Annotated in this window: 52 protein-coding genes, 1 tRNA gene, 1 pseudogene and 1 riboswitch (1 of these 55 cut by a window edge); of the genes and pseudogenes, 21 read left to right on the forward strand and 33 right to left on the reverse strand. The window is 70.9% G+C overall.

What is annotated here, in order from left to right; all coding sequences use genetic code 11:
• Positions 1-263 precede the first annotated feature (263 nt).
• Positions 264-467, reverse strand: a complete 204-nt coding sequence (rpsU, locus tag AAFX79_12145) for a 30S ribosomal protein S21 (protein ID MEO1009306.1) — start codon at positions 465-467, stop codon at positions 264-266.
• Between the two features lie 109 nt (positions 468-576).
• On the opposite strand from rpsU, the gene AAFX79_12150 reads away from it, so the two are divergent.
• A complete protein-coding gene (locus AAFX79_12150; protein MEO1009307.1) occupies positions 577-1227 on the forward strand; it encodes a cyclase family protein in 651 nt (216 codons plus the stop codon).
• A 79-nt stretch (positions 1228-1306) separates the two neighbouring features.
• Entirely contained in the window at positions 1307-4216 is a 2910-nt protein-coding gene (locus AAFX79_12155; protein ID MEO1009308.1) for a hypothetical protein, read from the forward strand.
• Positions 4217-4238: 22 nt separating this feature from the next.
• Here AAFX79_12155 and AAFX79_12160 read toward each other — a convergent pair whose 3' ends face one another.
• The 3 genes from AAFX79_12160 to thiC form a co-directional block, all read right to left on the reverse strand.
• A complete protein-coding gene (locus AAFX79_12160) occupies positions 4239-4529 on the reverse strand; it encodes a hypothetical protein (protein ID MEO1009309.1) in 291 nt (96 codons plus the stop codon).
• A gap of 22 nt (positions 4530-4551) precedes the next feature.
• Entirely contained in the window at positions 4552-4998 is a 447-nt protein-coding gene (locus AAFX79_12165; GenBank protein ID MEO1009310.1) for a hypothetical protein, read from the reverse strand.
• Between the two features lie 16 nt (positions 4999-5014).
• Positions 5015-6943: a phosphomethylpyrimidine synthase ThiC gene (gene thiC / locus AAFX79_12170; GenBank protein MEO1009311.1), complete on the reverse strand. Its 1929-nt coding sequence runs from the start codon at positions 6941-6943 to the stop codon at positions 5015-5017.
• Positions 6934-7051, reverse strand: a riboswitch (TPP riboswitch). It overlaps the preceding gene by 10 nt.
• A gap of 45 nt (positions 7052-7096) precedes the next feature.
• Here thiC and AAFX79_12175 point away from each other — a divergent pair.
• On the forward strand, positions 7097-7600 hold the full coding sequence (locus AAFX79_12175; protein MEO1009312.1) for a ClbS/DfsB family four-helix bundle protein: 504 nt from the start codon (positions 7097-7099) through the stop codon (positions 7598-7600).
• Positions 7601-7613: 13 nt separating this feature from the next.
• Here the strand turns inward: AAFX79_12175 and AAFX79_12180 are convergent, their stop codons facing one another.
• The 4 genes from AAFX79_12180 to AAFX79_12195 all read right to left on the reverse strand — a co-directional run bounded on the left by AAFX79_12180 (position 7614) and on the right by AAFX79_12195 (position 10792).
• Positions 7614-8336, reverse strand: coding sequence for a hypothetical protein (locus AAFX79_12180; protein ID MEO1009313.1), 723 nt, complete (start codon positions 8334-8336; stop codon positions 7614-7616).
• 177 nt (positions 8337-8513) lie between these two features.
• On the reverse strand, positions 8514-9080 hold the full coding sequence (locus tag AAFX79_12185) for a carboxymuconolactone decarboxylase family protein (protein ID MEO1009314.1): 567 nt from the start codon (positions 9078-9080) through the stop codon (positions 8514-8516).
• 99 nt (positions 9081-9179) lie between these two features.
• On the reverse strand, positions 9180-9731 hold the full coding sequence (locus tag AAFX79_12190; GenBank protein ID MEO1009315.1) for a DinB family protein: 552 nt from the start codon (positions 9729-9731) through the stop codon (positions 9180-9182).
• A gap of 29 nt (positions 9732-9760) precedes the next feature.
• A complete protein-coding gene (locus AAFX79_12195; protein ID MEO1009316.1) occupies positions 9761-10792 on the reverse strand; it encodes a polyprenyl synthetase family protein in 1032 nt (343 codons plus the stop codon).
• Between the two features lie 61 nt (positions 10793-10853).
• Here AAFX79_12195 and AAFX79_12200 point away from each other — a divergent pair, with 61 nt between their 5' ends.
• Positions 10854-12356, forward strand: coding sequence for a sulfotransferase (locus AAFX79_12200; protein ID MEO1009317.1), 1503 nt, complete (start codon positions 10854-10856; stop codon positions 12354-12356).
• Here AAFX79_12200 and AAFX79_12205 read toward each other — a convergent pair.
• Positions 12340-13794 (reverse strand): radical SAM protein, encoded by a 1455-nt coding sequence (locus AAFX79_12205; protein MEO1009318.1) that lies wholly within the window; start codon positions 13792-13794, stop codon positions 12340-12342. The two genes, AAFX79_12200 and AAFX79_12205, sit on opposite strands and share 17 nt — an antisense overlap.
• A gap of 236 nt (positions 13795-14030) precedes the next feature.
• On the opposite strand from AAFX79_12205, the gene AAFX79_12210 reads away from it, so the two are divergent.
• Complete coding sequence (locus AAFX79_12210) at positions 14031-14972, forward strand: hypothetical protein (GenBank protein ID MEO1009319.1); 942 nt, start codon at positions 14031-14033, stop codon at positions 14970-14972.
• 22 nt (positions 14973-14994) lie between these two features.
• Here AAFX79_12210 and AAFX79_12215 read toward each other — a convergent pair whose 3' ends face one another.
• From AAFX79_12215 to AAFX79_12285, 15 genes and pseudogenes are all read right to left on the reverse strand, one after another.
• Positions 14995-15954, reverse strand: a complete 960-nt coding sequence (locus AAFX79_12215) for a tyrosine recombinase (protein ID MEO1009320.1) — start codon at positions 15952-15954, stop codon at positions 14995-14997.
• Between the two features lie 115 nt (positions 15955-16069).
• Positions 16070-17608 (reverse strand): flagellin, encoded by a 1539-nt coding sequence (locus AAFX79_12220; protein MEO1009321.1) that lies wholly within the window; start codon positions 17606-17608, stop codon positions 16070-16072.
• 299 nt (positions 17609-17907) lie between these two features.
• Positions 17908-19467 (reverse strand): flagellin, encoded by a 1560-nt coding sequence (locus tag AAFX79_12225; GenBank protein MEO1009322.1) that lies wholly within the window; start codon positions 19465-19467, stop codon positions 17908-17910.
• A gap of 273 nt (positions 19468-19740) precedes the next feature.
• A pseudogene (csrA, locus tag AAFX79_12230) lies at positions 19741-19920 on the reverse strand (carbon storage regulator CsrA).
• A gap of 66 nt (positions 19921-19986) precedes the next feature.
• A complete protein-coding gene (locus AAFX79_12235) occupies positions 19987-20439 on the reverse strand; it encodes a flagellar assembly protein FliW (protein MEO1009323.1) in 453 nt (150 codons plus the stop codon).
• A 61-nt stretch (positions 20440-20500) separates the two neighbouring features.
• Positions 20501-22549, reverse strand: a complete 2049-nt coding sequence (locus tag AAFX79_12240; protein ID MEO1009324.1) for a flagellin — start codon at positions 22547-22549, stop codon at positions 20501-20503.
• Positions 22550-22597: 48 nt separating this feature from the next.
• On the reverse strand, positions 22598-24337 hold the full coding sequence (flgK, locus tag AAFX79_12245; protein ID MEO1009325.1) for a flagellar hook-associated protein FlgK: 1740 nt from the start codon (positions 24335-24337) through the stop codon (positions 22598-22600).
• 27 nt (positions 24338-24364) lie between these two features.
• Complete coding sequence (gene flgN, locus AAFX79_12250) at positions 24365-24877, reverse strand: flagellar export chaperone FlgN (GenBank protein MEO1009326.1); 513 nt, start codon at positions 24875-24877, stop codon at positions 24365-24367.
• Entirely contained in the window at positions 24874-25317 is a 444-nt protein-coding gene (locus tag AAFX79_12255; GenBank protein ID MEO1009327.1) for a hypothetical protein, read from the reverse strand. The genes flgN and AAFX79_12255 overlap by 4 nt, the downstream gene beginning before the upstream one ends.
• Before the next feature lie 2 nt (positions 25318-25319).
• Positions 25320-26480, reverse strand: a complete 1161-nt coding sequence (locus AAFX79_12260; GenBank protein ID MEO1009328.1) for a flagellar basal body P-ring protein FlgI — start codon at positions 26478-26480, stop codon at positions 25320-25322.
• Positions 26481-26535: 55 nt separating this feature from the next.
• Entirely contained in the window at positions 26536-27189 is a 654-nt protein-coding gene (locus tag AAFX79_12265) for a flagellar basal body L-ring protein FlgH (GenBank protein ID MEO1009329.1), read from the reverse strand.
• 14 nt (positions 27190-27203) lie between these two features.
• Complete coding sequence (gene flgA / locus AAFX79_12270) at positions 27204-28229, reverse strand: flagellar basal body P-ring formation chaperone FlgA (protein MEO1009330.1); 1026 nt, start codon at positions 28227-28229, stop codon at positions 27204-27206.
• Between the two features lie 76 nt (positions 28230-28305).
• The gene (gene flgG / locus AAFX79_12275) at positions 28306-29118 is read right to left on the reverse strand and encodes a flagellar basal-body rod protein FlgG (protein MEO1009331.1); all 813 of its coding nucleotides are present in this window, start codon (positions 29116-29118) and stop codon (positions 28306-28308) included.
• Positions 29119-29158: 40 nt separating this feature from the next.
• Complete coding sequence (locus tag AAFX79_12280) at positions 29159-29938, reverse strand: flagellar hook basal-body protein (protein ID MEO1009332.1); 780 nt, start codon at positions 29936-29938, stop codon at positions 29159-29161.
• A complete protein-coding gene (locus AAFX79_12285; GenBank protein ID MEO1009333.1) occupies positions 29938-30165 on the reverse strand; it encodes a hypothetical protein in 228 nt (75 codons plus the stop codon). The genes AAFX79_12280 and AAFX79_12285 overlap by 1 nt, the downstream gene beginning before the upstream one ends.
• Positions 30166-30312: 147 nt before the next feature.
• On the opposite strand from AAFX79_12285, the gene AAFX79_12290 reads away from it, so the two are divergent.
• The 6 genes from AAFX79_12290 to AAFX79_12315 all read left to right on the forward strand — a co-directional run bounded on the left by AAFX79_12290 (position 30313) and on the right by AAFX79_12315 (position 35171).
• Positions 30313-30385, forward strand: a tRNA-Thr gene (locus AAFX79_12290).
• 195 nt (positions 30386-30580) lie between these two features.
• Complete coding sequence (locus AAFX79_12295; protein ID MEO1009334.1) at positions 30581-31477, forward strand: hypothetical protein; 897 nt, start codon at positions 30581-30583, stop codon at positions 31475-31477.
• 129 nt (positions 31478-31606) lie between these two features.
• The gene (locus tag AAFX79_12300) at positions 31607-32461 is read left to right on the forward strand and encodes an ion transporter (GenBank protein MEO1009335.1); all 855 of its coding nucleotides are present in this window, start codon (positions 31607-31609) and stop codon (positions 32459-32461) included.
• Positions 32458-32898: a thiol-disulfide oxidoreductase DCC family protein gene (locus AAFX79_12305; protein ID MEO1009336.1), complete on the forward strand. Its 441-nt coding sequence runs from the start codon at positions 32458-32460 to the stop codon at positions 32896-32898. Before AAFX79_12300 ends, AAFX79_12305 begins: the two co-directional genes overlap by 4 nt.
• Before the next feature lie 115 nt (positions 32899-33013).
• On the forward strand, positions 33014-34330 hold the full coding sequence (locus tag AAFX79_12310) for a homogentisate 1,2-dioxygenase domain-containing protein (protein ID MEO1009337.1): 1317 nt from the start codon (positions 33014-33016) through the stop codon (positions 34328-34330).
• A 10-nt stretch (positions 34331-34340) separates the two neighbouring features.
• Positions 34341-35171 (forward strand): hypothetical protein, encoded by an 831-nt coding sequence (locus AAFX79_12315; GenBank protein ID MEO1009338.1) that lies wholly within the window; start codon positions 34341-34343, stop codon positions 35169-35171.
• A gap of 92 nt (positions 35172-35263) precedes the next feature.
• Here AAFX79_12315 and AAFX79_12320 read toward each other — a convergent pair whose 3' ends face one another.
• The gene (locus AAFX79_12320) at positions 35264-36007 is read right to left on the reverse strand and encodes a 3D domain-containing protein (GenBank protein ID MEO1009339.1); all 744 of its coding nucleotides are present in this window, start codon (positions 36005-36007) and stop codon (positions 35264-35266) included.
• 281 nt (positions 36008-36288) lie between these two features.
• Here AAFX79_12320 and AAFX79_12325 point away from each other — a divergent pair, with 281 nt between their 5' ends.
• Both AAFX79_12325 and AAFX79_12330 read left to right on the forward strand, forming a co-directional pair.
• Positions 36289-37152, forward strand: coding sequence for a sulfite exporter TauE/SafE family protein (locus AAFX79_12325; GenBank protein MEO1009340.1), 864 nt, complete (start codon positions 36289-36291; stop codon positions 37150-37152).
• A gap of 85 nt (positions 37153-37237) precedes the next feature.
• Entirely contained in the window at positions 37238-38071 is an 834-nt protein-coding gene (locus AAFX79_12330) for a M48 family metalloprotease (GenBank protein ID MEO1009341.1), read from the forward strand.
• Positions 38072-38090: 19 nt separating this feature from the next.
• Here AAFX79_12330 and AAFX79_12335 read toward each other — a convergent pair whose 3' ends face one another.
• Genes AAFX79_12335 through AAFX79_12345 form a run of 3 tightly spaced genes read right to left on the reverse strand, consistent with a single transcriptional unit; the run spans position 38091 to position 40791 of the window.
• Complete coding sequence (locus AAFX79_12335; GenBank protein ID MEO1009342.1) at positions 38091-38855, reverse strand: lysophospholipid acyltransferase family protein; 765 nt, start codon at positions 38853-38855, stop codon at positions 38091-38093.
• Entirely contained in the window at positions 38852-39637 is a 786-nt protein-coding gene (cmk, locus tag AAFX79_12340) for a (d)CMP kinase (protein ID MEO1009343.1), read from the reverse strand. Before cmk ends, AAFX79_12335 begins: the two co-directional genes overlap by 4 nt.
• Positions 39638-39642: 5 nt before the next feature.
• Positions 39643-40791 carry a hypothetical protein gene (locus AAFX79_12345; GenBank protein MEO1009344.1) on the reverse strand — a complete coding sequence of 383 codons (1149 nt, stop codon included), beginning with the start codon at positions 40789-40791 and terminating at the stop codon, positions 39643-39645.
• Between the two features lie 295 nt (positions 40792-41086).
• Between AAFX79_12345 and gcvH the strand changes: the two genes are divergently transcribed.
• The 3 genes from gcvH to AAFX79_12360 are packed head-to-tail and all read left to right on the forward strand — an operon-like array spanning position 41087 to position 44952.
• Positions 41087-41464: a glycine cleavage system protein GcvH gene (gene gcvH / locus AAFX79_12350; protein ID MEO1009345.1), complete on the forward strand. Its 378-nt coding sequence runs from the start codon at positions 41087-41089 to the stop codon at positions 41462-41464.
• Positions 41454-42236, forward strand: coding sequence for an ABC transporter ATP-binding protein (locus tag AAFX79_12355; GenBank protein ID MEO1009346.1), 783 nt, complete (start codon positions 41454-41456; stop codon positions 42234-42236). Before gcvH ends, AAFX79_12355 begins: the two co-directional genes overlap by 11 nt.
• A complete protein-coding gene (locus AAFX79_12360; protein ID MEO1009347.1) occupies positions 42184-44952 on the forward strand; it encodes an FtsX-like permease family protein in 2769 nt (922 codons plus the stop codon). The genes AAFX79_12355 and AAFX79_12360 overlap by 53 nt, the downstream gene beginning before the upstream one ends.
• On the opposite strand, the gene AAFX79_12365 is transcribed toward AAFX79_12360, so the two are convergent.
• Complete coding sequence (locus AAFX79_12365) at positions 44949-46505, reverse strand: FtsX-like permease family protein (GenBank protein ID MEO1009348.1); 1557 nt, start codon at positions 46503-46505, stop codon at positions 44949-44951. The genes AAFX79_12360 and AAFX79_12365 overlap by 4 nt on opposite strands.
• A gap of 58 nt (positions 46506-46563) precedes the next feature.
• On the opposite strand from AAFX79_12365, the gene AAFX79_12370 reads away from it, so the two are divergent.
• Positions 46564-48603 (forward strand): M14 family zinc carboxypeptidase, encoded by a 2040-nt coding sequence (locus tag AAFX79_12370; GenBank protein ID MEO1009349.1) that lies wholly within the window; start codon positions 46564-46566, stop codon positions 48601-48603.
• Positions 48600-50393 (forward strand): M14 family metallopeptidase, encoded by a 1794-nt coding sequence (locus AAFX79_12375; GenBank protein MEO1009350.1) that lies wholly within the window; start codon positions 48600-48602, stop codon positions 50391-50393. Before AAFX79_12370 ends, AAFX79_12375 begins: the two co-directional genes overlap by 4 nt.
• A gap of 45 nt (positions 50394-50438) precedes the next feature.
• Here AAFX79_12375 and AAFX79_12380 read toward each other — a convergent pair whose 3' ends face one another.
• Genes AAFX79_12380 through AAFX79_12390 form a run of 3 tightly spaced genes read right to left on the reverse strand, consistent with a single transcriptional unit; the run spans position 50439 to position 53748 of the window.
• Positions 50439-51746 carry an NAD(P)/FAD-dependent oxidoreductase gene (locus AAFX79_12380; protein MEO1009351.1) on the reverse strand — a complete coding sequence of 436 codons (1308 nt, stop codon included), beginning with the start codon at positions 51744-51746 and terminating at the stop codon, positions 50439-50441.
• A gap of 8 nt (positions 51747-51754) precedes the next feature.
• A complete protein-coding gene (gene queG / locus AAFX79_12385) occupies positions 51755-52864 on the reverse strand; it encodes a tRNA epoxyqueuosine(34) reductase QueG (GenBank protein ID MEO1009352.1) in 1110 nt (369 codons plus the stop codon).
• Complete coding sequence (locus tag AAFX79_12390) at positions 52861-53748, reverse strand: TIM barrel protein (GenBank protein ID MEO1009353.1); 888 nt, start codon at positions 53746-53748, stop codon at positions 52861-52863. The genes queG and AAFX79_12390 overlap by 4 nt, the downstream gene beginning before the upstream one ends.
• Before the next feature lie 253 nt (positions 53749-54001).
• On the opposite strand from AAFX79_12390, the gene AAFX79_12395 reads away from it, so the two are divergent.
• Positions 54002-54238 carry a hypothetical protein gene (locus AAFX79_12395; protein MEO1009354.1) on the forward strand — a complete coding sequence of 79 codons (237 nt, stop codon included), beginning with the start codon at positions 54002-54004 and terminating at the stop codon, positions 54236-54238.
• Between the two features lie 55 nt (positions 54239-54293).
• On the opposite strand, the gene AAFX79_12400 is transcribed toward AAFX79_12395, so the two are convergent.
• Complete coding sequence (locus tag AAFX79_12400; protein ID MEO1009355.1) at positions 54294-54668, reverse strand: rhodanese-like domain-containing protein; 375 nt, start codon at positions 54666-54668, stop codon at positions 54294-54296.
• A 170-nt stretch (positions 54669-54838) separates the two neighbouring features.
• Here AAFX79_12400 and argC point away from each other — a divergent pair, with 170 nt between their 5' ends.
• On the forward strand, positions 54839-55891 hold the full coding sequence (gene argC, locus AAFX79_12405) for an N-acetyl-gamma-glutamyl-phosphate reductase (protein ID MEO1009356.1): 1053 nt from the start codon (positions 54839-54841) through the stop codon (positions 55889-55891).
• Positions 55888-56518, forward strand: partial view of an acetylglutamate kinase gene (gene argB / locus AAFX79_12410; GenBank protein MEO1009357.1) — the 5' portion only. The gene runs 188 nt beyond the window's last position; 631 of the gene's 819 nt are visible here — the first part of the coding sequence; the start codon lies at positions 55888-55890; its stop codon lies beyond the right edge, outside the window. The genes argC and argB overlap by 4 nt, the downstream gene beginning before the upstream one ends.

Raw genomic sequence — 56518 nt, forward strand, 5'->3', positions numbered from 1 at the left:
CAATGGGCAATGGGCAATGGGCAATGGGCAATGGGCAATGGGCAATGGGCAATGGGCAATGGGCAATGGGCAATGGGCAATGGGAGGGATCGAATTCGTCCGAGCCGCGGGCGTGAGCCCGCGGCCATCCAAGCGCACGCCTTGATCTCGCGCACAAAAAAACCCGGCCGGGGCCGAGTCGTGTCGGTCTACATGCAGCCGGTGCATCGCCGGGCTCGCGTCGCCGGGTCGGCGTGCTGACGCCCCCGGCTCGGACGGCGCGTCTAGCGGCGGTTGGCCATGGCCTGGTCGCGGAGCCGCTTGTTGAGGGCCTTGCGGGCGGCACGACGGCGACGCTCGCTGGGCTTCTCGAAGAACTCCTTGCGCTTGATGTCCTTGGTGAGCCCTTCCTTCTCGCAGAGCTTCTTGAAGCGCTTCATCATCTGCTCGATGGACTCGCCGCCACGGGCCTTGATCCGGATCGCCATACGCGAGACGCCCTCCAATCCCCAGGCGGGCCATCGGCCGGGGGAACCGTTAGGGTTGGGTGGGTGCGGGCCGGAGTCAAGCCGCACGCCCTGCGCCGTAGCCTGTGCGATGCTGATCGATATCTCGCCGCCGCTGACGCCCGACATCGCGGTCTTCCCGGGCGACACGCCCCTCTCCCGCCGCGTGCTGATGGACACCGCCCGGGGCGACCACCTGACCCTCAGCACCCTCCAGACCACGGTCCACGCCGGAGCCCACGCCGACGGCGAGAACCACTACATGCCGGGCGGCGTCGGCATCGACGAGCACGACCTTGCGCTCTACCTGGGCCCGTGCGTCGTGGCCCGCATCGAGGCCACCCGCGGCGAGCGCTTCGGCGTGGACGCCCTCCCGGTCGCATCGCTGGCCGACCTGGACGCCCTGGTGCGCTCGGGCGAACCCGGACGGCTGCTGCTTGCGACCGGCACGGCTCCGGACCCCAACACCTTCCCGACGGATCTGGCCGCACCAGATCCGGAGGCCGTCCGCGAGTTGGCCGGCCGCGGCCTGCGGCTCATCGGCGTGGATACCCCCAGCGTCGACCTGGCCGACTCGAAGGACCTGCCGGCGCACGCCGCGTGCGCCGGCACGGGCGTCCGCATCCTGGAGGGGCTGCTGCTCGCGGACGTTGACCCGGGGGTGTACGAACTGATCGCGCTGCCGCTACGGCTGGTGGGATTCGACGCGAGCCCGGTCCGGGCGGTGCTTCGGCGGAAATAACCCGGCCGAAACGCCGATCTTCTGGGCAGGCAGCCGCATAGACCGGTGCCGCATCGCGCACGCACGGAGGAGAACGACCATGGCCCGTCCCCGCTGCAGCCCCGTCGCCGTCGAGCGGCTCGAGCCCCGCGTGCTGCTGAGCGTCGAGATCGACGTCAATTACGACTTCGATACCAACGGCTTCTTCGATGATCCCGACCGCCGCGCGGTAATCGAGTATGCCGCGGACTACCTGGGAGGGCTGCTGGATGATTCGCTCGCGGCGATCATCCCCGGCGGCGGGCGCAACTGGGAGGCGGTGTTCTTCAACCCGAGCACCGGTACCGAGCAGGCCGTCGACAATCCCACGATCGCCGAGGACACCATCCGCGTGTACGTCGGCGGGCGGGACCTGGGCGGCTCGACGCTCGGGCGGGCCGGCTTCGGCGGCGCCCGCAACGTCTTCGGCGACGGCGGCGGCTTCTTCGACACCATCGTCGGCCGCGGCCAGCCCGGGGCCATCGGCGATCCCGCGAGCCGCACCGACTTCGGCCTGTGGGGCGGGAGCATCACCTTCGACACGGAAAACGACTGGTTCACCGGCATCACGAACGAGGGCCTCCTGCCCGGGCAGAGCGACCTCCTGTCCGTCGCGCTGCACGAAATGACGCACGTGCTCGGCTTCATCGAGGGCGCGCCCTCCTTCGACAACCTGATCGAGAGCAACCAGTTCGTCGGCGCCATCGCGATCGCCGAGCACGACCTGCGCACGCCCAGATCCGTGCTGACGTTCGACGGCTCGACCGCCGGCGGGCCCATCTGGACGCGACCGGCGGCGTCGGGCACCATCCCATCCATGGTGGGCGTGGGCGTGACCTACGAGGCCACCCCGTTCACGGTGCCCGAGTCGGGCAGCTACGACGTCCTCGTCGACCAGGAGATCCTCGGCGACGACTTCGACGGCTTCCTCGCGCTCTACGACGGCACCTTCGACCCGAGCGACCCGCTGGCCAACCTCATCGGCGTGAACGACGACTACTTCGGAGATCGGCTGCCGGGCATGGGGCCGGGCTACTCCGGCATCGAGGATCTGGATCTCGTCGCCGGACGGGACCTCGTCATCGTGGTAACCGGCTACGACCCCACCGAGGCGGGCACCTACCGCGTGTTCGTCTCGCGCGAGGACGGGCGGGCCGTGGACCTGGCGCCCGGCGACCTCTCGCACTGGCGCGACGACCTGGTGGACAACGGCCAGCGGGTGCTCATGGCCCCCACCATCTCGAACGGCGAGCGGAGGCTGCCGACGCCGCTGGACCTGGCCGCCCTGAACGACATCGGCTGGGAGATCACCCCGGGGGCGTGGCCCGGCCGGGGCGAGTTGATCGCGATCTCACCCGCCGCACCCATGGGGGCGGGCGGCGGCTTCGCGAGCGCCGCGGACGCGGGGCTGCACTGGTTCGACCTCGAAGAATCGGGTCGCTTCGAGCTGCGGGTCTCCGGCGGCGGGAGCGAGCAATTCGCGATCCGGCTCTGGGATTCGGCCGGGCGCATCGTGGAGCAGACGCCGTTCTCCGCGTCGGCCTCGCTGGTGATCGCGGCGGACGCCCAGATCTACTCGGCCCAGGTGCTCGGCGCCGCCCCGAGCGATCGCAGCTACACGCTCTCCGCCGAGGCCTTCGGCGAGGACGTGCTGCTGTACTACCCCGAGGGCTTCGCCTCGCCCGATATCGATCAGACGGTGTGGGTGACCAACCCGACGGCGGAGTCACAGGTCTTTTCCCTGACGCTGCGGTACGAGAACCTCGCGCTGGAGCGCTCGGCCGACGTGATCGTCGAGAACCGGCTGCTGCTGCCGGGCGAGCGGCTGGGCATCGACATCGCACGCGATGGCGTCTACGCCACGGACGCCGACACGGGCCGCGGCATCCTCCGCGGCGAGCCCTACTCGATGGTGCTGGCCGCGAGCGAACTGCTCTCGGCGGGCGTGCAGCACGCCGACGTCTTCGACGGCCAGCGGCTGGTGACGGCCGACGACTTCACCACGCAGACCAGCGAGGCGTGGTACTTCGCGCGGGCCGAGGTCGGCAGCGCCTCGGGCTTCCTGGTGTTCCACAACCCCAACGACCACGCCGCCGTCGTCGAGGCCGAGTTCGCCACGGCGACGGGCCGCATCACGATCAGCCAGGTCGTGGGCGCCAACCGCCGCGGCGGCTGGAACCTCAACGACACCGATGCGCTGCCCGGCGGCGTGTACGGCGTGACGCTCACCAGCCGATCGGCCTCGGCCGCGCTCGCGTTTGTGCATGAAGGCGTGGTTGCGGCGCTCTCGCACTACGACGCTGCGCCCCGCGTGGGCTGGACCACGCTGGGCAGCACCGCACCGCTGGCCGACGGCGTGCTGGTGCTGGGCACGCCGCCGCCGGGCGTCGAAACCGACGCCTACCTGTTCAATCCCGCGTTGCTGCCCCGCTCGGTCTCGCTGTTCGCCACCGACGGCGGCGTGCGGACGTTCGTCCGGGCCGTGACGCTCCAGCCCGGCGAGACGCGGCTGCTCATCGACTCCGGCCGTGCCGACGCGCTGGAGTGGGAGGCCGACGCGGGCGTCGTCGCCCAGGCCGTTCTGCGGCCCCCAGCGGGCGACGCCGCGAGCGCCCGCCCCCCCGAATGGGCCGCTCGCTCCTACTACTTCGGCGTGGCCGAGCTTAGCGAGGACGAGACGAGCGCGACGCCCTTCGGCACGCTGGGCATCGCCAGCGAGAGCAATACGAACATCACGGTCACCGTCCGCTTCACGTTCGGCTCCGGCGTGGACGTCTTCGAGAGCGTGCTCATCGCGGCCGAGGGCTTCGCCACGCTGGAGCTCTCGTCGATCGCGCCCGTCCGCAGCCGCGCGGGCGACGGGCCGATGGCGGTGACGCTTACCAGTGACGCCGACTTCTTCGCGATGCTGACTAGCTACGACGCGGCGAGGGGCGAGGCCTGGACGACCGGCGGCGTGCCGCTGGCGTAGGCCAGAGTGATGTCGCGGAGCGCTACAGCACCTCGGCGAGCGCCTCGCTGCGCTCCGCCTCGGTCATGTCCTCGACCCAGATGACGCGGCACTGATCGCAGCAGAAGCCGACCTTCTGGCCGTCGTGGATGGCGTACCCGCCCTCCTCCGTAACGGCGTGCCCGCCGATGGGGCAGGTCTCGTTGGCGACGGCCAGCACGCCGGCGGGCTCGGTCTCGGTCGCGAGCGGGGCATCGCCGTGGCACCCGGCGAGGGAACCCGCGACGAGGGCGGCGAACGCCGCTGCAAGGGCACGAGCGGGCGATGAATGCATCGGTGTTCTCCTTCGAGTTGGGCTAGGTCGTCTCCGGCCCGTAAGCCATCCGCTCGAGAGCGTCTAGGCCGCGACCGGTCAGCAGCCGCGGATCGGAGAAGAACCAGAATACGAGCCCATGCAGCAGGCTGACCGCGCCGAGACCAATCAAGAAGCCCCACCATGGCAGCGGCGGCCGAAGCACGAGCAGCACGACGACGAACCCGATGACCGCGAATTGCAGGCCCCGGATGAGCTTCGACGCGAACGAAGCGTGCTCGATGAGGAACCCGAGCACCAGCCGGGGCCCCAGCAGGCCGAGCAGCAGCGGCACCCCCGCAACGCCCAGGATGATGCCCGTCGCGAACGGACCTCCGGCGTCGAGGGCACTCCGCACGACCGCGTACACCAGATAGCCGAGCACGAGCGAATTGACGATCGCGCCGATCGGCCCAAGGTTCCGCACGTACTGGCGGAAGCGGGTGATCATCGGGAGCGCTCCTGCATCACACCACCCGATCGTCCTTTCCGATCCCCAGCGCGGGCCGCACGTCGACCTGCACGAGCGGCTCGCCCTGGATCTGGCGTGCCTGGTCGGCGTCCACGTAGTCGCTGTGGCAGGCGGCCTTGCCGTCGTCGGCGCCGTCCTTGCCCCCGGGCCTGCCCTTCACCTTGCCCTTCACCTTGCTGGCGAGCTTGTGGATCTCCGCGGGGTCGAGGTAGCCCCGCTGCTCCAGGATGGCCCGCTGCTCGGGCGTCAGCGCGTCGCTGCGGACCGGCTTCCCGCGATCGAAGCCCTCGGCCTTGCCGCTGGCGAACTCCTGGATCTCCTTGGAGATGCGGACGCTGCACCAGTCATGGCCGCACATGGCGCAGAAGTCGGTGTCGACGTCGAGGTCCTCGTCGTGGTAGGCGCGGGCGAGGTCGGGGTCGAAGCTCAGCTCGAAGTGCTTCTCCCAGTTGAGCGCGGCACGGGCCTTGGTCAGCTCGTCGTCCCACGAGCGGCTGCCGGGGATGCCCAGCGCCACGTCGGCGGCGTGCGCGGCGATCTTGTAGGCGACGCAGCCCTCCTTGACGTCGCCCTTCTTGGGCAGCCCGAGGTGCTCCTTGGGCGTGACGTAGCAGAGCATGCTGGCGCCGTGGTAGGCGGCGTTGGTCGCGCCGATGCAGCTGGTGATGTGGTCGTAACCCGGGAAGACGTCCGTCACCAGCGGGCCGAGCACGTAGAACGGCGCGCCGTGGCACAGCCGCCGCTGGAGCTTCATGTTGTACTCGATCTGGTCCAGCGGGACGTGCCCCGGTCCCTCGACCATCACCTGCACGCCGTGCCGCCAGGCCCGCTCGGTCAGCTCGCCGATGGTCTCGAGCTCGGCCAGCTGCGCATCGTCGGTCGCATCGGCCAGGCCGCCGGGACGGAGCCCGTCGCCGATGGAGAACGTGACATCGTGGCGGCGCATGAGCCGGCAGATGTCGTCCCACATGTCGTACATCAGGTTGTCGCGGTTCTTGTCGAGCATCCACTTGGCCAGCAGGCTGCCGCCGCGGCTCACGATGCCGATCGTGCGGTTCTTGACGTACTTGAGGTGCTTCCGCCGGACACCGGCGTGGATGGTGAAATAGTCCACGCCCTGGCTGGCCTGGTGCTCGAGCGTATCCAGCACGACCCGCTCGTCGAGGTCCTCCAGCTTGCGGCCGATGATCATCGAGTAGATCGGCACCGTGCCGATCGGCACCGTGCTGCTGCGGAGGATCGCGTCCCGGCACTCGTCGAGATCGCCGCCGGTCGACAGGTCCATGACCGTGTCGGCCCCCCACTTCTCGGCCCAGCGGAGCTTCTCGACTTCTTCATCGGTGCCCGAGGACACCGGCGAAGCCCCCATATTGGCGTTGATCTTCGTGAGGCTCGCACGGCCGATGGCCATGGGGTCGAGCTTGTACCGCAGGTGCGTCACGTTCGCCGGGATGACCATGCGGCCAGCGGCGACCTCGTCGCGGACCCGCTCGGGCGTCAGGTGCGCCTCCCGCTCGGCGACCCGCCGCATCTGCGGCGTGACGACGCCCAGCCGCGCATGCTCCAGCTGCGTGATCGGCTCGAAGCTCGTGGGAGCAACGCAGCGGACGTGCGCACCGATCTCCGGGTGGTTGTGCCCCGCGCATCCGGAAGCGTGGTCGGCTGCCGCCTCGAGCGTCCAGCCCTCGGGCAGGAAGTCCCATGCGGTGTAGGGGCTCGGCTCGGGCATGCCTGGCGCATCGGGCGAGCTGAACGCCCGCGGCCCGCCGACATCGTGCGCATTCGCAAAGCTGCCGGGCGTCGTCGCGTCGGCATCACCGGGATTGCCCGCGCCGCGGGTCGGCGCCGCGAAGCGTCGGGTGGGCGTGTCGGCCGTCGCATCGGCCGCGAGCGAGAAGACCTTCGGATCGTCGAGAGCGGACATGGTCGCATTCCCTCCGCCGGTATGAGCCGGATCAGGTTCAACGGGTGCGTCTCAGCCCCGGCGTCGCCTTCACATTCAGGCCACGATGGGACGCCCCGTGCGAGAGCCGCACTATACGAACACCGAGCCAGCCGGGGGGGGTACCGTTCGCGAATGAAGTACGCGTCCAAGGCCGATTTCGTGGATCGCATGCACCGGGAGCACACCCGGTTCCTTGGCACTGCGGCGAAGATTCCGGAACATCGCTACGACAAGCCCGGTGTCTGGGGCAAGGATTGGACGGTCAAGGACCTCTTCGCGCACCTTACTGCGTGGGAGGGCCTGTTCTTCGGCTGGCACGAGGCCGGACTACGGGGCCAGACCCCCGCGATGCCCGCCGACGGCTACAAGTGGAACCAGACCCCGCAGCTCAACGAGGCGATCTGGCGGGCGCACGAGGCGGATCCATGGCACGAGGTCCGCAACGCCTTTGACCGCTCCTTCGAGCGCGTGTGCGTGTTCGTCGACGATCTCGACGAGCGTGACCTCCTTGAGCCCGGGCGGTTCGAGTGGACGGGGAAGCACCCGATGGTGAGCTACTTCGGCGCCAACACCGCCAGCCACTATGCGTCGGCCACCAAGATCCTGCAGCGCTGGATCCGGGCCCAGTCCGACTGATCAAGCGTCCGTCCTAGGCCCCTTCGAGCCAGACGATCCAGTCGGCGAGGAACGCGTCGGCGTCGACGCCCAGCTCTTCCCGCATCGCCCGGCCGAACGTCGGCTGCGCACCGAGCAGCACCGCCCGCACGCGGTCGGCCCCGAAGCGCTCGTGCATGAAGTGCAGCAGCACCGCGCCGGTGATGTACGGATCGCGGACCTCGAATCCGAAGTCATTACGCACGCGATCTGGGTCATTCTTCACGATCTCGACGTACCGCGGCAGAGACCGCGTACGCCCCGTCTCGCCCGAGTGCGTCAGGCCCAGGTACTCCTGGTAGCCCTGCACGAACCAGGCCGGCGCGGTGCGCAGGCGCCAGCCCTCGGGCTTGCGTCGGCTGGCGAGCCCGAGGAACACCGTGCTGTACTCGTGCACGACCAGACGCTCGATGTAGCCCCCGTCCTTGGGTTCGCCCGACGACGTCGTGAGGCCCGGCCCGTGCGCCGACGGCGCGTAGAAGTGCAGCCGCGCGAAGAACGTATCCATCGTGCCGTCGATCGTGCCCGAGCGGATGGTTGCCAGGTTGGGCCCCGCCCGGTCGTTGGGCGTGGCGTGCACCTCGACGGTGACATCGGCATCGCGGGCGGCACGCGCAAGTCCATCATCATCGAAGTAGGCGACGAGCTGCTCGATGCCCGCGTCCAGCGCGTGTCGGATGAATGCAACATCCTCGTCGGGAGCCGACGAGGGCTGCATGACGTAGAACGGATTCCCCGCTGGCAATTCGACGGCGGATTGGGCATCCACACGATGTGCCAACAACCAGGACGCCGCAGCAGCGACCGCGAACAACAGACCAATGCGATGCATGCCGCACCCCCACTTCGATCGGCAAGCTACGGATCGATCGGGGGACGGGTTCGTGGGTCGGTTCTACGCCGGCTGCGGCTCCAGCCCCAGCTTCCCGACTGCCGGCACGAACGGGGCGTCCAGCGGCGTGCCGGCCAGGGCGTTGGTGTAGTTGCTCAGCACCTTCGTCGCCAGGCCCACCACGACCTCGAGTGCCTGCTTGGTGCCGTATCCCGCGGCGAAGAAGGCCTCGGTCGCGTCCTTCGACGGGCGGCCCTTGGTGCGGAGCACGTCGAGCGTGAACGCCCGCAGAGCCTCGAGCTTCGCATCGCCTAGGGGCTCGCCGTGCGCCAGGGCCCGTGCGGTGGCTTCGTCGGTCATGCCCAGGACCATCGTGCCGTGGGCGGGCACGCAGTAGTGGCACTCGTTCTCAACGTTGGCGGTCTGCATCACGACCTGCTGCTCGAGCGGCGAGAAGCTGGTCTTCTGCATCAGCCCCCACAGGGTCTGGTAGGCATCGAGCAATTCGGGGCTCTCGCCCATCACCGCGTGCAGGTTGGGCAGCATGCCGAACTCGGACTTCGATCTCTCGAACAACGGCCTGGTGGCCTCGGGTGCGGATTCGGGCGTGTGAACCGTGAAGTCGGCGATCGGCATCGAGCATCTCCTTGCGTCATGTGGAAGGAGGACGAGCCCGGCTGCGAGAGGCTTTATTCATGCCGGCACGGAAATCTCGCGGGCCGAACCGCCTTACGAACGCGGCGCGATCACCGGCGGGATGCCCAGCGCCCGCCGCAGATCCACGATCTGGCCCGTGTGCGTGCCGATGTGGAAGGCCATCCGGTGCATCAGGTCGCCGACCGTCGTCCGTCCGCTGCCCCAGGGCGTCGGCCGCGCGAGGGCCGCGTCGTCGGCCTCGCGGAGCGCCCCTGCCAGCCGCCCATGCACCGCGCGAAAGATCGCGGCCGATCGAGCTAGCGAGGGATAGATCGCCGGATCGTCCACGGGATTGGAGCCGAAGCACACGACCTCGGTGCCGAACCGCTCTGCGTCGCCGCGGTCCGCCACAACGAACTCGTGATCCAGCAGCGGCTGCGGCGCGTCTTGGCCCTGCAGCCGCTCGATGGCCCGGGCGCTCGTCATCGCCACGTGGCCCAGCGTCCAGGCCATGTGGTTGGGCAGGTGCTCGGCCTGCGCCGTGCGGTTGGCGTCGTCGAAGCCCGGCAGGAACCGCTCGAACAACTCGACGCCTTGCTCGATGCCGCGGGCGTAGAGCTCGCCCTGGATCGTTCGTGCTGCCACGCATGACCTCCCAACTCGATGAGCCTCCGCTAGAAGCTCCGCTCGACCACCGCCCGAGCCATGGCGTCGAGCATCCGCCGCGCGGGCGTGTCGGCGAGCACGGCCAGCTCCCCGCGCGCCTCCTCGACGATACGCTCGGCAACCGCCTGGGTGTGCTCGATCGAGCCGGTGCCGTCCATGCGGGCGCGGACCTGGGCGGCGGCGTGGTCGTCGCCGGCCTCCGCCCGCTCGATGAGCGCCAGCGTCTCGGCCCGCGTCGCCGCGCCCGCCTCGGCGAGGTGGTGCATGATCGGCAGCGTGACCTTGCCCTTGCGGACGTCCCGGCCGACCGACTTGCCCACGATCTCTTCGCGGCCCGTCAGGTCCAGCAGGTCGTCGCGGATCTGGAAGGCCACGCCGATGCGGCGCCCAAAGCTCGCGAGTGCGTCGCGCTGGGGCCCGCCACTGCCGGCATGCTGCGCTCCGAGCTCGCAGGCGGCGGCGATCAGTTCGGCGGTCTTCCGCTCGATGATCTCGAAGTAGGTCGCCTCGTCGATCGCGTAGTCCTCCCGGCGATCGAGCTGCAGGAGCTCCCCAGAGCAGACAATCATGCTGGCGCGGCCCACGCGGAGCGCCGTCGCCTGCCGATCGAGCGTGGAGCACAGGTGGTACGCACCCGCGATCAGATAATCGCCCAGGATGACCGCGGTTTCGTTGCCGGACATCGCGTTGACGGTCTGGCCGCGGCGGCGGGTCTCGGCCTCGTCGAGCACGTCGTCGTGCACGAGCGTGGCCATGTGCACCATCTCGCAGACCGCGGCGACCACCGCGAGGTCCACGCCGGCCTCGCCCGCGAGCAGGTCGTCCATCGCCATCCCGGAAGCGGCGCTGCCACATAGCGCCACGAGCGCCGGCCGCAGCATCTTGCCGCGGTAACGCTCGACGTGCCGCGTCAATCGCTCCACGGCGAGCAGGTCGGAGGTCAGCGCGGCGTCGAAGCGATCGCTCACGCGAACGAGGAAGCCCGCCAGCTCCGCCTGCAGCGGCGCGAGGTCTTCGTCGAGATCCAGCAGGTTCCGCATGCCGGGCTCCTTGGCCGAGAGCCGCGGGCCATCGCGGCCCGCGGGCGGTTTATCATCCCCGATGCCCGACGCCACGCCCACCGACTCGCACACGCGCATCGAGCAGTCGCTCGCGCAGGCCCGGGAGGCCATGGCGCGGGGCGACCTGGCCCAGACCTACGCGCTGGGCGAAGCCGCGCTCAACGTGGCGCCGAACCACGCGGGGGCCATGAAGCTCATGGCCGAGGCGTGCCTCGCGATCGGCCTCTTCGACGACGCGATCCACTACCGCCGCCGCTGGCTGGAGCGATCCCCGCCCACGCCGCTGGGCCAGGTGCAGCTGGCCGAGGCCTACGTCCACGCCGGCCGGCTGGGGGACGCCCTGGCCCACTACGGCGAGGCGATCTCCCTCGATCCGAGCTTCTTCCCCGCCATTTCGGGCCGCGCCGAGGTCTACGAGATGCAGGGCAACGCCAGGCGGGCGTGGAAGACCCTCGAGCCCGCGCTCCACCGGAGCCCCACGCATCCCTCGCTGGCGGCCGTCGGCATCCGCGTCCTGATGGACTCGGGCCGCCTCGACGACGCAATCGCGCTCGGAGAGCGCGTCATGGCCGCCGACCTGCCCGAGGAACCCCAGATCCGAAGCGCGCACCTCACCATGGCGCGGGCGTACGAGCGCAAGAAGCGATTCGCCGATGCGCTCGCCGCCGCCGATCGCGGCAACGCCATGCTCCGCGTGCCGTTCCGCATCGAGGACTACGTCGCCGAGAACGACGCGATCCTCGACGCCTTCGACGCGGCCTGGATGGCCGACGCGCCCCGGGCGACCACCGACGGCTCGTGGGCGGTCTTCATCGTCGGCATGCCCCGCAGCGGATCGACGCTCACCGAGCGGATCATCCACGCGCACCCCGGAGCCTTCGGTGCCGACGAGGAATTCAGCCTCCACCTGCTGGCCAACCGCCTGCAGCACGACTTCGCCACCGGATCGCCCTGGCCGCGCGCGGTCCGGGATATGGGCACCGAGAGCCTCGATTCTGCCGCGGCGTATTACGCCGAGCGGCTGCGGGCGCGAGCGCCGGGAGCGGCCGCCATCTCCAACAAGGATCTCGCGAACATCCGCCGGCTGGGCCTGGCCGACCTCATCCTGCCCGGGGCGAAGTTCATCCACACCGTGCGGGACCCGGCGGACAACTGCCTGTCGTGCTACTTCGAGCGGCTCAAGCCCGTGTCCGTCCCCTACGCGGCGAGCTTCGATGACCTCGCCGCCGTGTACGCCCAGAACCTCCGGCTGGCCGACCACTGGCGGCACGCCTGCCGCAACGACCTGCTCACCATCCGCTACGAGGACCTCGTCGAGGACCTCCCCGGCACCGCCCGCAGGATCATCGACTTCGTGGGCCTCCCCTGGGACGACCGCTGCCTCAGGCCGCACGAGGCTAATCGCCCCGACCGAACGCTGAGCGTGACGCAGGTCCGCAAGCCGATCTACAAGTCCGCGAAGGGCCGCGCCGAGCGGTACGGCGATCTGTTGAAGCCGCTGCACGAGGCATTGGATCGGCACGGGCTCACTTCCCAGCACTAACGGTCAGTTCCGCGGTTCCCAGCGTCTCGGCTTCGCTCTGCACGTGCAGCCGCCTGGCGCGGTGCTCGGACCAATCGGTCACCTGCAGGTCCGGGCTAGCCTCGCCGTCGTGCGTGCGGAGGATGTCGTAGGTGTTGTCGCGCTGGGCGGGGATGTACCCGGCATCGCGGATCAGCTTGCACAGCACCGACTCGTTCAGGCAATAGGTCGTGCCGGCGGACGACACCACGTTCTCCTCCATCATCACGCTGCCCATGTCGTTGGCGCCGAACTTGAGGCCCACCTGGCCGATGTGCGGGCCCATGGTCACCCAGCTGCTGCCGATGGAGTAGATGTTGTCGAGCATCAGGCGGCTGAGCGCCTGCGTGCGGAGGTACTGCGTCGAGCCGGCCATGCGGAGCCGCCGGCCGAACTCGGGATGCATGTCCTTGGTGCCGCGGCCATCCAGTTGCGCGACCACGTCGCCCGGGAACTCGCCCGGCTCGCCGTCGACGCGATCGCCCTCGGCCTGCCCCCACTCCTTCAGGCGGCCCAGCGGCGTGTTCTCACGCTGGAAGGGCCAGCTAATGAACGCCTTGTAGTGCCCGAAGGCCGGTGTGGCGATCGGCTCGCCCGGAGCGGCGTCCATCGGGTCCCTGGTGCCCGCGAGCAACGCCCGGTCCTGCCACTCGCGGACCAGCGCCAGGTGGTGCACGCGGTCGGCCAGCCCCTCGATATGCCCGAACATCATCGTTGCGCTGGTAAACATGCCCAGCGTGTGGGCCACGTACATGCACGTGAGCCACGCGTCGGCGTCGCACTTGCCCAGCCCGATCTTGCGACGGACGGCCGGCGCAAAGATCTCTCCGCCGCCGCCGGGCAGCGAGTCGAGCCCCGCCTCGCGGAGCCGGACCATGACCCAGCGGATCTTGGCCTCCAGCGTGGCGCCGAGCGGATCGAAGAACTGCACGAACTCGATGAACTCGGGTGGGCTGAACGCGTGCACGTGGATGTGCGGGAAGCGCCCCTTGATGCCCCCGAGCAGATCGATGTACCAGTCCAGCGGCAGGTCGGGATTCATGCCACCCTGCATCAGGATCTGGGTGCCGCCGATGTCGCTGAGCTCCTGGATCTTCTGGAAGATCTCCTCGTGCTCCAGCGTGTAGGCGTCGTCCTCGTGGCCGCTGCGGCGGAACGCACAGAAGGTGCACTTTGCGCTGCACACGTTGGTGTAGTTGATGTTGCGATCGATGACGTAGGTGCGGTAGGCGTCGCCGTGCAGCCGGCGGCAGCGGGCGTCGGCCCAGCGGCCAAGGTCGGCCAGCGGCATGCCGCCCAGGATCTCCAGGCCCTGCGCGGGCGTGAGGCGGGCCCCGCCGTGCACCACGGCGTCCAGCAAGCCGGCGTCGAGCCCGGACAGATCGGGATGCGTCGGCGGAGCCTGATAGATCGCGGCCATGGCCACCTCCAGGAACATTGTTGAGGATGGGTCGGTCGGCGTACAGTGATGTTTCAGAAATAATTGAAATCTCTGGCCGGACTGCCGTGGCCGTTGCGCCGAGCGTGCGGCCTGCACGGGTCATGCGGGATTCTCCGTAGCGATTGCCGCCCGCGACCGGATATCGACGCAGCCAGGGCGGAGCGGCGATCGATACTCCGCTGCGGGCGGATCCCCCGCCCTCGGAGGTCGTGGCCATGCACACCGAACGCCGGCCCCACGTGTCGGCCGCCCTGGTTCAGCTCCGCACCACGGTGCTGTGGACGTCGCTGGCGGTGGTCGGCTGCGCGGTGCTGCAGATGCTGTCGTTCTGCTTCGTGCACTTCACCGACGTCCGCTGGGATGTACTGGAGACGCCGCCGACGGCCCAGAAGCTGACCGTCGTGACGCGGGCCGAGGCCGCCGCCAAGCCCGCGGCCGCAACGCCCCTGGCCGAGGACGCCGCCCCTCCCGAGCCCGCTGCGATAAACGGCCGGCTGGGCCGGCAGATGGAGACCGGACCCAAGAAGGTGCTGGGCCGCTGGGATGGCACGCTGCGGACCTTCGCCGACGCATCGGCCGCCACGGGCATCGTGGCAACGTTCACGCTGTGGATCGCCACGCTGCTGGGCGCGGTCGTCGCTGGCGGCGCGAACATCCCCGGCGTGGAAAAGACCGTCCGCGCCGCAACCTGGACCACCGTGCTCTTCATGGCGGCCGCGCCGCTCGTCATCGAGCTGCCGGGCCTGCCGCTCAGCGGCTCGTTCGTAAGCTACGACGTCATGCTCGGTGCGAGCGCCGGCGTGGGGCCCGATGCGCCGTCGCCCATCGGCCTGCTGGCCTCGCACCTGGCGCTGCCGCTGGTGGCCGCCATCCTCGCGGGCCACGCGCTGATGTGCTTCCGCGAGGGCGTCGAGGCCGGCGTGATCGTGACCTCGGTGAGCGAACTGGACGAGAAGCTCGACAAGGAGCTGGAGGCCATCCGCGCCAAGGGCGTGGGCAGCCACCACGGCCAGCGGGCCGTCGGCACGCTCAACCGCCCGATGGGCGAGGGCGCCGCGGGCGAGGCCGAGCGGCCCAAGTCCCGCGCCTGGGTCTCCGACCGCGACCGTGGCATGGCCGACCCCTCGCCGGGCAACCCGCTGCGGCGACCCGTATAGCGTCGTCGGCCGCCTCCGTCCGCTAGCCCAGGGGCAGATGCTTCTCGACGGTTTCGCGGAGGCCGCGGTCGTCGACGTGGGTGTAGATCTCGGTCGTCACGATCGTCGCGTGGCCGAGCAGCTCCTGCACCACGCGAAGGTCGGCCCCGCCCGTCAGCAGGTGCGTGGCGAAGGTGTGCCGCAGCATGTGCGGGTGGACGTGCCCGAGCCCCGCGACGCGGGCCCACCGCCGCACGATGCCCCACAGCGCCGTTCGCTCGAGCGGGCGGCCGGTGCGGGATAGGAACAGCCGCCCGGCCTGCAGACGGTTGTCGCGGACCAGCAGAGGCCGGCACTCGGCCTGGTACCGGCCGATCCACTCCATCGCGGGCGTGCCCATGGGCACGACGCGCTCCTTATTGCCCTTGCCGATGACACGCAGGATGGCGACCTCCCGCATGGGGTCGTCGGCCGAGAGCTCGCACAGCTCGCTGGCCCGGACTCCGCAGGCGTAGAGCAGCTCGAGCATCGCACGGTCGCGGATCCACAGCGGCGCGCCGCGGTCGCGCTCGCCGGCGGCCGGCGCGGCGAGCAGCGCGTCGATCTGCGCCGGCGACAATGCCCTGGGCAGCCGCCGCCACTGACTCGGACGCAGCAGCGGCTCGGTGGGATCCTCGGCGATCCAACCCGTGTCTCGGGCCCATCGGCAGAACGCCCGGATGGTGCTCAGGTGCCGGGCCGCGCTCGCCGGCGCGAGCGCCCGCGCACCCGCGAGAAGGCCGAGATGCTCGGCGAGCAGACGCGCCGTGGCGTCGCCCGGCGTGGACGCACCCCGCTCGGCGAGCGCAGCGAGCAGGTCCCGCAGGTCGCGGGCGTAGGCCAGGCGGGTGTTCTCGCTCAGGCCGCACTCGACCCGCAGGAACGAGAGGAAGGCCCGCGCCGCCGACGCCATCGCGTCGGGCAGCTCGTCGAGCCCGGGGACCTCCTGCGGCGGGGGCGCCATGCCAGCGGTATCGGCGGGATCGCCGCCCACGCTCCCGCGGCGCACGAAAACGGCCCGGACGCGAGCCCGGGCCGGAGAGAGTTGGATTCAGGCCGCGAAGGACCTCAGCGAGGGCTTAGCCCAGGAGCTGGAGGACCGACTGCGGCTGGGTGTTGGCCAGCGACAAGACCTGGGTCGACGAGGAGACCAGGATCTGGCTGCGGGTCAGCTGCGCGGTCTCGGCCGCGAAGTCGGTATCACGGATGACCGACTCGGCCGCGTTGGTGTTCTCCAGCGAGATCGAGAGGCTCCGGATGGTGGCGCCCACGGTGTTCCGCTGGAAGGCGCCGAGGCGGCCCCGCAGCGTGGAGACCTGTTCGATGGCGTCGGAGACGACCTCCTGGGCCGAGGACAGGTCATCGGCGTCCTCGAGGTTCAGCGACTGGCCCGAGGCGAGATCGCCCAGGAAGCCGTTGGTCGAGTTGCCGAGGTTCCGCGAGGCCACGTTGCCGATGCCCAGGCTGACCTTGCCGGCGATGTCCACCTGGCCGGCCAGCTGGAAGTCGGCGCCGCCGCCGGTGATGCTGAAGGCCGACGTGCCGGGCGTGCCGCCATCGACGGCGCCCAGGGCCTGGGAGGCCGCGGTCGAGAGCGTGAGCTCGACGTCGAGGAAGTCGGTGTTGATGCGGATGTCCTTGCCGTCGGTCACCGCGCGGATGCCGTTGACCGTGGCATTGACGTCCTGGCCGAGGTCGCGGATCTCGTTGGTGGCGGCGGCAAAGGTGCTCTCGACCGAGCCCTCCGGGGTGCCGAACTCGCCGGCCTCGAAGTTGTAGATGCCCACGCCGGTGCCCGTGATGCCGCCGTCGTCCACGACCTTGATCGAGACGAACTCGTCCGAACCGAAGGCGGTGCTCACCAGCGAGATGCCGTTGGCCGAGGCGGTGGCCTCGACGCCCGTCACGTCGCTAAAGGCGTTGATCGCGGCGGCGATCTGGACGTTGGTCTGGCCCGAGCTGAAGCTCAGCTCGCGGCTGCCGAGCGAGCCGCCGATCTCGATGCGGAACTCGCTCGTCTCGTCGGTGAGATCGATGGCGGTGCCGCCGGTGGCGGCGGTCTGCAGGAAGAAGCCGGCCTGCTGGGCCGACTGGGTGACCAGCACGTCGACATCGAGGCTCGCGCCCTCGAACTTGGCGCCGTTGACCTGGAAATCGGTCACGTCGCCGACCACGCCCGAGACGCGGTAGTCGAAGCCGCCGTTGAGCAGCTTGGTGCCCTGGAAGGCCGTTGCCGACGCGATGCGGTCGATGGTCTGCAGGATCGAGTCGACCTGCTGCTGGTTGGCGGACTTCTCCTGCTCGCTCAGGCCGGCCTGGTTTGCGGTCGTGGTCAGCAGGCCCTGTAGCTCGTTGAGCAGGTTGCTGACCTCCTGGAGGCCACCCTCGGCGATGTTGACCACCTGGTCGGCGCGCTCGGCATTGGAGATCGCCGCGGTCAGGGCGGTGGCCTCCGAACGCAGGTTCTCCGACGCGATCAGGCCCGCCGGGTCGTCCTTGCCGCGGTTGATCCGCGTGCCCGTCGACAGGCGCTCCAGCGACTGGTTCAGGTTCAGGTTGTTGGCGCCGAGCACCCGCTGGGCGAGCAACGACTGCACGTTGGTGTTGATCCGGCTCATCCGGCGTCCTCCGTGAACAACTGGCCAGCCCGAGGGCGGCCCAGGCCCACCGCGGAACAACGCCCGCGGCCGCGGCCCGAGTCGGTCGTGGCATCCGTACCACGGCCGCGCAGCCCCGAGCCGGCGTGGTGGAGGCATCGGCGAGCACGAGAGGCGGATTCAGTCCGTCCGCGGCGGCGCGCGAAAAACGGCCGGCCTGGACGCCCGCCCGGCCTGGAGGGCCTTGGGACGTCCGCCGGCGGACGGATCGGGTTGTGGCCGGTAGGTCCGAGAACGAACCGATCGGCGGATTCGGCGGGCTAGCCGAGCAGCTGGAGCACGTTCTGCGCCTGCTGGTTGGCGATGGCCAGCACCGTGGTGCCCGAGCTGGACAAGATCTGCGCCCGCGTCAGCTGGCTGGTCTCGAAGGCGAAGTCCGCGTCGCGGATGAGCGACTCGCTGGCGGTCAGGTTCTCCACCGTCAGCGACAGCGACCGGATGTTGGTCTGCAGCGTGTTCCGCTCGAAGGCGCCCAGACGCCCGCGGACCACCGTCGACTCGTCGATCGCGGTATCGATGATCCGGCTCGTGGCGGTGAAGTCACCACGGTCCTTAGAGGTCGCCAGGCTGTTCTCGCGGCCGGTCTTGAGCGACTCGAGGAATTGCAGCGTGCCGTCGATGAGCGTGCCGCCCAGGCGCGTGGCCGAGAGCGATGGAATGCCCAGGTTGACCTGCTGCTGCGCGACGACTTCCGAGCCCAGCTGGAAGAGCGAGCCGCCGCCGGTGATCGTGAAGGTGGTCGACTCTCCCACGCGGGTGGCTAGATCCGAGTTGAGCAGCAGCACCGCGGAGAGCTGCGGATTGGCCGTCGAGATCTCCAGGCCGTTGCCGTTGGCCAACGCGCCATTGACGATGGCCGTCACGTCGCGGCCCTGGTCGCGGTCTGCCTCGACGAGGTCGGTGCCCACCGTAGCCCACGGGAACGGATCGATGTCGCCGATCTGGAGGTCGTCGCCGAACTTGTAGGTCTGCCAGGTGCCGCCGGATGCGGGGTCATCGAGTCGATCGACCGAGACGAAGGAATTGGCGCCGTAGTCCTCGCTGCGGAAGACCAGACCCGAATTTGCGTCGCCGTTGATCAGCTCGGCCACCACGCCCGTCGAGGGCGTCAGCCGGTTGACGATGGTGACGACCTGCTCGTAGTCCATGCCCTCGGCCAGATCGATGCTGACCACGCCGTCGGGGCCACGGATCTCGAGCACGGTGGCCGAGAGCACCGTGCCATTCTCGACGGCGCCGGGCGTGGGTAGATCGCCGCGGACGTACAGCCCGCCCTGCTGGGCGGAGTTGAGCACCTCGACCTCGACCGAGATGTTGTCGTCCTGGGCGAAGGATGCAGCGCGGATGTCCACCTTGCCGAGCGCCGAGAGCGCCACGCCCGAGGTCTGGTAGCCCAGGCTGCCGTCGAGCAGCCGCAGGTCACCGAAGCGGGCGGTATCCGAGATCCGCGTGATCGAGTCGATAGCCGAGTCGATCTGCGCCTGGTTGGCGGCAATTTCTTCGTCCGAGAAGGCGCCGGTGTTGGCCGCCTCGACGACGAGCGCCTTGATGCTGTTGAGCAGCTCGTTGACCTCGCTGAGCGAACCCTCGGCGGTCGCGATGACCGAGGAGGCCCGCTCGGAGTTCTTGATGCCCTGCTCGGCGCCCTGGATGTTGGCGCGGAGCCGCTCCGAGATGATCAGCCCCGCGGGATCGTCTCGGCCCCGGTTGATCTGCAGGCCCGTGCTGAGCCGCTCGAGCCTCGTATCCAACTCGCGGTTGGTGCGTTCGAGGTTCGAACGGGCGATCATGCTTGGTACGTTGGTGTTGATGCGCGTCATCGCGGTCCTCCGTGCACCGTCACCGCGCTCCGTCGCGGCGTGATTCGGCCCCCGGGCGCCGGCGTGTGCCGGTGGGGCTCAGCCCGCTGCCTGCCTGGGCCCGTCGGCATCGGCCGAGGGCGTGCGCGCCCGTGCGGGCCGCGTCGTGGGTTGCTCCGATGGCGGGGACACCGCGCCCCCGCGCGAGGCCGACACCCGGCCGGCCGACGGCACGCCCGCCCGGCGGCCCGGTCGAACCGGCGCGCTGAGCGAGCGGAAGTCGTCGTCGGGCGCCTCCGCGGCCCGGCGGTTCTCGGCCTTGATGGCCTCGTAGACCTCCTTGCGGTGCACGGCGACCTGGGGCGGGGCGGTGATGCCCAGCCGCACCTTGTCGCCGCGGATGTCGACGACCGTGATCTCCACGTGGTCGCCGATCATGATCGTCTCGTCGCGTTGCCTGGACAGCACCAGCATCCGTGCGCTCCGTGGGTCCGCGGGGGGACCGACTCTCCATCCCAGCGTCCTTGCTCCGCGCTGCCTCTAGGCGGTCGCCGCCTTGGCCCTTTCGGGTGCGCCCACCTGCATGACCTCGTGCCGCGTCGTCCAGCGCTTGTCGGCCAGCACGAGCTGCTCGCCGGCCATCGCGATGGTGTTGATCAGCAGCGGGCCCTGCAGGTTGGCCGTCAGCGTCTCGTTGACCTTGTTGACGATGACGAAGATCTGCGCATCCTCGAGCTTGTCGATGCCGAGCGACTCGGCCTGCTCGGGGCGGAGTGGCACCTCGTAGTCCTTGAAGAACAGCGAGGGATCGGTGACCACGAAGGCCAGCGATGGCTCGTCGAGCGACTGCAGCCAGAAGAAGCAGGCGTCCTCGCCCGGTTCGAGCAGGCAGTAGCGCTGCTGATCCGGGAAGCCGAGCAGCCCCTGCGGGAAGCGAATGACCTTGTCGTCGGCGATGTCCACCACGCCGAATCGGGTCGTATTGACCTGCATGCCGTACTCCTCCGGCCGGGCCTGATGCCCCACGGGCCGTCCTTCCGCGTGCGTCCTGGTCTCAGCCCAGGAAGTCCAGCAGCGATTGCTGCCTGCTGATTGCCGTCACCTGCAGCGAGGCCTGCAGCTGCGTCTGCAGCTGCGAGAGCGTGATCGCCGCCTCCGCAAAGTTGGTGTCCCTCAGCCCGCTGCGTGTTGCCTGGTCGAGAAACACGATGTCCTCCTGGCGATCCGCGGCATCCTGCACCCGGCGGCCGTTGCCGCCGTTGATCGCCCGAACCTGCGCGACGGCCTCCAGCCGTTGCTCGATGGACTCCCCCGCAAGCCCTATGCCAGAAACGTCGTCGTCCGACAGGGCCTGCCGCAGATCGAGCAGATCGCTAAACAGGTTGCGGACGCGGACCTGGCCGACGTCCTCGCCGATCATCATCGAGCTTGCGGCATCGAAGGCCGCATCGCCCAGGCCCAGGTCCTGGAGCGCGCGGGAGGCGTTGAGCGGCTCGAGCGTCAGCGTGCCGCCGATCTCCGGATCCTGCCGCAGTGCCAGCCCACCGGGCCCCGACGCGACCACGCCGGCCTCGAAGTCGCCCGGCACTAGCACGCCCGCGTCGGCGGCGGCCGCATTGATTCGCGCCGCGATGCCCGCGATGGTCCCGAGATCTTCGGGCCGCAGGTCGACGTCGAAGGCCACGCCGTTGCCCAGCGTCACGCGGAAGTCGGTGTTGCGCTCGGGATCGATCTCGCCGGTGATCGGATCGACCTGGTCGTCGATGATCCGCACGCCCGCGCCGTCGTTGAGTCCATCGACGGGCGTCGCGCCCGAGAAGCTGCGGATGCCCAGCCGGGACGCCGTCTCGTCGTTGCCGTCGATCTCCTCGACCGAGAGCCCGAAGCCCCGCGCGACGGCGAGGTCGCTGACGAGATTGATCGTGCCGTTCTCGGAATCCAGCTCCAGGCGGACGCCGAGGTCGGTCGCCTCGATCGCGTTGCGGAGGTCCTGCATCGTCCGGGCCGAGCTCAGATCAACGACGCGGGTCTGGCCGGCGTGGCGGATGCGGATCGCCCCGAGCGGCAGCTCGTCGCCGGTCTCGATGGGGCTCAGCCAGCTCAGCCGCGGGTTGAGGTCGGCGCCGGCGTCCTCGGTGGGCGTGACCATGCCGCCGTCCATGAGCAAGCCCAGGTCGGCGGCGGCGGTGCCGGCGGCGATGTCCGTGAAGGCGAGCTCGGGGCCGCCGCCGCCGTCGGGCTCGAGATCGATGCGCAGCGCCCGCGCGTCGAAGCGCACCCCCTGCGGGCCCAGGATCGTCTGCTCGGTCTCGGCCTCGACGGCGCGGATGGCGGCCTCGATCGCGTCGGCGATGTCTCCCGCCGTGTCCACCCCCGAGAGGTCGATGGTCTGGGTCGTTGCGTCGCCGATGGCAAGCCGGAAGCTGCCGAGGTCGATGCCCGTGCCCCGCGCGCCGAGCAGGTCGGCGACGGGGGTGTCCTCGGTCACCGGGGGCCGCAGCTCGACCGAGCCGGCGACGCGGGCCGACGTGCCGCCCAGCGGGCTGCCCGGGCCGAGCGTCAGGGGCACGTCGACGCCCGGACCGAGGTCGATCCGCAGGCCGTCGCCCGCGCCGCGGTAGGCGTAGCCGCCCAGCATGGCCTCGACGGGCCGCGCGCCGGGCGCATCGCCGCCGAACATGAAGCCGACGTTGGACTTGCGATTGGCGACCTCGAAGGCCTTCTGGATGAGGCTGTCGACCGTGACGGCCGCGCCGGCGCGATCGTCGGCGCTGAAGGTCACGTTGATGAATTCCGAGGCGATCGACTTGGCCTCGAGCGTCACGTCCTGGGCGTCGCCGAGCGCTACGTCCAGGCGGTCGAGCGCCGACTGCGCCACGTCGAGGTTGCGGAGCCACTGTCCCGATCGCTCGATCGACTGGTCGAGCGCCGAGATGGCCGACGCGCGGACCGAGTCGTCGCTGAAACGGTTGACGTCGCGTCCGGTGGCCAAGCGCTCCTCGACCCGGAAGAGGTCGACGTTGCCGCGGTTGATGCGGTTGAGCTGCATCTGTGCGACGAAGAGATTGGGCACGCGGGTGAGCCCGGCGGAGACCTGCGTCATGGTGTGCGTCCTGGCATGGGATCGGCTCCTGCGCCCGGTCGGCGTCCGCTAGAAGATCGCCAGCAGCTCCTGCTGCAACTGGTCGAGCACCGAGATGTACCGCGCCGAGGCCTGGAAGGCCTGCTGGTAGGTGCTCAGGTTGATGGCCTCCTCGTCCAGGCTCACGCCGCTGACCGCGGCGCGCTGGCCCTCGATGGCCTCGCGGATGACGCGGCTCGCCTCGGCATCGGTGATGGCCGCATCCGTCTGCGCGCCAACGTCGCCGGCGACCTGGGCCCAGAAGCCCTGCAGGCTCTGGCCGCCCACCGCGTCGAAGGTGCGGTCCTGCAGCCGCGCCATGTCGATGGCGGCCGCGCTGGCGTCGAAGGCGCCGTCGGCGTTGATGCGGCCGACGTTCAGCAGACCGGGCTCGCCGGCGATGTCGCTCCGCACGGCGATGTCCGAGGCATCGCGGCCGCTGAAGAAGGCGTTGACGCCAACAGCCCCGAGCAGCCCGCTGGTATCCTCGCCGAAAGAGATCCGCGTGCCCGCATCGCCGCGGATGCGCAGCCGGCCATCGGCGGTGAAATCGGCCCGCACGCCATCGACGGCGTCGAGCGCGGCGCGGACGTTCTCGAGGGTCGTGTCGTCGCCGCCGCCGGCCGTTCCGTCGTCGGCGATGCCGTCGAGGTCGACCTCGATCCGCGTCGACGTGACGGTGCCCGACGCGCGATCGTGCACCTGCACCAGGAACGAACCATTGGTGATCTCGAAGGGGAGCTCAGCGAAGGTCGCGTTGGCCGGGTCGGTGAGCGCCAGGCCGCGATCCTCGGGCGGTGTCGCGACCTGGCTGGCCGCCTCCCGCAGCCCGTCGGGCCCGGTCGCGGTCGCGTGGATCCGGTTGGCCTGGAAGATCAGCTCGCTCGCGAGGCGGTCGAGCTGGTCGATGGTGCCGCCGATGGCCTCGTCACCCGCCTGGAGCAGGGCGCCGATGCGGCCGGCGCGTATCGGCAGTGGCGCGCCGTCCTCGCGGGCCCGAAGCACGAGCTGCGATTCGCCATCGATGGTCTCCCGCCGCGCCTCGATGCCGCGGCTCGCGCCCGCGAGCACGAGCGGCGTCGACCCGACGTAGACATCGACCTGGCCGCCGCCGCGTTCGATGGTGTCGATGTCGATCAGTCCGGCCAGCTCGTCGAGGACCTGGTCCCGCTGGTCCCGCAGGCTGGCCGTGTCGCCGCCGCTGACGCCCGCGCGGGCGACGCCCTCGTTGAGCGACGCCACCTGGCCGAGCAGGTCGTCGACGCGGGGCACGAGGTCCTCGAGCAGGGCCTCGCCCTGCACCTTCTGGTCGACGAGGTCGTCCCGCAACCGACGGATGCTGCTCACCAGCGTCTCGGCCTGCTGCACGACGACGCCGTCGGCGGCCACGAGCGTGCTGCGATCGGACCAGGTGCCGAAGAAGCTCGACAGCTGGCTGGTCAGGTCGAAGTCGCTGAGCTCGCCGATGGAGGACTCGAGCTGGCTAAGCGTCGTGAGCGACTGGTTGGTGGCGGCCTCGCGGGCGTACTGGCCCCGGAGCCGCGCGAGGACGGCCTCGTCGATGGTCCGCGTCAGGTCGCGGATGCCCACGCCCAGGCCCGCCTGGAATCGGGAGCTTGGGTCGGCCGCCTCGAGAGGCGTGAGATCCAGCCGCCGCCGGGCGTACCCCGGCGTGGCGACGTTGGCCATGTTGTTGCCCGTGACCTCGAGTCCGAGCTGGCTGGCGGCCAGCGCGGACTGGCCCACCCGCATCGCCGACGTCAGGCCCATGACGATTCTCCGTTCGTGCGCACGAAGTCAGCTGACAAGATCCACCCCCATCGCGGTGCTGGTGGTGACGATGGCGCCCGTCGCCGCGTAGGTGCCGGCTTGCGAGACTCGTGCGGCCACCTGCCGCGCAAGGCCGTCCAGGTGCGCCATCAACCCCGAGGCCGCCGCCTGCACCACCCGCTGGCGACGCTGGGCCGCGAGCACCGCCGACCGCGCTCGCGCGGCCGCGGCGTCGAGGGCATCGGCCGCGTCGGCGTCGAGGGCGCGGAGCGCGCCCGACAGGTCCTCGAGCGACCAGTGCGCGCCCACGCCCAGGGCCGACGCGAGCGCGACGGCCTGCCGGCGCCGCTCGATCTCCAGCCCGCCGAGTTGCTCGCCGGCGGCCCGCTGCGCAGTTGTCACGCCGGCGACGGCATCGGCATCGACGCGGCGCATCGCGTCCCGCTGGCGGCTCGCGAGGGCCTCCAGCTCTTCGTTGATCATCGCGATCGCGTCGATCGTCGCGGTCAGCTGCCGCGCGAGCATTCCGGCGGCGGTCATGCGATCACCCCCTCCAGTGCCGGCGGCGCGGCCGACAGCGGTCGATCGGGCGGCGCACTCGGCTCGCGGCGGAGGTCGGCCTCCAGCCGATCCACCAGATCGAACCGCGACGCCCGCACGATCTGCCGCGCCATCACGCGGTCGAGCAGCGCACCGAATTGCTTCTCGGCCGGTCCCGGAGCGAAGGGCTCGGCCGCGTTGTTGCCCGCGCGCACCTCGGCCAGCAGCGGTTCGAGGAAGGCCATCGACACGAAGTCCTCGGCGGCCTTGCGGGCCGGATCGGGCGCTTCGGCGTTCGCCTGCCGCTGCGCATCGCGGGAGATGACCGACGCGAAGTCCCGCTGGCGGCCGAGCAACACCTCGGGCGTGGCCGCGAAGCCCGCGCGCGCATCGAGAGACGCCGAGTCGTACACCGAGCTTGCGCCAATCTGGCCGACCATCGCTATTGCTCCTCGATCAGCTCGGCGTGCAGCGCCCCGGTGCGGTGCATCATGGCGAGAAGGTCGATCTGGTCCTGCACGGGCATGTCCAGGGCCCGCAGCGCCGCCAGCAGATCCGAGAGCCGCGCACGGTCGGCGGGTCGCGCGCCGGGATCGAGCTGCGCCCATCGCTCCGTGCTGAGCAGCGGGTTCTCCGGTGTCGGCACGGGCGGCGGCTGGGTGATGGTCAGCTGCAGCCGCTCGTGCGACACGCCTACCGGGCTGATGTCGACGTCGGCCGTCGCAACGATCGCGCCCGTCCGGCGGTTCACGATCACCCGCGCCGGCAGGTTCAGCAGGTCCGTATCCCGCACGCGGCGCTTCAGCAGGAAGGTCACGAACTCGGGGATCGCGTCCTGGTCGGGCTCGGGCACGCGGACGCGAACGGTGCGGTGGTCGAGCGCCTCGGCGATCGGCGGCAACCCCGGCTCGTCGCTGTTGTAATACGACTCGTTGAGCGTCGAGGCGACCAGCGTGGTGGCGGCGAAGCCCTCGTACTGCCGCCGCACCTTCAGGTTGAACGTCGCACCGAGGCGGAAGGTCGAGATGTCCGCGACGAGCTGCGCACCGCCTGGGATGCGCGCGATCGTGCCGGCCTGCTCGTTATCGATCTTGAGGTTGCCCCGGCCAAAGGCGACCACGGCGTCGCCCGGCAGGTGGCCCCGCAGCGGGGCGATCAGCAGCGTGCCGCCCGCCAGGCTCTGCGCGTCGAGGGCGGCGCTGACGGTCAGATCGAAGCGGTCCCCCACGCGGCCGCCCGACGCCGGCACCGTCGCGCTCAGCCACACCAGCGCCGCCGCGCGGGACTGGCCCAGCTCCTCGGGGTCCGCCACCGAGACGCCCTGGCTCCGCAGCGCCTCGACAATGGGCCGCGTGACGGCGGTCTCGCCCGCGGTGTCGCCCGTGCCCGGCAGGCCCGTGACCAGGCCCACGCCGACGAGCTCCGCCGTCGTGGCGCCCTCGAACTCCACCAGTTCGCGGATGGTCAACTCGGCCCGCTGCGGCAGGATCTGGATGCCCGGATCGAGGCCTACCTGCCCCGCGGCGACCGACGAGGCCCACGCCCCGAGCGATGCCGCGACGACGGCACGCAGGCGCTGGATGGTGTTGCTCGGCTGTGCCACGCGTCCTCCGCGTCATCGGGTGCGCGGGCGTCCGCCCGCGGACGTGTTGCTCGATTCAGAACGGCAGGATCCACTCCACGAAGCGCGTCAGCGGGCCCTTCTTGGCCGCCCGCCGCACCGCGCCCTCGTGCATCACTTCCAGCCGCAGCTCCGCGAGCTGGTTGGACTGGATGGTGTTCTGGTCGGTGATGTCCTCGGTGCGGCACATGCCGCTGAGCACGACGGTCTTGGCCTCCTCGTCGCTGCGGGTGAACCGCCGCGCTTCGAGCACCAGCACGCCGTTGGGCTTCACGTCGAGCACCTTGGCGGTCAGCCGATCGGTGATGCGATCGGTGCGCTCGTACTCGCCCTCGCCCTCGAATTCCCGCTCGGCCACGTACCGCAGCAGCTCGAGATCGCTGATGTTGCCGGCGGCCAGCCGCAGCTCGAGCAGATCCTCGATGTCGAGGAGGCCGCCGAGTGTCGCGTTGCCGTCGACCTCCTTCTCGGTCTCGAGCGTCTGCTCGCTCTCCTGGCGGCTGGATTCGTTGATGATGATCGTGATCAGGTCGTGCCGCTGGTAGGTCCGCGGCTCGGGCGGCCGCACCGCGAACAGCGAGATGCCGTACAACGGCTCGGCGGGGTCGCCCGACGCCGGCGCGGGATTGGGACGCCGGTTCAGCTGTGCATCGGCCGGTGCGGCCCACGCCAGCGTGCAGACTGCAACCATCGCGCACGCAATCCTCATGACGCTCCCCCCATGGTCACGGATACGGCCCGGCCCTCCGACTCGACCCGGGCCCGGAAGCGGATGCGGTCCCGCCGCGCGGGCGCCAGCGTCTCGAAGCCGATCGTCTCGCCCGGCCGGCCATCCGCCAGGGCGCGGGCGAACACCATGGCGGTCACCGTGGGCGTGAGCACCCGCACCTGCACGCGGTCGCCCCGCTCGATGACCACCGCCGTCTGCACGTCGCCGGCGGCGACGACGGAGCCCGCCCGCAGGTTGCCCGAGGCTTCCCGCCCGACGACGCCTCCGGGCTCGGCGACCCGCTCGGTCGGCGAGAGCCACCGGGGCTCGACGCGAACGTCCTCCGCTGCCAGCGTCCGCCGACGGGCGACGTCGCGGACGAGCACCGCCACGTCCCGCCGCACGCGGACCTCGGCCCGCACCTCGCCCTCGGCCACGACGACCGCGTCTGCGTCGTACAGCCGGATCCGCAGGCCTACGCGCCCCGAGCGGCCGCTGTCGGTGATGTAGGGCAGCAGCCCGTCGAGCGTGCGGTCGAGCAGCCCCTCGGCATCGGCGAGCCACTCGATCCGGACGTCCCCGCGCGCCACGCCGGCGGTGCGGGCGATCCAGCGCTCGGCCGCATGCCGCACGGTGCCGGGGGAGGCCGGACCGGTCGGGACGGCGGCATGGTCCTTCCGTTCGTTCGCGGGCGCGGGCGAGGCGACGCGGATGTAGCACGGCCCGCCGCGCAGCTCGAGCCGGCCGCGGTGCGCATCCTGCGCCGCATCGAGCAGATCGCGCACTCGCTGCGCATCGATCCGGCGCCAGCCCGCGGCGTCGGCGGGCAGCGTGGACACGTCGATCACGATGCCGGAGAGCGACGCCGCCGTCGTGCCGCCCAGGTCGGCCACGTCGCCCAGGCGGAGTTCCTGGCCGGGCCGCACGACGACGGTGCTGTAGAGGCGGATGGCCTCCGCCTGCGCGAGCCCGACCGAAGACAGCACGAGCAGCCCCAGGATGGCATGGATCGCGTTGCGCATGGCGTGCCTCCGTGCACGCACACTCAATCGCCGTGCCAGCCCGCTCCCGGCGGCGGACGAGCGACGACCGGAGCGGCTACCGCCGCAGCTGAGCGATGGTCGACAGCGCCTCGTCGGCGGCGCGGATCGACTGGCTGTTCATCTCGAAGGCCCGCTGCGTGCGGATCAGCTCGATCAACTCCCGCGTCGGGTCGACGTTGCTCGACTCGAGCAGCCCCTGGCGGATGCCGCCGCGGTTGTCCTCCAGCGGGTTGCCCTCGATGGGCGGGCCCGAGGCCACCGACTCGCCGAAGAGGTTGGACCCCAGTTGCTTGAGGCCCGCGGGATTGATGAAGGTCGCCAGCTCGAGCTGGCCGATCTCGGTGGGCGTCTCGCTGCCCGGCTGGCGGATCGACACGATGCCGTCGGCCGAGATCTGGATCGGCCGGATCGCGTCGGTGGGCACGGTCAGGCTGGGCTCCAGCCGGCGGCCCTCGCTGTTGGCCAGCACGATATCGCCATCCGAGTTGAGCGCGAAGTTGCCCGCCCGCGTGTAGGCCACGCCGCCCGGGGCGAACGCGTCCTCGACGTTCACCTTGAAGAAGCCGTCGCCCTCGATAAATAGGTCGAGGTCCTTGCCCGTCGTCACCGGCGAGCCCTGCTCGAAGTTGAGTTGCGTGCCCGAGACGCGGACGCCCAGGCCCACGTACAGCCCCGTCGGCCGTTGATCGCCCGTCGCCGTCTCGACGCCGGGCTGCTGCCGCTCGACGTAGAGCAGGTCCTGGAAGTTCGCGCGGCTGGCCTTGAAGCCGTCGGTGTTGACGTTCGCCAGGTTGTTGGCGATCACGTCGAGCTTCGTCGACAGGGCGCTCAGGCCAGAAGCGGCGGATTGCAGGGCAATGGCGGCCATGGGCTCTCCTCGTCGGCTCTCGGCCGGCTCCGCGATCGGGCTACGACACCCGCGCGAACGTGTTGATCGCCTGGTCCAGGATCTGGTCGTGGTAGCCGATCATCCGCGCGTTGCCCGACACCGACCGGCCGGCGTTGGTCACGTCCATCATCGCGCGGACGGGATCGACCGCCGACCCCTCCAGCATGCCCTGGCGGACCCGCGCGGGCGGCGGCACCTGGCCGTCGATCACCTCGGGCGGGGCCGAATACAGCGATTCGCCAAGCTTCCGCAGCACGGCCGTGTTGGGCACGCCGACGAGGCGTAGCCGATCGATCACGCCCCCGCCGGGGTCGCGGATGGTGCCGTCGCCGTCGACCACAATCTTGCCCTCGGGCAACGCGATGGGCTGGCCGGCCGCGTTGACGACCGGCAGGCCCGACGCCGCCTGCACCAGCAGGCCGCGGTCGTCCCGTGTCAGCCGCCCGTCCCGCGTCAGCCGGAGCAGTTCGCCCTCCGAGGAGGTCGTGCTGCGGACCGCCAGGAAGCCCTCGCCCTCGAGCGCGACGTCCAAGTCGTTGCCCGTCCGCTGAAGCGGCCCCTGCGCGAACGAGACCCGCGGCGGGCCGGCGATCACGCCGGCTCCCAGCCGCTCGAGCAGCGGGTCGCTGGGCAGGAAGCCCACGCCGTCCTCGACGCGGACCACGTCGCGGGCCCGGGCGGCGGCGCTATCCGGCTTGAATCCGATGGTGTTGACGTTGGCGAGGTTGGCCGCCAGCACGTCGGTGCGGTGCAGCGCGACCATGGCGCCCGACGCCGCGATGCGGAAGCCCTGGACCATCAGTTGGCCCCCGCCCGCAGCGAGCCGGCCCCCGCGGCCGGGCCGAGCGACTTCTCGGACCCATGCTCCGCGGCCAGCCGCTGGGCGAGCGCGAGGGCCTGGCCCGCGAGTTCGCCGCGGCGGAGCATCCCGGCGACGTCGGCGCCGTGCGCGAGCCGCGCGACGATGCCGCTCTCGCCGCACTCGTGTGATTTCGCGAAATGGCTCATTGACCGGTGCGGGCGCATCGGCGGCCCTCCTCGCCGCGGCAGGGGCGGCTCGGAGGCGTTCCACAATCCGCGTGCCAGGGCGCATATGGCCGCCCGGCGCGCGACGGCGGGCATGGACGGCGCTCGCCAGGGCGCAGACAATGCACCGCCGCGCGCCCGCGCGAGGCCACCTTAGCTCAGCTGGTAGAGCAGCGGTTTTGTAAACCGCAGGTCGTCGGTTCGAGTCCGACAGGTGGCTCTGCGCGCCGCATTTCGCAGGTCCAGGGCGCACCGATCGCCGTCCGCTGCGCCGGCATCAAACGCGACCGAATTGCCCACAGAATCAGGAAATCCAGCATCTATTACGGTTGGTGCGCGTCTGGCGTTTCGGGTACTATCGCGCCCAGCGCCGGTTCGGCGCGCCCTGCGAGGACCAACACGAGGAGATGTGATCATGCTGTTCCGATGCTTGTCCGCGTGCGCCCTTGCCGCCGCCGTTGCGGCTCCGGCGTCCGCCCAGATCCGCACGACCTTCTCGACAGACTTCAACGACGTCACACCAACGCCCGCGCTCGGCGCCATCCCGGGCACGCCCATCACCTTCGATAGCTCGGTGTGGGGCATCTTCTTCTTCCCCTTCCCGACGCCCACCACGCCGCCCGGTGGCGTCGGCTCGAACGTCGCGTCCTCGAGTTCGCTCTCGGGCGACATCTCCTTCGACGGCCCCGTCGCCGAGCTGTCGGTGGTCTACGCCAGCGGGTCGACCGTCTCGCTGACGGCCTTCGACGCCGCGGGCGCCGCCCTCGGCACGGCGAACGGCGCGGCCACCTTCGATCCCCTGACGGGCACCTTCGGCTTCGAGACGCTGTCGTTCGTGTTCGAGGGCAACGACATCGCCAGCGCGACCTTCAGCAACGCCGGCGCGCCGGGCGACGCCGCCCTGGACAGCATCACCGTCGTCCAGGTCAGCGAGCCCATCGACGTCTTCGCCGACTTCCGCCCGTACAACTGGTGGTGGCCCTTCCCGATCACCGAGCCGCTGGTGCTGCACGGCCGGGGCCCGGCCCGCGTGGGCGTGTTCTCGACGTGCGACTTCGACGCCACCACCATCCTCGAGAGCACCGTCACCCTGGGCGATCCGCTGCTCTCGGGCGCCATCTCCGCGGTCAACTCGTTCTGCTTCGACATCAACTGCGACGGCCTGCTCGACGTGATCTTCGACTTTGGCAAGGTCCGCGACCTGACCGCGGCCGGCGCGCTGGCCATCGACACCACCGAGCTGGAGATCACCGGCGAGACCAGCGACGGCGACGCCATCGTCGGCGTGGACGACGTCCGCGTCATCTACTAGGAGCACGCCGCTCTCCGGACTACGCCGCACACAGACATCAACGCGGCCGCCGGCCCATCACGCCGGCGGCCGCGTTGTCCTTCCGGGGCCGTGCGATCGGTGCGGCACCACGCCGCGTACGCTGCGGGCATGCCCGAGGGTCCGTATCCCCACCTCGCCGAACCGTCCGAGGACCGCCCGCTGACGCGTCGCGAGCGGATCTACGAGATCATCTTCGAGGCCGACACGCCGGCCGGCAAGTTCTTCGACGTGGCGCTGATCATCGCCATCCTGGCGTCGGTGCTCGTGGTGGTGCTCAGCACGCTGCCCGACCTGGGCGCGTGGGCCCACGCCTTCTTCGCGGCCGAGTGGGCCTTCACGCTGCTGTTTACGGCCGAGTACATCACCCGGCTCGCGGTCGCCAAGCGGCCCCTGCGGTACGCCTTCAGCTTCTTTGGCATCATCGACCTGCTGTCGATCCTGCCGGCCTTCATCGGGCTGCTGGTGCCGGGGGGCGAGCGGCTGCTGGTGGTCCGCACGCTGCGGGTGCTGCGGGTCTTCCGGGTGCTCAAGCTGGCGCGCTACCTGACCGAGGCGCGGGCGCTGCAGATGGCGGTGTACGAGAGCCGCCACAAGATCGCGGTCTTCCTAACGACGGTGCTGATCATCAACCTCATCTGCAGCGCCATCATGCACGTCGTCGAGGGCCCGACCAACGATCCCTTCTCCACCATGCCCGAGGCGATGTACTGGTCGATCATCACCATGACCACCGTGGGCTACGGCGACGTCACCCCCATCACCGTGCTGGGCAAGATGACCACGGCCATCCTCGTGCTGCTGGGCTACTCGCTGATCATCGTGCCCACCGGCATCCTGTCGGCCGAGATCACCGCCCGGCGGGGCCCCCAGCCCGCGGTCTCGACCAGGACCTGCACCAATTGCACCGCCGAGGGCCACGATCCGGACGCGAAGTTCTGCAAGGCGTGCGGGACGGAGTTGTGAGCGAGGCGGGCGACCATCCGCCCATCGTCCTCTTCGACGGCATCTGCGGGCTGTGCAACGGGCTCGTCGACTTCCTGCTCCGCAAGGATCGCCATGGGCGGCTGCGATACGCGGCGCTGCAGTCCGACGCGGGCGCGCACCTGCTGGAGCGGACCGGCGTGCCGCCCGAGGCCGACACCATCGTGGTCGTCCGCGGCGGCCGGGCGCTGCTGCGGAGCGATGCCGTGCTGGCGATCGCCCGGGAGCTGGGCCCGCCCTGGTCGCTCGCGGGCGTGCTGCGGGTGATTCCCCGGCCGATCCGCGACCTGGCGTACCGGGTCATTGCCCGCAATCGCTATCGCGTTTTCGGCACCCGAGACACCTGCCGCCGCCCGACCGAGGCCGAGCGCAGCCGGATCCTCGAAACCGACGGCGAGGCCCGGTCGATGCTGGGCTAGGCATCCCCCGCGCAACTGCGGGAACCAGCGGGCCCGGGCTGCGCACCGCCGGATACAAGACACCGTGTACAATTTGGTGCAATCCGCGAAAGGACACCAAACAATGGCCTATTACATGAAGCTCGGCAGCCTTCCCCGGAAGCGGCACACCCAGTTCCGCCGGCCCGATGGCAGGCTGTACTCCGAGGAGCTCTTCGGCACCGAGGGCTTCGTGGGCCCCACGTCCACGATGTACCACATCCACCCGCCCACGCAGGTCACCAACTGGAAGAGTCTGTACGGCACGTCGCCCGAGTACGTCGAGGTCGACACCATGCGGATGCGGCACCTCAAGACCGCGGGCGCCCACACGCCGCCCCAGGGTGACAGCATCACCGGCCGCGTCGTGCTCTTCGGCAACGGCGACGTCGAGATGGCCGTGTGCAACCCCGCCGAGCAGATGGGCTACCACTTCAAGAACGGCCAGGGTGACGAGTGCTTCTTCGTGCACTTCGGCAGCGGCACGGTTCGCAGCTTCATGGGTACGCTGCGTTTCGGCCCCAAGGACTACATCGTGATGCCCAAGGGCATCATCTACCAGATTACCTGGGACGAGCGGCCGGCGAGCGGAGACGATGACCAGTTCGGCGGGCACGCCAGGGCGGACATGCCCCTCGGCAAGTTCATCCTTTTCGAGACCGCCAACGCCAGCCACATCCTGCCGCCGCCGCGGTACCTCTCCAAGAAGACCAGCCAGTTCCTCGAGCACGCGCCCTACTGCGAGCGCGACCTCGTCGTCCCCTTCGCCGACGACGCCCACCCGCTGTTCACCGACGATCTGGGCGAGTTCGAGGTCCGCATCAAGGCCCGCAACACCGTGCACTCGTACAGCTACGAGTACCACCCCTGCGACATCGTGGGCTGGGACGGCTGCTACTACCCCTACGTCTTCAACATCATGGACTTCGCGCCCATCACCGGGCAGCTGCACATGCCCCCGCCGATCCACCAGACCTTCGAGGGCCACAACTTCGTGATCTGCTCGTTCTGCCCGCGCGCCCTGGACTTCCACCCCGAGGCGATCCCGGTGCCGTACAACCACAGCAACCTCGACAGCGACGAGATTCTCTATTACGTCGAGGGCAACTACAAGGCCCGCAAGGGCATCGAGCAGGGCTCGATCACGCTGCATCCCCAGGGCATCCCGCACGGGCCGCATCCCGGCACCGTCGAGAAGAGCCTGGGCGCGAAGTGGACCGACGAGCTCGCGGTGATGTGCGACACATTCCGCCCGATGTACCCGACGAAGGCGGCGCTGGCGATGGACGACCACGCGTACCCCGCCTCGTGGCTGAGCGCACCTGCGCCCAACGGCACCGCCAACGGATCGGCCAACGGCCACGCCCAGGCCTCGCCCGCCGCCGCCCACCACCAGACCAGCCCCAGCCAGTGAGGCCGCACTCGTGAACCGACGCAACCGGGTCGTGCCCATCATCGCGGCGTGCATGATGGCGTTGATCGCCCGCGAGGGCCTCGCCCAGGCTCCCGCGCAACCCAGCGACGCCGCGGCCGACGCCGAGGCGCGGATCGCCGAACTCGAGGCCCGCGTGGCGGCGCTCGAAGAGGAGCGATCGCTGCTGGTGCAGCGGCTGGCCGACGCGGTGCAGATGCTCCGCAACCTGGGCTTCGCGGCCCCGCCGCAGATGGCCCCCGAGCCGGTGGACCCGCTGGCCTCGCCCAACGCGCTGCTGCACACGCTCCGCCGCCGGGCCGCCGTCGAACTGGGCGGCATGCCGCGGGCGACCCAGGCCGACCGACTGGCCTATGACCGCGCGGCGAGCGAGTGGATCGAGAAGGCCAATCAGGGCCTCGCCGGCGAGCGGCGATGGCTCGTCCGCGTGCTGGGCGTGACCATGCCGACCAGCGGCTCGTCTGCCGCCCGCGCCGCCGCCAGCGTGCAGATCTTCGATCCCGCCTCGGGCCGGCCGCTCTCGCTGCCCACGCAGGTGGCGACCACGAGCCGCATGGCCCGGCGGCTGGCCGACGAGGACGCGCCCGAGGCCTGGCTCGCCACCGTCCGCGTGGCGGCCAGCGTCGTCCGCAACCCCGCGCGCACCGAGCCCGGCCCCTTCGACTACCCGCCCTACCTCGCGCCCGAGGTCGAGGCCACCGTGCGCGTCGAGTGGCGGGACTTCCAGCCCGCCGAGGTGCCCGAGGGGTTCTTCGATGCGGACGCCGGCGAGCCCGATGCCGTCGCGCCGCCGCCCGCGGAGCGCGCAAGCGTGCCTCGGTAGGTTCCGGGGCGTCTCCGATCTTGGTATTCGCTGCGTTGGTCCGCGTGCATATGCATGCGGCTCGGTCGGATGGTCAGCGTTGCGGCTCTTGCTCAGCTGCGCAGCTTCCGCGGATCCACCGCGGGCTTGCCGTCGGCGAATTCCCAGACCACGACCGGAACGTCGCGGACGCCCCACTCCAGGGCCGCCTCGTGCGTGGGAAAGAGCACGTCGAGGCGGTTGCCCTTGATCGCGCCGCCGCGATCGAGCACCGGCACGATGCGGCCCTGGTCGTAGCCCGGGATCGTCAGCATGCTGCCGAAGGGCAGCACGTCGGTGTCGGCCGCGACCAGCATGCCGCCGTTGGTGTAGACGCTGTGGAGCGTCGCGGTCTGGCCGTCGGCGTAGGGGTAGCACGAGGCCGCGTGGGGCGAGTAGGCCGTCACCCGCATCATGATGGTGCGGGCCGGGCGGACGGGGCGGCCGTCGAACCACCGCGTCTCGGCGATCTCTTGGTCCGATGCACCCGCCGCGGGAGCGCTGGTCGCGACGGCCGTCGCCGATGCCGTCGTGCCGCGATCGAGCATCGCCATGGGCCGCGTGGTGCCGAACTCCTTGGTGAGAATGGCCGACGCGATCGTCGCGACGGCGGCGAGCGACCAGAGGAGGCCGACGCGGCTGGGCACCCGGCCGCGCCGGGGCGCATCCACGAGGAGGGGCCGCGACGCGGGCTCGATGGCCCCGGGCAGGTCATGCGCCGGCTCGATGAGCCCGGAGGGGCGGTGCCCCACGACCGGCACGTCCACCCGCACGACGCGCTTCGACTCGACCTTCGGATCTTGGGTTGTTCCAGCCACCACCGATCTCCGCTTGTCGGCCGATCACTCGGACGCGCACGCGGCTTCGAACCGTCGCCCGCGTCGCCGCAGAGGGAAGTCCGCCCATTCCGGCGGTCGATCTCGCTGGTCGCCCAAGGCTATCCCAGGACGACGCCAACCGACCGCACGGCGGTGGTGTTCCCCGTCTGGACGCTCGTCGGCCCGGAACGCCCCCGGCTGGAGGCAAACCTGCCCCCATCGGCCCATGCCGTCAAGCGATGGCGGGCCCGCGATGCGCTGCGCCGGTACCGTTGCCCCGCATGACCCTCACAGAAGTCTTGATCTGCCTGGTTATCGGCGCGGCCGCGGGAGTTCTCGGCGGCCTGGCCGGCATCGGCGGGTCGCTCATCATGCTGCCCGCGCTGGCCCTGCTTCTCGACGACGCGGAGCCCGGCACCGCCCAGCACCTCTTCATGGCGGCCGCCATGGTCGTCAACGTCGCGGTGAGCTTCCCCGCGGCGCTGAGGCACCACAGGGCGCGGGCCATCCGCCGCGAGGCGCTCGTGGTGATCCTGCCGGCGATGGCCGTGGCGATCGTCGTCGGCGTGCTGGCCTCCAACTGGATCGACGGGCTGACGCTCCGCAAGCTGCTGGCCGCCTTCATCGCGGGCTACGCGATCATGACCTTCGTGCGGTACTTCCGGAGGGCTCCGGAGCCCGCCCGCGAGAACGAGAAGCTCACGCCCCCGCGGCTGATCGGCATCGGCGGGGGTACGGGGGTGGTTGCGGGCCTGCTCGGCATCGGCGGCGGCGTGCTCATGGTGCCGCTGCTGCAGCTGCTGTGCCGGCTGCCCATCCGCAACGCCATCGCGACAAGCTCGGCCGTCATGGTGCTGACGGCCATCATCGGCGCCTCGCTCAAGCTCGCGACCCTGGGAAGCCACGGACGCTCCTTCGTGGATGCCCTGGTCATCGCGGCCGCCCTCGCGCCCACGGCGTTCTTCGGCGCGCGGCTCGGCGCGGCGCTCACGCACCGCCTGCCGCTGCAGGTCGTCCGGCTCGTGGTCGCCGGCGCGCTCTTCCTCGTAGCTGTCAGAATGGCGGGCGATGCGCTCGCCAAGCGCAACCAGGACGTCCCACCGCCGCCTTCCGACGCCCCCGCGGCGGTGCAACCGCCACCCTGAGAACCCCAGCACTGGCGCGGCGTATGCAGATCCGTTGCACGATCGCGCACGGCCATGCCGCCGTGCGCACCACCGGAGGGACACGATGTCCGTCTCGCTGATCAACAACGCCAAGACCGCGCTGCTGCTGGGCGGCCTGATGGGCCTCATCCTGGCCGTGGGGTATGCCTTCGGAGGACCGCAGGCAATCATCCCCGCGTTGGTCCTGGCGCTCATCATGAACGTCGGTGCGTTCCTGTTCTCGGACAGGATCGCCATCGCCGCCATGCGGGGCCAGGAGGTCACCGGCGGGCGGCTGTACGACCTCGTCGACGAGTTGCGGCAGCGGGCCAACCTGCCCATGCCCCGCGTCTTCGTGTGCCCGCAGCAGGCCCCCAACGCCTTCGCGACGGGCCGCAGCCCGAGCCGCGCCGCGGTGGCCGTCACCGAGGGCGCCCTGCAGCTGCTGACGGCCGACGAGCTCCGCGGCGTGATGGCCCACGAGCTGGCGCACGTCAAGAACCGCGACACGCTCATCAGCACCATCGCCGCCACGGTCTCGGGCGTGCTCGCCATGCTCGCGCAGTTCGCGCTCTTCTTCGGCGGGGGTAACCGCGAGGGCGGCAACCCGCTGGTGATGCTCGGCACCGTCATCCTGGCGGCCGTGGGTGCCGTGGTCATCAAGGCCATGATCAGCCGCTCCCGAGAATTCGTCGCCGACGCCCACGGCGCCCGCATCGCCGGCTCGCCGCACGGCCTGATCGGCGCGCTACAGAAGCTCGAGGCGATGTCCAAGCGGATCCCGATGCAGAACCCGAATCCCGCGCAGAACAACCTGTTCATCGTCGAGCCGTTCACGGGCTCGCGGATGCTCAGCAACATCTTCGCGACGCACCCGCCGACCGAGAAACGCATCCAGGCCCTGCTCAGCATGCAGTAGCCGGACGGATCGAGCGGGCTCAATCCAGCGTCGGCGGGCTCACCGGCGGCAGCGGTCGCGGGAATGTGCCCTCGCTCCGCTTGAGCAGCTCGAGTCGGATCTCGAGCTTCTGGGCCTCCAGCCGGTCGTGCAGCATCGCGAGCAGCGCGTCGGCGTCACGCGGCTGGTCCCCGGGTTCGATGGGCTCGCCATAGTGCACCCCCATGGGCCCGGCGAAGGGCGTGGGCAGCGCCCGGTGCCGCGGCCAGACGTCGAAGACGCCGTCTATGGCAACGGGCACAACGGGCACCTTGGCGCGCCGCAGCACCAGGGCGACGCCCCGCTTGAGCGGCATGAGGTGGCCGTCCCTAGTGCGGCGGCCCTCGGGGAACACGAGCACCGTACCGCCGGCCTGGAGCCGCCGCACCACCGCCTCGATTGCGGCCCGGTCGCCGGTGTCCTCCTTGATGGGGAAGGCGTTGAAGGCGCGGATGAACCGCCCGAACAGCGGGACGCGGAACAGCCCAGCCCGCGCCAGGAAGTCCAGCGGCCGGCAGCCGATGCCCGAGCCGATCAGCGGCGGGTCGTAGTACGACTGGTGGTTGGCGACCACCAGCACCGGGCCGTGCCGCGGGATGCGTTCGCTCCCCATGTACACCACGCCGTGCAGGCCGCGAAAGTAGCCCAGCAGCAGCCGACGCCCGAGCGCGTAGTGCCAGCGCATCGTGGGCTGCGGGCCGTCCGCGGACGAGTCACCTTTATTAAAGGGTTCTCCGCCACGCTGCGCCACGGCCGCCGCGCTCACGCCACGCCGACTCGGCCGAGTACGTCGCGCTCCAGCCGCGCGACGACTTCGTCGAACTCGAGGGCGGTGGTATCGACGACGATCGCGTCGTCGGGGCACACCAGCGGGCCCTCCGCGCGGCCGCGGTCGGCCTCGTCGCGGGCCTGCAGCTCGGCCATCAGCCGGTCTACGCCCTTCTCATAGCCCGCCTCGCGGAGCTGGGCGGCCCGCCGCGTCGCCCGGACGCGGAGGTCGGCCTCGAGGTAGAACTTGACCAGCGCATCGGGGAACACCACCGAGCCCTGGTCGCGGCCCTCGGTCACCAGCCGCGGGTGCTGCTGGCCGATAAGCCGCTGCTTGCGGACCATGTGCCGCCGCAGCTCGGGGATCCGCGCGACGGCCGACACCGCGGCGGTCACGTCCGGCGTGCGGATGCGCTCGTTGATGGGCTCGAACCAGGCCATGATCGCCGGCGGGTCGTAGGTCCAGTCGAAGTGGAGGTCGGCATCGGTCACCAGCTCGACGGCACGGGCCGCGTCGCCCCGCTCGACGGCGGCCATCAGGTCCCGCTCGATGAGGATCGCCGCCGCCGCGCGGTACATGGCGCCGGTGTCGAGCAGGTCGAGCGCCAGGCGATCGGCGAGCGCCTGGGCCACCGTGCTCTTGCCGGTGCCCGCCGGGCCGTCAATGGTCACGATGATGTCGACGCCTCGTGGGATCACATCGTCCTGCCTGCACTCGGCGACCGTGGGCTGCACCTCGATCGCGTCCGGCGGGGACGCGACGCTCGCGGACTCGCCCACGCCGATCATTGTCCGTCCTCGCCGTCGGACGTGTCGGAGGCCGACGCCTTGGCCGGGGCCTTCTTGCGGGACGACTTCTTGGAGGCCGGCTTCTTGGGGGCGGCCTCGCCGTCCTCCGGACCATCCGCGTCGGAGGTGGCTGCCGGATCCGATCCGGCGTCCTCGCCGTGCGGGCCTTCGTCGCCACCTTCGCCGGAGCCGTCCTTCTCGCCGTCCTCTCCGCCGTCCTCGGGCCCCTCCTCGGCTCCTTCCTCGGCCCCCTCTTCGGCGAAGATCGCGTCGAGCAAGGCCGCCGCGGCGGCATCCAGCTCGTCGTCGTCGGCGTCCTCGATGAGCGAGATCGGGCCGGCCTTGCCCTCCATCGCGTTCTGGAAGCCCACGCGGCTGCGGGTCAGGTTGAGGCGGACGTCCCCGTCGCCCTGATAGTCCAGCGCAACCGCCCCGTCGTAGCCCACCGCCGCGATGGCCTCGAGCGTCTCGGCGAGATCGAAGCCCTCGTGCTCGACGATCGCGGCCTCGTCGGCCAGGTCGCCCTCGATCGCACGGAATCCCAGCGTCGAGGCGATCACCGCCGACGCGTAGGGCGTCACCTTGCGGAGGTAGGCCGCCGGATCCTCGGCCTTGGCCGCGGTGGCGAACTCGGGCAGCGTGCCCACGCGGAATCCGCCGACCTTCTTGAGCAGCTGCGTCAGCCGCTCGGGGGATTCGGTCAGGCCCGGCCTGGGCATCAGCAGCAGGTTGAGCTCCCGCCGCTCGGCGTCGCCCATGAGCGCCCGAAGCCGGTCGGCCACGGCCTCGAAGGCCTCTTCGGTATCGGGCGCCTCGATGGCTACGCCCGCGGCGTTGCAGCCCAGCAGGGTCGAGGCCGCCAGCACGCGGCGAATCCGCTCCGAGACCGCGGCGCCGTCGCCCTCGAAGAGCGGCTGGGGCTGGTCCTCCACGAGCACCAGGCACGAACACCGTGCGCGATCGGCGGCGTCGCGGAGCTTGGTTAGGTCGTCGCGGGACTTGCCGGCCAGCAGGTCGGCCGAGAGCAGCAAGCCGTGCAGCCCGAGCTGCTCGTAGGCGAAGGCCGGCACATCGGTGAGGGTGAGCGTGGCCTGCGGGCCGACGAGCATCGACCGGAGGCTCCGCACCGCGAGGGCGAGCAGCATCGCGGGCACTGTAGACGGCCGAACACACACCCGCCGCGTTGCCTTCGCCACGCCCCCAATCCAGAGTCGGCGGGGCTCCCCGCCGCCGCAACGCCGCCCCGACGGCCCGGTTAGCATTGCCGCACCACGCGTCGGCGGCTCCTAGCGCCTAGCAATGCCGGCACCGCGCATCCCACGAAGGGTTCTCGGGAGGCGTGCGCGGGGGCGTCGATTCGCACGAAGCGGCCCGCCGGCTGTCCCGCGAGCCGCAGCCCAGAGACCGGCCCAGAGAACAGCCCAGACCAGGAGGGCTCGCATGCCCGCTCCCAACGACCGCCGCTACAGCGACTCGCACGAATGGCACAAGCAGGACGGCGACGTCGTGACCATCGGCATCACCCAGTTCGCCGTCGACCAGCTCACCGACGTCACCTACGTCGAGATGAAGGATGCCGGCACGCAGGTCGCCAAGGGCGATCCCATCGGCGAGGTCGAATCCGTCAAGACCACCAGCGACATCTTCTCGGGCGTCACCGGCGAGATCCTCGAGGTCAACGAGAAGCTCGGCGACAACCCGGGCCTCATCAACGAGGACTGCTACGGCGGCGGCTGGCTCGTCAAGATCAAGGCGACCGAGAGCGGCGAGCTCGACGCCCTCATGGACGCCGATGCGTACGAGAAGCATGCCGGCTGACCCGGACGACCATCGCCCGAGCGGCTCCGACGCCACCATCCGCTGCCGGGGCGTGCGCAAGAGCTACACGCTGGGCGATCGCCGCGTCGAGGCGTTGCGCGGGCTCGACATGGAGATCGAGGGCCCGGGCTTCTACGCGATCATGGGGCAGTCGGGCAGCGGCAAGAGCACGCTGCTGCACCTCATGGCCGCCATGGACGTGCCCGACGCCGGCAGCATCGAGGTCGCCGGCGTTCGCGTCGAAGCGCTCTCCGAGAGGGAAGCCACCGCCTACCGCCGCCGCACCATCGGCGTCATCTTCCAGCAGTTCAACCTCATCCCCACGCTGACGGCCCGCGAAAACGTCGAGCTGCCCGGCGCCCTCGCGGGCGAGCCCGCCAAGACACTGGCCGACCGCAGCGCCGAGCTCCTCGGCCGGCTGGGCGTGGGCGACCGGGCCGACCACCGACCCGATGCGCTCTCGGGCGGCGAGCAGCAGCGCGTCGCCATCGCGCGGGCGCTGCTGTTCCGGCCGGGGGTCATCCTGGCCGACGAGCCGACCGGCGCCCTGGATTCGCAGACCAGCGAGCTGCTGTGGGGCTTGCTGGCCGAGCTCGCCCGCGAGCAGCGCTCCACCGTGCTGATGGTGACGCACGAGCCCGCGGCGGCCGTCCACTGCGAGCGGGTGCTGCTCATGCGCGACGGCGTGCTCGATGGGCAGATCGAAACGGAGGGACTGGATGCGGCCGGCGTGGCGGCTCGCTATCACCAGCGCGTGGCGAAGGCGGGTTAGGAACGCCCTGCTCGTCGGCGCCGTGGCGCTCTCGGCGGCCCTCATCGCCGCGGTGTCCAGCGCGCTCGCATCGGCCAACAACGCCATCACCGTCCGCATGGACCGCACCTTCGGCGCGGCCGAGCTGCGGCTCTCGCCCGCCGGCCGCGGTGGCACCATGCCCGCCTCGATCGCCGACGAGGTGCGCACCTGGCCCGAGATCGAGGCCGTCGCCCCCAGGCTCTCGCGGGACATGGCCCTCTACGTCCAGCGCGATCCCTGGCTGCTCGACGAGAAATCGGGCGTCTACGCGCGCACGCCCACGCCCTTCCGCGTCAATGCCATTGGCATCGGCGTCGACCCCGAAGCCGAGCAGGCCATCCGCCCCATCCGCATCCTCGCGGGGCGTGCGCCGCAGGCGGCGAACGAGATCGTGCTCGACGCCACGCTCGCCGGCCGGCTGACCTGGGAGGGCAGCCTCGCCAAGGCCCGCAAGCTGGGCGTCGTCGATCGACCCGACCCGCTCATCCAGCGACCGGGCGACGAACCGGTCCCTGACCCAATCACGACCGGCGAGCCCCCCGCCGACGCCGGGGAGGCCGAGGTTCGCAACCGGCTGCTGGGCATCCGCCTGGGCGACGACGTGGTGCTCCGCAAGCGGTTCTTCCAGAGCGAGACGTTCACCGTCGTCGGCATGAGCGAGCCGCCGCCGCTGGGCGGGCGACCGCAGGCCTTCCTCACGCTCGAAGGCGTCCGCGGCGCCTTCGACCAGGACGCGGTGCTCAGCCAGATCGACCTCAAGGTCGCCCCGGGCGTCGATCCGCAGGCCATCGCCGACGCCCGCAAGGACGACGTGCCCGCCGGCGCCCTGCTGCAGACGACCGAGCGGATCACCAGCGGGCTCAATAAGAACATGAAGTCCAGCCAGCTCGGGCTCTTCCTGGCGATCATGCTCGCGCTGCTGTCGGCCGCCTTCATCATCCTGACCGGGCTGGGCACCAACGTGGCCGAGCGGCAGCGGGAGCTGGGCATGCTCCGCTGCATCGGCGCCTCCCGCGGGCAGATCGCCGAGGGCCAGCTCGTCGAGGGGCTGCTCATCGGCGTGATCGGCGCGACGCTCGGCGTGCCGCTGGGCATCGCCATCGCCGCCTCGGGCGCGTGGTACTTCCGCGAGGTGCTGCCCACCGGGCTGCACACGCCCATCGAGTGGCTGGCGCTGGCGTTCTTCGGGTCGATCGCCGCCGGCCTGCTCGGGGCGCTCTGGCCGGCCATCCGCGCCGCACGCACCAGCCCGCTGGAGGCGATGGCCGCCCGGGCCCGGAGCGTCCGCATCCACGGCGTGCTCGCGCTGCTCACGCTGGGGCTGGGGTTCGTGGCGGCGCAGCTGCTGCTAGTCGGCCTGCCCGACGACGGCCAGTTCATCTTCTGGACGTACGCCCTCGCCGGCCTGCCGCTGATGTTCGTGGGCTACTTCTTGCTGGGTCCGCCGCTGGTGCTGCTGGTCAGCCGGGTGCTCTCGCCCGCGCTGTCCGCGCTGCTGGGGCTGCCGCCCAGGTTGCTGGCCCGCTCGGTTCGCGCGACGCCCAACCGCTTCGGCTTCACCGCTGGCGCGCTCATGACGGGCCTGGCGCTGATGATCTCCAACTGGATCACCGGCGGCGCCATCCTGCGGGACTGGCTGGGCAAGATCGAGTTCCCCGATGCCTTCGTTAACGGCCTGAACCTCTCGGAGGAGAGCAAGCAGGCCCTCGACGAGCTGCCCTTCGTCGAGCAGACCTGCGCCGTGACGCTGCTGCCCGTCCGCACCGATGCCTTCGGCGTGCGAGCCATCCAGAGCTACCAGACGACCTTCGTCGCCTTCGAGCCCGAGCCGTTCTTCGACATGACCCGGGTGGTGTGGGTGCAGGGCAACCAGGAGGACGCGCTCGCCAAGCTGGAAGAGGGCAACGCCATCCTCGTCGCCCGCGAATTCCTCGTCGCGCAGGGCCTGGGCCTTGGAGACACGTTTCGCTGCACCTACGACGACGCTACCTACGAATTCGAGATCGCCGGCGTCATCACCAGCCCGGGCCTCGAGATCGTCAGCCAGTTCTTCAACTCGGGCGAGGACCTCGCCAAGCAGGCGATCCACGCCGTCTTCGGCACCCGAGCCGACCTCAAGCGGCTGTTCAATTCCGACGCGGTCAACCTCATCCAGATCGACCTGCAGGACGGCTACGACGACGAACTGGCCGTCCGCGAGATCCGCGAGACGCTCTTCGGCGCGGGCATCCTGGATGCGGGCAGCGGCCGGCAGATCAAGCAGGAGATCCAGACGTTTGCGGGCAGCACGCTGCTGGTCTTCGCGGCCGTCGCCGTCATGGCGATGCTCGTCGCCTGCTTCGGCGTAGCCAATCTGATCGTCGCGGGCATTGAAGCCCGCCGCTACGAGTTCGGCGTGCTGCGGTCCATCGGCGCCACCCGCCGCGCCATCGGCCGGCTGGTGCTGGGCGAGGCCGTCCTGGTCGCCATCACCGCGATGATCCTGGGCACCGCGCTGGGCACGCAATCGGCCTGGGCCGGCAAGCGGCTGTACGCGCTGCTCGTGGGCCTGGAGTTCGAGCTCCGGCCGCCGTGGCCGCAGCTCTTCGCCAGCTGGGGCCTCGTGCTGGTGCTCACCTTGCTGGCGGCCACCCCCGCCGTCGCGCGGCTCGCCCGCCGCCGGCCTCTTGATTTGCTCGCCGCCCGCGGAAGCTAGTCGAAGCGGAGCGCCTTGACCGGGTCCATCAGCGCCGCACGGGCCGCGGGTACGAGGGCGCCGAGCACGCTGGCGACCACGCCGCTCGCGGCGATGACCGCGAACTTGAAGGCGTCCAGGTCGGTCGGGATCGTCGTGAAGTAGTAGACGTTGGGATCCCAGATCTGCACGCCCAGCGCCGCGCCGAGCCACTCGTGGATCGGGTTGATGTTGCTCACCACGATCGCTGCGAGCGCCGAACCGAGCGCCGAACCGACGATGCCGATCGCAAGGCCGTAACCGACCCACACCGCCGCCACGCCCGTGCGGCTGGCGCCGATGGCCCGCAGGATGCCGATGTCGCGGGTCTTCTCGCTCACCATCGCCCAGAAGATCGCCAGCACCAGGAACACGCTGGTCAGGCTCACCACGCCGAAGATGAACAGCACAAGCGTGGTCTCCTTCTGCACCGCGGCGATGAAGCCCGCGTTGCGCTCCTCGAAGGTGTTTAGGCCGATGTACTGCGGGATGGGCACGTCGCCCGGATGGTCGGCCTCGAAGTCCTCGTACACCCGTAGGCACACGGCCTCGAGGTCTACCGGCGACACGCCCGGGGCGGCGCGCACGAGCACGTCGGTCACCCGGGCCGGGGCCTCGCCGGCGATCTCGGGCAGCCCGAAGCTCTCGCGGCCCTCGTCATCGACCTGCACGGCGAAGGGGCTCTGCCCGGGCGCGACTCGCTTGGCCGGGCCCATCTGGAGCATGTCCTGGAGCACCGAGAGCGGCACGAAGGCCTGCCGCGCATCGACGGCGTAGTTGCCCGTGTACAGCTCGTTGGCGACGGGGAACTCGAGCGTCCGCAGGTCCAGCTCGTCGGCGTTGCCCCCCCGCCCCAGAGGCAGCACCGTAACGGCGACGCTCGTCCGCGGCAGGTACTGCGGCGCGGGCCGCACGCCGCCGTCGGCCAGCAGCCGCTCGTTGTAGCGGGGCAGGTACCAGTTGCCGGGCTGCCGCTGGTTCCAGCCCGCCGACGCGATGCCCATGACGATGGCCGCCTTGGTCGCCCCGGTATCCGGATCGAACTCGTCCAGCCGTGCTCCATCCGCCAGCCACCCGGCCAGGATGTCGTGGTTGTCCTCCCGAAGCCGCGGATCCTCGCGGTCCTCGTCGAGGCGGTTGGGCTCGGTCTGCGGCCGCCAGTAGAGCGAATCGGCGTAGATCGTGGCCTCGGCGTAGCTCGCCGGCTCGATGCCCAGCAGCTGCACGCTCAAGCGCCGGTCGTTGGGAAGACCGATAAGTCCAAGCGTCTCGATGAGCGGCGTGGCGGCGGCAACGGCCGGATCGGCCTCGAGCCGATGGACCAGGTCCGCATAGTGCGCGAAGCCCACGTGCTCCCAGGTGATCCGCAGGTCGCCGTCCATCCGCCGCCCCTCGTCGACGAGGTTGGCCAGGAAGCCGCCCATGACCGACCACACGATCAGCTCCGTCGCGACGCACAGCGTCACCGCGAACGCGGCCAGCAGCGGGATGACCTTGGTGGTGAGGTACTTGCGGGCGAGCAGGGCGGCATACATCGCGGCAAGGGTATCGCAACGGGAAACAGGGACTCGCAGGGAGGGGTATGCTCACGCCATGAATCGGATACCACCACGACAAGGGCGGATCGCCGCGGCGGTGCTCGCCGCGGCCGGGCTGGTGCTCGCCGGAACGCCGCTGGCCGGCTGCTCGACCGGGGACGCCGACCGCTCGACCGGCGCCTCGCACCCGCCCCACGCCCGGCCCACCGACGACGCGCGGGCCCACGCGGCGCTCGGCGCCACCGAGCCCGCGGCCAGCGTCGTGCTCGCGGGGGCCGAGGCGATCCACGCTACGCTGGTCACCCGCACGGAGATCGGCACCAGCCGCGACGGCGAGCCGATCCACGTCTACCGCGTCTCGGGCGGCGCGGGCGACCCCGACGCCAAGCCTGGCCTGTTCGTGGTCGCGGGGCTGCACGGCCTGCACACCGCGGGGCCGACGGTCGCCCGGCAACTCGTCGGCCGGCTCGACGGCAGCGACGCCCTCCGGGACGCCACGCTGTACGTCCTGCCCCGCGCCAACCCGGACGCCGAGGGGCGCGAGGACCTCGATCTCGCGCAGCCCGGCGGCACGCTCCGGCCCAACGACGACGACCGCGACGGGCGCACCGACGAGGACGGCCCGCGGGACCTCAACGCTGACGGCGTCATCACGATGATGCGCGTCGCCGACCCGCCACCCGGCTACGGGCTGCAGCGGACGCACATCGCCGACCCCGGCGAGCCGCGGCTGATGCGCCGGGCCGACACCGCCAAGAACGAGCGCGCGACGCACGCGATGCTGATCGAGGGCATCGACGCCGATGGAGACGGCGGCATCGCCGAGGACGGCCTGGGCGGCGTGCTGCTCGACCGCAACTTCCCGTACCGGTGGGGCGAGTTCGCCGACGATAGCGGGCCCCACCCGCTCAGCGAGCCCGAGAGCCGCGCGATCGCCGACTGGCTGCTGACGCGGCCCAACATCGTCGCGACGCTCGCCTACGGCCCGCACGACTCGCTCGTGAAGATCCCCGACGCCGGCAAGTTCGACCAGACGGGCCGCGTGCCCACGGGCATCGAGAACGGCGACAAGCCCATCTTCGAGATGGTCTCCGAGGCGTTCAAGGACATCACCGAGCTCGAGCGCGCCGAAGCGAGCGACCGCAAGGGCTCCTTCACCGGCTGGTCCTACGCCCACATGGGCCACCTCGCGCTGGCCACCAGCCTGTGGCAGCGGCCCGAGGCCGAGCGGCCGCAGGATGAGCCCGGCGAGGCTCCAACGCAGCGGCTCGCGCCCGAGGAGGCCGACGAGCCCGAGACGCCGTCGATCATGATCGGCAGCTTCGAGCTGGAACTCACCACCGAGGCGGTCCAGGCCGCGATGGCCGAAGTCCAATCGATGTCCGCCGACGAGCAGCGCGAGGTCATGGAGGCCTTCGAGGCGCTGCCCGACGCCACCCGCAACCGCATCATGGCGATCGGCCAGGGCCTGCCCGACCCGGCCGCGGACGAGCAGGCGGACGACCCGCCCCAGCGCCCCGTGCGCACGAATGGCCGCTCCGGGCGCTCGAACTCCGACGACGCCAAGTGGCTCGCCTACGCCGACGAGGCCGGCTCGGGCTACGTCGACTGGACGCCCGTCGAGCATCCGCAGCTGGGGGATGTCGAGGTCGGCGGCTTCGTGCCGGGCTTCAAGATCGATCCGCCCGAGGACGCGATCGAGGCCATCATCGACCAGCAGGCCGAGTTCGTCGCGATGCTGCTGGAGATGCTGCCGCGGGTGTCGATCGACGACGTCCGCGTCGAGCGCGTCGGCGACCGGCTGTGGCGCATCGGCATCGTCGTCCGCAACGAGGGCGACCTGCCCACCCGCACGGCCATGGGCGTCAAGTCCCGCCGGCTGTTCCCCCATGTCCTCATGCTCGACGTCGAGCAGGACCGGATGGTCAGCGGCGACCGCGTCGTCCGCGTCGACAGCATCCCCGCGGGCGGCGAGGTGCGGGCCGAGTGGCTCGTCGTCGGCGCCGGCGGCAGCCGCATCAACGCCTCGCTCCGCACCGAGGAGTTCGGCACGGTCGAGATTCCAATCCGCCTGCGCGAGGGAGGTGCGCGATGAACACAAGGACCATGATCGGGCGGGCGCTCTCGGTACTCGCGATCGCCGCCGCCCCGGCGCTCGGGCAGCCGGCCGCCGAGGACGGCACGCAGCGGTACAACCCCGAGTTCAAGGTCGACCTGGCCTGGAACCGGTACTACGACCTCGAGCAGGTCGAGGATGCGATGCGGCGGATCGCCGAGGCCCACCCCCAGTACGTCGAGCTGCGTTCGATCGGCAAGTCCATCCAGGGCCGCGACATCTGGATCGTGATCGTGAACAACCCCGAGACGGGCGCCCACGACGAGAAGCCGGCGATGTACATCGACGGCAGCATCCACGCCAATGAGATCCAGGCAACCGAGGTGGTGCTCTACTCGCTGTGGTACCTCGTCGAGAAGCAGGGCATCAACGAGCGGCTGACCGAGCTGCTGAACAACTACAGCTTCTACTTCGTTCCCGTGGTGAGTCCCGACGGTCGCGCCTACTGGTTCGAGAAGGCCAACAGCCCGAACAGCAGCCGGCACAACCAGCGGTCGATCGACAACGACCGAGACGGCCTGTTCGATGAGGATCCGTACGACGATCTCGACGGCGACGGCTCGATCACGCAGATGTGGAGGCAGCGCGACGGCGGCGGCTTCCGCCGCAATCCCGACGATCCGAGGCGCTTCGAACGCGTCGGCCCGGGCGAGCGCAGCGACTGGGAGTACCTCGGCGGCGAGGGCCTCGATAACGACGGCGACGGCCGCATCAACGAGGACGGCCCCTTCGGCGACGACATGAACCGCAACTGGCCGGGCGACTGGCAGCCGACGTACGTGCAGTTCGGAGCCGGCCCGTATCCCCTCAGCAGCCCCGAAACGCGGGCCGTCGGAGAGTTCGTGCTCGCGCATCCCAACATCGCGGGCGCCCAGAGCTACCACAACACCGGCGGGATGATCCTCCGCGGGCCGGGCGTGGCCTACCGCGAATCGCTGTACCCGTCCGCCGACGATCGCGTGTACGACCGCATCGCACAGGTCGGCGCCCAGCAGCTGCCCTACTACCGAGACTGGGTCATCTACAAGGACCTTTACGGCGTGCATGGCGGCGAGGTGACCTGGTTCGCCGAGAGCCTCGGCGTCATCAGCTTCACCAACGAGCTGTGGCGCAACACCAAGCGCTACCAGGGCGAAGCGCAGGCCGAGACCGAGGATCAGCGGTGGCTGTGGCGCGACCACATGGTGTTCGGCGACGAGTTCAGCGAGTACACCGAGGTCGAGCACCCCGAGTACGGCACCGTGCTCGTGGGCGGCACGAACCGCTGGGGCAGCCGGAGCACGCCGCCGTTCCTCCTGGAGGAGGAAGCCCACCGCAACTTCGCCTTCACGATGTTCCACGCTCGGCACATGCCGCTGCTTCGGTTCGGCCGCGTCGAGATGGATCGGATCGCGCCGGACACCTACCGCGTGGACGTTGCGGTGCGCAACGAGCGGGTCATCCCGACCCGGACGGCCAACGCGCAGCGCAACCGCATCGGCGCCAACGACCTGCTGCTGTTCGAGTCGGACGATGCCACGCTCGCCGCCGCCGGCCGGCTGAGCAACTGGCGGGACCGGCAGATGGACGAGGTCCGCTTCGAGCCCGAGCGGATTCAGGTCGCCTCGGGCGTGCCGGGCGAGGGCGAGGTCATCTACCGCTTCATCGTGGAGGGCGAGGCCAACGACGCCTTCACGCTCACCTACCAGGCCGACAAGGCCCGGACCATCTCGAAGACCTTCCGCCTGGGCACGAAGACCGAGGCCGGCCCGGAGCCGCTGGCGCCGTAGGTCGACCGGCTGGGTTGCAATCGCAGCTGGAGTTCCGCCGCCGCGTCAGGCGCTGGCCGCGCCGCCCCTGCGCCCGGTGATGAGCCGCGCGCCGCGGGCCCAGAAGGTGTACAGCCAGGCCCACTCGAAGAGCGCCAGGAAGCGGTTGCGGAAGCCGACCAGGAACGCGATGTGCACCGCCGACCAGAGCAGCCACGCGGCCAGCCCGCCGAAGCGGAGCGGCCCGATCTGCGCGACCGCGTGCGCCCGGCCGATGGTCGCCATCATGCCCTTGTCGTCGTAGCGGAAGACCGGGCGCTCGTCGCGGGCGCGCCCGGCGATCTCGTCGGCGATCATGCGGCCCACGAAGCGGCCGCTCTGGATGGCGCCCTGGGCGACGCCCGGCACCGCCTCGCCGGTCTTCGGGTCGGCGTAGCTCATCAGGTCGCCCACCACGAACACCTCGGGATGGCCCGGCACGGCCAGGTCGCCGCCCACCGTGATGCACCCCGAGGCGTCGCGCTCGACGCCGGCGGTCCGCTCGAGCTCGTCTGCGACGGGCTCGGGCTGCAGCCCGGCGGCCCACAGCACGCAGGCCGAATCGATCCGCTCGGCGTCGTCGCCCTCCCCGACGGTCACGCCGTTGCCGTCGATGGTGCTTACGCGGCGGCCGAGGATGACCTCGACGCCGAGTTGCCGCAGGCTCTGCATCGCCTTCTCGGAGAGATCGGGGTGGAAGGCCTGCAGCACACGGCCCGATCCCTCGATGAGCACCACGCGGGCGGTGCGGGTATCGACGCGGCGGAAGTCCCGCTGGATGGACTGCATCGCGATCTCGATGAGCGCTCCGGCCAGTTCGACGCCCGTCGGCCCGCCGCCGACGACCACGAACGTCAGCGCCGCGGCGCGGTCCGCGGGATCGTCTTCGAGCTCGGCGGCCTCGAAAGCGAGCAGCACCCGGCGGCGGATGTCGAGCGCGTCATCGATCGTCTTGAGCCCCGGCGCGTGCTGCGCCCACTCGTCGTGGCCGAAGTAGGTGTGCGTCATGCCGCAGGCGACGACGAGGTAGTCGTACCGCAGCTCGCGGCCGCCACCCCGGACGAGCTTCGCGTCGGTATCGATCTGCTCGGCCTCGCCCATCACGACCGTGCAGTTGCGCTGCGAGCGCAGGATGCGGCGGATGGGGGCGGCGATGTTGGACGGCGACAGCGCCGCCGTCGCGACCTGGTACAGCAGCGGCTGGAAGAGGTGGTGGTTGCGGCGATCCACCAGGACGACCTCGACGGGCGCCCGCCGCAGGGCCCGCGCGCACGCCAGGCCCGCAAATCCGCCGCCGATGATCAGCACCCTGGGACGAAGGGCCCGTTTGCTCACGACAAACGCTAGCAGCCCGGCGGATGCCGCTTCAGGGACCTCGCGGCGATGCTGCGGAGTTCGGCGTCCTCCCGCGGGTCGTCCCGGAGGGCCTCGAGCGCCGCGGCGAGCGCCTCCGCCGCGGGCGAGGCGCCGTCCAGCTCCGCCAATCGGTTGCCCGCGGCGATCACCGCGTTGCGACGCATCATGCCGAGCGTCGCCCGCTTCATCGCCGACCGGGTGAACGCCGATCGTCGATCGGCCTCGGTCCAGCCGAGCACGTCGAGCAGGTCGAACGAATCCCGCTCGCTGGCATAGGCGGGATTGGGTCCAGCGGTGGCGTGCCGCCGTGGCGAGTTGTGCGGGCAGACCTCCTGGCAGACGTCGCAGCCGAAGAGCCAGTCGCCGATCGCGGGCTCGAACTCGGCAGGTATCGCGTGCCGACGCTCGATGGTCAGGTAGCTGATGCACCGGCGGGCGTCGACGCTATAGGGCGTAATAGCGCCGGTCGGGCAGGCATCGATGCACCGCGTGCACGTGCCGCAATGGTCCGCGACCGGGCCGTCGGCGGGCTCCAGGTCGAGGCTCGTCAGCACGCCGCCCAGAAGCAGCCAGCTGCCTCGCTCGGGGTGGATCAGCAGCGTGTGCTTGCCGGTCCACCCCAGGCCGGCGGCGACGGCGAGATCGCGCTCATGCACCGGCGCCGTATCGACGAACGCCCGGAAGCGGCCTCGCGGATGCGCGGCGGCGAGCTCGTCGCACAGCGCGTGCAGCCGCTTCTTGATGACCCTGTGGTAGTCCCGCCCGCGGGCGTACCGCGCGATGCGGCCGTGCGTCGGCGGCAGCCGTTCGTCGCGATCGCCCCGTGTGGCGTATTGGTCGGCGACCATCACCACCGAGCGGCAGCCCTCGAGCATGCCGCGCGGATCGGCCCGCAGATCGGCGTGCTCGGCGAGGTAGGCCATCGAGCCGTGCTTGCCGTCCTCGAGCCAGCCCTCGAAGAAGGTCGGATGCCGGATAGGCCCGGGCCGGGCGATGCCGGCGAGGGCGAAGCCCATGGCCTCGCAGCGGCGGAGGACCGATCGCGACCGTGCCGCCGGGTCTTCGCTGCCGCGGGAGGCGGGATCGTCGGCGGTCAAGCCACCTCCGCGGCCTCGGTCACGTGTGCCTGCACCGCCTTGCCCGAGGACTCGCCGCCGAGCCAGCCGTAGATCCGGCGGATCGCGTCGGGCAGGACCTCGTCCGCGGGTGCGAGGTTGTCGTGCCACGCGGCGTCCCACTCGAAGCTCAGCCAGCCGTCGAAGTAGGGGTAGCCCGCCAACTCGCGAACGAAGGCCTCGGCCTCGCGATCGCCATCTCCCGGCAGGACCGGGACGCCGCCGCGGACATCCTTGAGCCGCGCGAGGCGCAGGCGGCGGCCCAGCGTCCGCACGCCCTCGCCGAAGTCGTCGCCCGCGGCGTGCGCAACGGCGTTGCCGTAGCACGCGGCCGCCAATGGGCTATCGACCGCGTTGAGAACCTCCCGCAGGGCGGCGGCGGTGCGGAAGCTGCCGCCGTTCTCGAGCAGGATGGTCACGCCGCGATGGCGGGCGTGGTCGGCGATGGTGGCCAGCCGCTGGGCGATGAGGCGAATCGCCGCGTGCCGGGTCTCGCCCTCGGGCACCTCGAAGCCAAAGAGCCGCACGAAGGGCGCCTCGATCTGCGACGCGAAGTCGACGATCCGCGTGGCGCGGCGGGTCTCCCGCTCCTGGTCGAACAGGAAGGTCCGTCCGATCACGTGCGGGCGGATGGGCGTGTGCAGCGCAATCGAGGTCGCCAGGCAGCACACGTCCAGCCCCAGGTCGCCGAAGGTGCGGGCCACCTTGCGAGCGCCGGTCATCATGGGATCGCAGACGAATTGCCGCGAGCCGTAGCCGAAGGTCCGCAGTTCAACGCCATCGAATCCGAGTTCGGCCGCCGTTCGGGCGACCTCGTCGAGTTTCCACGCCGGACATGCAACGGTGCTGAATGCGGTGCGAATCATGATCGGCGTCCCCGTTCTGGGCCCCGGCAGGCTGCCATTCCGCCGGTACCGCCCGACGCGGACGGATCGTACGAGCGACCCTTCGGCGATCAAACGGCTCGCGTCGGCCCTGCCCCGGCACCCCCCGCCGACGCGCACTCCACACGCGGATGATGCCGGTTGCGCCGCCTGGCGCGGCGTGCATCGGCACAACACGGACGAGAGACCGGCCCCGCCCCTGGCCTGGGGAGGCGGCCTTTAGGAAGGTGTGCGCATGGACCTACGCAAGAGGGCAACAAGCCGCGACCGGCGCGTGCCGCGCCGCGCCGCCATCGCGGCCGCGGGACTGGTGGTCGCGCTCGCCGCCGTCGGTTCGCAGGGCTGCGGCTCGAGCGGCCGCAGCATCGGTCCGCCGCACGCCGAGCGGGGCTCGATGCCCGAGTGGGCCTGGGCCCCGCCGCCCGCCGCCGACCGCGGCGGCTCGCTGGTGTTCGATCGCCCCCAGCCCTAGGGAGGCAACTGGACCGTCCCGGCACGCGAACAAGGGTGGCCGGCCCCGAAGGAGGTCACGCCTCGGTCGGCAGGCCCGCCTCGGTCCAGCCGCGGTAGCCGCCGTCCATGGAGATGACCCTGCCGTAGCCCATCTTCTGTAAGTTGTCGGCGGCCAGAGCGGAGCGAAAGCCGCCGCCGCAGTAGAGCACGATCGTGCGATCGGTATCGGGGATTGCGGCCTCGATGTCGCGCTCGATGACGCCCTTGCCCAGGTGTCGAGCGCCCGGCAGCCTGCCGTTGGCGAACTCGCTCTCCTCGCGGACGTCGACGAGATCGAAGTCCTCGCCCGCGTCGAGCATCGCCCGCACGTGGTCGACGCTGCACTCGGAGATTCGCGTCCGCGCGTCGTCGCAGATCGCAAGAAAACGGGGCGGATGTTGCTTGGCCATGGCGGAATCCTTGCACGCCAGGGCGCGTTCCGGCGGCCGACGGGCGCGAATGAAGAATGCGAGCCCGGCGTTGGTAGGCTTGCGATCGTCCGGGATTACCGGTACTCTGGATGGAGCATGACCGGATTGACACCGAGCACAGTCCACCCCGACCGCGACGGCCCGGCGGCATGACCCACCGCGTTGCCATCGCGGGCGCGACCGGATATACCGGGCTCGAGTTGATCGAGCTCGTGCTGGCCCATCCCGAATTCGAGCTGGCGGGCGTATTCGGCTCCCCGGGCGGCGGCCATGGCGGCCGGCCCGTCGGCGAGGTGTTCGGCCGGCTGCATGGCCGCACCGACCTCGCCATCGAGGATGGGACGCCCGACGCGATCCTGGCGTGCCGGCCGTCGGTCGTGTTCCTCTGCACGCCACACGAGGCCAGCGCGGCGCTCGCGCCGGCCCTGCTCGACGGCGTCGAGATCGTCGCGGACCTGTCGGGCGCGTTCCGGCTGCCGGACCCGGCGGACTACCCGAGGCACTACGGCTTCGAGCACCCGGCTCCCGACCTCCTCCGCGAGGCGGCGTACGGACTGCCCGAGCTCGACCCCGCTGGCCTGCGGGACGCGCGGCTGATCGCCTGCCCGGGCTGCTACCCGACGGCGAGCCTGCTGCCCATGCGGCCGCTGCTGGACGCCGGCGTCGTCGAGGCGGACTGGACGCCGCTGATCGACGCGGTGAGCGGCATCAGCGGCGCGGGGCGGGCGGCGTCGCCGCGGACGGCCTTCGGCGAGGTGAGCCTGCAGCCGTACAACGTGCTGGCGCACCGCCACCAGCCCGAGATCTCGACGCACGCCGGCCGGGGCGTGCTGTTCACGCCCAGCGTGGCGCCATTCTTCCGCGGCATGCTGAGCGTCGTGCACCTGCGGCTGGCGGAGGCGATGGACGCCGCCAACGTCCGCGGCGTGCTCGCATCGGCCTACGCGGATCGGCCGTTCGTGCGAATGCTGCCCCACCGCGCGTGGCCCGCGGTCCTCGGCGTGGAGCGGACCAACTTCGCCGACATCGGCGTCGCGGTCGACGACTCGGGCACGCACGCCGTCGTGGCGTGCGCCATCGACAACCTGCTCAAGGGCGCCTCGGGCCAGGCCTTGCAGGCGGTGAACGTGCGGCTGGGGCTGCCCGAGACGCTCGGGCTGCTGCCCGCAACCGGCGCGCACGCCGCGGGAGGATCGCCTTGAGCGTCATCGTGCTCAAGCTCGGCGGCTCGGGCGTGGACGCGGCGATCGCCCGCGAGCCCATCCTCGACGCCATCGCGGGCCTCGCCGAGCACGAGCGACTGGTGCTGGTGCACGGCGGCGGCGAGGCGGTCAGCCGCCGCATGGCCGCCCTGGGCATCGAGCGGCGGAAGGTGCAGGGCCTGCGGGTGACCGACGACGCCGCGATCGGCGAGGTCGTCGCCACGCTGGCCGGGCTGGTGAACCACCAGCTCGTCGCGGCGCTGCGGGCCCACGACATCGACGCCGCCGGCCTCACGCTGACCGGGGCCGGCCTGCGGTGCCTCCGCCGGCAGCCCGTGGGCGGCGTGGACCTCGGGCACGTGGGCGTGGTGGCGCCCAACGGCGAGGGCGGCGATGCGCTGGCACTCGACGCCCTGCTCGGGGCCGGCATCGTCCCGGTCGTGTCGTGCATCGGCGCCGACGACGACGGCGCGCCGCTGAACGTCAACGCCGATGATGCGGCCGCGGGCGTCGCCGACGTGCTGGGCGCGGCCCAGCTCGCGCTGCTGACCGACACCCCCGGCGTGCTGCAGCGAGACGGCCGCGCGATCGAGCGGCTCGACCGACCGACCGCCGAGGCCCTGATCG

This window comes from Planctomycetota bacterium, from assembly GCA_039819165.1.
Taxonomy (GTDB): Bacteria; Planctomycetota; Phycisphaerae; order Phycisphaerales; family UBA1924; genus JAHCJI01.

Bases quoted from the DNA above. Each gene is read 5' to 3' on its own strand.
- rpsU (MEO1009306.1), bottom strand. From the start codon at position 467: ATGGCGATCCGGATCAAGGCCCGTGGCGGCGAGTCCATCGAGCAGATG.
- AAFX79_12150 (MEO1009307.1), top strand. From the start codon at position 577: ATGCTGATCGATATCTCGCCGCCGCTGACGCCCGACATCGCGGTCTTC.
- AAFX79_12155 (MEO1009308.1), top strand. From the start codon at position 1,307: ATGGCCCGTCCCCGCTGCAGCCCCGTCGCCGTCGAGCGGCTCGAGCCC.
- AAFX79_12160 (MEO1009309.1), bottom strand. From the start codon at position 4,529: ATGCATTCATCGCCCGCTCGTGCCCTTGCAGCGGCGTTCGCCGCCCTC.
- AAFX79_12165 (MEO1009310.1), bottom strand. From the start codon at position 4,998: ATGATCACCCGCTTCCGCCAGTACGTGCGGAACCTTGGGCCGATCGGC.
- thiC (MEO1009311.1), bottom strand. From the start codon at position 6,943: ATGTCCGCTCTCGACGATCCGAAGGTCTTCTCGCTCGCGGCCGATGCG.
- AAFX79_12175 (MEO1009312.1), top strand. From the start codon at position 7,097: ATGAAGTACGCGTCCAAGGCCGATTTCGTGGATCGCATGCACCGGGAG.
- AAFX79_12180 (MEO1009313.1), bottom strand. From the start codon at position 8,336: ATGCAGCCCTCGTCGGCTCCCGACGAGGATGTTGCATTCATCCGACAC.
- AAFX79_12195 (MEO1009316.1), bottom strand. From the start codon at position 10,792: ATGCGGAACCTGCTGGATCTCGACGAAGACCTCGCGCCGCTGCAGGCG.
- AAFX79_12200 (MEO1009317.1), top strand. From the start codon at position 10,854: ATGCCCGACGCCACGCCCACCGACTCGCACACGCGCATCGAGCAGTCG.
- AAFX79_12205 (MEO1009318.1), bottom strand. From the start codon at position 13,794: ATGGCCGCGATCTATCAGGCTCCGCCGACGCATCCCGATCTGTCCGGG.
- AAFX79_12210 (MEO1009319.1), top strand. From the start codon at position 14,031: ATGCACACCGAACGCCGGCCCCACGTGTCGGCCGCCCTGGTTCAGCTC.
- AAFX79_12215 (MEO1009320.1), bottom strand. From the start codon at position 15,954: ATGGCGCCCCCGCCGCAGGAGGTCCCCGGGCTCGACGAGCTGCCCGAC.
- AAFX79_12220 (MEO1009321.1), bottom strand. From the start codon at position 17,608: ATGAGCCGGATCAACACCAACGTGCAGTCGTTGCTCGCCCAGCGGGTG.
- AAFX79_12225 (MEO1009322.1), bottom strand. From the start codon at position 19,467: ATGACGCGCATCAACACCAACGTACCAAGCATGATCGCCCGTTCGAAC.
- AAFX79_12235 (MEO1009323.1), bottom strand. From the start codon at position 20,439: ATGCAGGTCAATACGACCCGATTCGGCGTGGTGGACATCGCCGACGAC.
- AAFX79_12240 (MEO1009324.1), bottom strand. From the start codon at position 22,549: ATGACGCAGGTCTCCGCCGGGCTCACCCGCGTGCCCAATCTCTTCGTC.
- flgK (MEO1009325.1), bottom strand. From the start codon at position 24,337: ATGGGCCTGACGTCGGCGATGCGGGTGGGCCAGTCCGCGCTGGCCGCC.
- flgN (MEO1009326.1), bottom strand. From the start codon at position 24,877: ATGACCGCCGCCGGAATGCTCGCGCGGCAGCTGACCGCGACGATCGAC.
- AAFX79_12255 (MEO1009327.1), bottom strand. From the start codon at position 25,317: ATGGTCGGCCAGATTGGCGCAAGCTCGGTGTACGACTCGGCGTCTCTC.
- AAFX79_12265 (MEO1009329.1), bottom strand. From the start codon at position 27,189: ATGGTTGCAGTCTGCACGCTGGCGTGGGCCGCACCGGCCGATGCACAG.
- flgA (MEO1009330.1), bottom strand. From the start codon at position 28,229: ATGCGCAACGCGATCCATGCCATCCTGGGGCTGCTCGTGCTGTCTTCG.
- flgG (MEO1009331.1), bottom strand. From the start codon at position 29,118: ATGGCCGCCATTGCCCTGCAATCCGCCGCTTCTGGCCTGAGCGCCCTG.
- AAFX79_12280 (MEO1009332.1), bottom strand. From the start codon at position 29,938: ATGGTCCAGGGCTTCCGCATCGCGGCGTCGGGCGCCATGGTCGCGCTG.
- AAFX79_12285 (MEO1009333.1), bottom strand. From the start codon at position 30,165: ATGCGCCCGCACCGGTCAATGAGCCATTTCGCGAAATCACACGAGTGC.
- AAFX79_12295 (MEO1009334.1), top strand. From the start codon at position 30,581: ATGCTGTTCCGATGCTTGTCCGCGTGCGCCCTTGCCGCCGCCGTTGCG.
- AAFX79_12300 (MEO1009335.1), top strand. From the start codon at position 31,607: ATGCCCGAGGGTCCGTATCCCCACCTCGCCGAACCGTCCGAGGACCGC.
- AAFX79_12310 (MEO1009337.1), top strand. From the start codon at position 33,014: ATGAAGCTCGGCAGCCTTCCCCGGAAGCGGCACACCCAGTTCCGCCGG.
- AAFX79_12325 (MEO1009340.1), top strand. From the start codon at position 36,289: ATGACCCTCACAGAAGTCTTGATCTGCCTGGTTATCGGCGCGGCCGCG.
- AAFX79_12330 (MEO1009341.1), top strand. From the start codon at position 37,238: ATGTCCGTCTCGCTGATCAACAACGCCAAGACCGCGCTGCTGCTGGGC.
- AAFX79_12345 (MEO1009344.1), bottom strand. From the start codon at position 40,791: ATGCTGCTCGCCCTCGCGGTGCGGAGCCTCCGGTCGATGCTCGTCGGC.
- gcvH (MEO1009345.1), top strand. From the start codon at position 41,087: ATGCCCGCTCCCAACGACCGCCGCTACAGCGACTCGCACGAATGGCAC.
- AAFX79_12355 (MEO1009346.1), top strand. From the start codon at position 41,454: ATGCCGGCTGACCCGGACGACCATCGCCCGAGCGGCTCCGACGCCACC.
- AAFX79_12360 (MEO1009347.1), top strand. From the start codon at position 42,184: ATGCGGCCGGCGTGGCGGCTCGCTATCACCAGCGCGTGGCGAAGGCGG.
- AAFX79_12365 (MEO1009348.1), bottom strand. From the start codon at position 46,505: ATGTATGCCGCCCTGCTCGCCCGCAAGTACCTCACCACCAAGGTCATC.
- AAFX79_12370 (MEO1009349.1), top strand. From the start codon at position 46,564: ATGAATCGGATACCACCACGACAAGGGCGGATCGCCGCGGCGGTGCTC.
- AAFX79_12375 (MEO1009350.1), top strand. From the start codon at position 48,600: ATGAACACAAGGACCATGATCGGGCGGGCGCTCTCGGTACTCGCGATC.
- AAFX79_12390 (MEO1009353.1), bottom strand. From the start codon at position 53,748: ATGATTCGCACCGCATTCAGCACCGTTGCATGTCCGGCGTGGAAACTC.
- AAFX79_12395 (MEO1009354.1), top strand. From the start codon at position 54,002: ATGGACCTACGCAAGAGGGCAACAAGCCGCGACCGGCGCGTGCCGCGC.
- AAFX79_12400 (MEO1009355.1), bottom strand. From the start codon at position 54,668: ATGGCCAAGCAACATCCGCCCCGTTTTCTTGCGATCTGCGACGACGCG.
- argC (MEO1009356.1), top strand. From the start codon at position 54,839: ATGACCCACCGCGTTGCCATCGCGGGCGCGACCGGATATACCGGGCTC.